Annotated in this window: 56 protein-coding genes and 3 tRNA genes (2 of these 59 only partly in view); 28 read left to right on the top strand and 31 right to left on the bottom strand. The window is 60.0% G+C overall.

Annotated elements, in window-relative coordinates; all coding sequences use genetic code 11:
* Both V0R37_RS02390 and V0R37_RS02385 read right to left on the bottom strand, forming a co-directional pair.
* Positions 1-120: the beginning of a type II toxin-antitoxin system RelE/ParE family toxin gene (locus V0R37_RS02390; protein WP_420372965.1), read on the bottom strand. 159 nt of this gene lie to the left of the window's left edge; the window shows 120 of its 279 coding nt (coding positions 1-120); it begins with the start codon at positions 118-120; its stop codon lies beyond the left edge, outside the window.
* 69 nt (positions 121-189) lie between these two features.
* Entirely contained in the window at positions 190-471 is a 282-nt protein-coding gene (locus tag V0R37_RS02385; RefSeq protein ID WP_420372964.1) for a helix-turn-helix domain-containing protein, read from the bottom strand.
* A gap of 228 nt (positions 472-699) precedes the next feature.
* Here V0R37_RS02385 and V0R37_RS02380 point away from each other — a divergent pair, with 228 nt between their 5' ends.
* Together V0R37_RS02380 and V0R37_RS02375 are read left to right on the top strand one after the other, a co-directional pair.
* The gene (locus tag V0R37_RS02380; protein WP_420372963.1) at positions 700-1,041 is read left to right on the top strand and encodes a hypothetical protein; all 342 of its coding nucleotides are present in this window, start codon (positions 700-702) and stop codon (positions 1,039-1,041) included.
* Between the two features lie 132 nt (positions 1,042-1,173).
* Positions 1,174-2,775 carry a hypothetical protein gene (locus tag V0R37_RS02375; protein WP_420372962.1) on the top strand — a complete coding sequence of 534 codons (1,602 nt, stop codon included), beginning with the start codon at positions 1,174-1,176 and terminating at the stop codon, positions 2,773-2,775.
* A gap of 268 nt (positions 2,776-3,043) precedes the next feature.
* Here the strand turns inward: V0R37_RS02375 and V0R37_RS02370 are convergent.
* The 3 genes from V0R37_RS02370 to V0R37_RS02360 all read right to left on the bottom strand — a co-directional run bounded on the left by V0R37_RS02370 (position 3,044) and on the right by V0R37_RS02360 (position 3,399).
* A tRNA-Asp gene (locus V0R37_RS02370) sits at positions 3,044-3,120 on the bottom strand.
* Positions 3,121-3,149: 29 nt separating this feature from the next.
* Positions 3,150-3,225: transfer RNA gene (locus tag V0R37_RS02365), tRNA-Glu, on the bottom strand.
* 98 nt (positions 3,226-3,323) lie between these two features.
* Positions 3,324-3,399 (bottom strand) — tRNA-Ala (locus V0R37_RS02360).
* 244 nt (positions 3,400-3,643) lie between these two features.
* On the opposite strand from V0R37_RS02360, the gene V0R37_RS02355 reads away from it, so the two are divergent.
* The 3 genes from V0R37_RS02355 to V0R37_RS02345 all read left to right on the top strand — a co-directional run bounded on the left by V0R37_RS02355 (position 3,644) and on the right by V0R37_RS02345 (position 6,522).
* Positions 3,644-4,633, top strand: coding sequence for a TRAP transporter substrate-binding protein (locus V0R37_RS02355; RefSeq protein ID WP_420372961.1), 990 nt, complete (start codon positions 3,644-3,646; stop codon positions 4,631-4,633).
* An 84-nt stretch (positions 4,634-4,717) separates the two neighbouring features.
* The gene (locus V0R37_RS02350) at positions 4,718-5,212 is read left to right on the top strand and encodes a TRAP transporter small permease (RefSeq protein WP_420372960.1); all 495 of its coding nucleotides are present in this window, start codon (positions 4,718-4,720) and stop codon (positions 5,210-5,212) included.
* A gap of 32 nt (positions 5,213-5,244) precedes the next feature.
* On the top strand, positions 5,245-6,522 hold the full coding sequence (locus tag V0R37_RS02345; RefSeq protein ID WP_420372959.1) for a TRAP transporter large permease: 1,278 nt from the start codon (positions 5,245-5,247) through the stop codon (positions 6,520-6,522).
* 61 nt (positions 6,523-6,583) lie between these two features.
* Here the strand turns inward: V0R37_RS02345 and otnI are convergent, their stop codons facing one another.
* The 4 genes from otnI to denD form a co-directional block, all read right to left on the bottom strand.
* The gene (gene otnI / locus V0R37_RS02340) at positions 6,584-7,366 is read right to left on the bottom strand and encodes a 2-oxo-tetronate isomerase (protein WP_420372958.1); all 783 of its coding nucleotides are present in this window, start codon (positions 7,364-7,366) and stop codon (positions 6,584-6,586) included.
* Between the two features lie 69 nt (positions 7,367-7,435).
* Positions 7,436-8,068, bottom strand: a complete 633-nt coding sequence (gene otnC, locus V0R37_RS02335; RefSeq protein ID WP_420372957.1) for a 3-oxo-tetronate 4-phosphate decarboxylase — start codon at positions 8,066-8,068, stop codon at positions 7,436-7,438.
* Entirely contained in the window at positions 8,065-9,333 is a 1,269-nt protein-coding gene (otnK, locus tag V0R37_RS02330) for a 3-oxo-tetronate kinase (protein WP_420372956.1), read from the bottom strand. Before otnK ends, otnC begins: the two co-directional genes overlap by 4 nt.
* Positions 9,330-10,304 (bottom strand): D-erythronate dehydrogenase, encoded by a 975-nt coding sequence (denD, locus tag V0R37_RS02325; RefSeq protein WP_420372955.1) that lies wholly within the window; start codon positions 10,302-10,304, stop codon positions 9,330-9,332. The genes otnK and denD overlap by 4 nt, the downstream gene beginning before the upstream one ends.
* A 114-nt stretch (positions 10,305-10,418) precedes the next feature.
* On the opposite strand from denD, the gene V0R37_RS02320 reads away from it, so the two are divergent.
* Entirely contained in the window at positions 10,419-11,219 is an 801-nt protein-coding gene (locus V0R37_RS02320; RefSeq protein ID WP_420372954.1) for a FadR/GntR family transcriptional regulator, read from the top strand.
* A gap of 27 nt (positions 11,220-11,246) precedes the next feature.
* Here the strand turns inward: V0R37_RS02320 and lnt are convergent, their stop codons facing one another.
* From lnt to V0R37_RS02260, 12 genes are all read right to left on the bottom strand, one after another.
* A complete protein-coding gene (gene lnt, locus V0R37_RS02315) occupies positions 11,247-12,875 on the bottom strand; it encodes an apolipoprotein N-acyltransferase (RefSeq protein ID WP_420372953.1) in 1,629 nt (542 codons plus the stop codon).
* Between the two features lie 6 nt (positions 12,876-12,881).
* Positions 12,882-13,769 carry a CorC family transporter gene (locus V0R37_RS02310; protein WP_420372952.1) on the bottom strand — a complete coding sequence of 296 codons (888 nt, stop codon included), beginning with the start codon at positions 13,767-13,769 and terminating at the stop codon, positions 12,882-12,884.
* Between the two features lie 63 nt (positions 13,770-13,832).
* Complete coding sequence (ybeY, locus tag V0R37_RS02305; RefSeq protein WP_420372951.1) at positions 13,833-14,312, bottom strand: rRNA maturation RNase YbeY; 480 nt, start codon at positions 14,310-14,312, stop codon at positions 13,833-13,835.
* Positions 14,302-15,318, bottom strand: a complete 1,017-nt coding sequence (locus tag V0R37_RS02300; RefSeq protein ID WP_420372950.1) for a PhoH family protein — start codon at positions 15,316-15,318, stop codon at positions 14,302-14,304. The genes ybeY and V0R37_RS02300 overlap by 11 nt, the downstream gene beginning before the upstream one ends.
* Positions 15,315-16,904, bottom strand: coding sequence for a tRNA (N6-isopentenyl adenosine(37)-C2)-methylthiotransferase MiaB (gene miaB / locus V0R37_RS02295; protein WP_420372949.1), 1,590 nt, complete (start codon positions 16,902-16,904; stop codon positions 15,315-15,317). Before miaB ends, V0R37_RS02300 begins: the two co-directional genes overlap by 4 nt.
* Before the next feature lie 110 nt (positions 16,905-17,014).
* Positions 17,015-18,301 carry a TRAP transporter large permease gene (locus V0R37_RS02290; protein WP_420372948.1) on the bottom strand — a complete coding sequence of 429 codons (1,287 nt, stop codon included), beginning with the start codon at positions 18,299-18,301 and terminating at the stop codon, positions 17,015-17,017.
* Positions 18,302-18,311: 10 nt separating this feature from the next.
* A complete protein-coding gene (locus tag V0R37_RS02285) occupies positions 18,312-18,794 on the bottom strand; it encodes a TRAP transporter small permease (RefSeq protein WP_420372947.1) in 483 nt (160 codons plus the stop codon).
* Positions 18,791-19,780: a TRAP transporter substrate-binding protein gene (locus tag V0R37_RS02280; RefSeq protein ID WP_420372946.1), complete on the bottom strand. Its 990-nt coding sequence runs from the start codon at positions 19,778-19,780 to the stop codon at positions 18,791-18,793. Before V0R37_RS02280 ends, V0R37_RS02285 begins: the two co-directional genes overlap by 4 nt.
* A 51-nt stretch (positions 19,781-19,831) precedes the next feature.
* Positions 19,832-20,917: a glycerol dehydrogenase gene (locus V0R37_RS02275; protein ID WP_420372945.1), complete on the bottom strand. Its 1,086-nt coding sequence runs from the start codon at positions 20,915-20,917 to the stop codon at positions 19,832-19,834.
* A 5-nt stretch (positions 20,918-20,922) separates the two neighbouring features.
* Positions 20,923-22,440 carry a xylulokinase gene (gene xylB / locus V0R37_RS02270; protein WP_420372944.1) on the bottom strand — a complete coding sequence of 506 codons (1,518 nt, stop codon included), beginning with the start codon at positions 22,438-22,440 and terminating at the stop codon, positions 20,923-20,925.
* 19 nt (positions 22,441-22,459) lie between these two features.
* Entirely contained in the window at positions 22,460-23,227 is a 768-nt protein-coding gene (locus V0R37_RS02265; protein WP_420372943.1) for an SDR family NAD(P)-dependent oxidoreductase, read from the bottom strand.
* A 47-nt stretch (positions 23,228-23,274) separates the two neighbouring features.
* Entirely contained in the window at positions 23,275-24,729 is a 1,455-nt protein-coding gene (locus V0R37_RS02260) for an FAD-binding oxidoreductase (RefSeq protein WP_420372942.1), read from the bottom strand.
* 153 nt (positions 24,730-24,882) lie between these two features.
* Here V0R37_RS02260 and V0R37_RS02255 point away from each other — a divergent pair, with 153 nt between their 5' ends.
* On the top strand, positions 24,883-25,758 hold the full coding sequence (locus tag V0R37_RS02255) for a LysR family transcriptional regulator (protein WP_420372941.1): 876 nt from the start codon (positions 24,883-24,885) through the stop codon (positions 25,756-25,758).
* Here the strand turns inward: V0R37_RS02255 and V0R37_RS02250 are convergent.
* Positions 25,745-26,677 (bottom strand): LysR substrate-binding domain-containing protein, encoded by a 933-nt coding sequence (locus V0R37_RS02250; protein WP_420372940.1) that lies wholly within the window; start codon positions 26,675-26,677, stop codon positions 25,745-25,747. The two genes, V0R37_RS02255 and V0R37_RS02250, sit on opposite strands and share 14 nt — an antisense overlap.
* Before the next feature lie 150 nt (positions 26,678-26,827).
* On the opposite strand from V0R37_RS02250, the gene V0R37_RS02245 reads away from it, so the two are divergent.
* From V0R37_RS02245 to V0R37_RS02235, 3 genes are read left to right on the top strand one after another with little or no spacing between them, the layout of a single operon-like run.
* Complete coding sequence (locus tag V0R37_RS02245) at positions 26,828-27,223, top strand: RidA family protein (protein WP_420372939.1); 396 nt, start codon at positions 26,828-26,830, stop codon at positions 27,221-27,223.
* 1 nt (position 27,224) lies between these two features.
* Entirely contained in the window at positions 27,225-28,406 is a 1,182-nt protein-coding gene (locus V0R37_RS02240) for an NADH:flavin oxidoreductase (protein WP_420372938.1), read from the top strand.
* Between the two features lie 55 nt (positions 28,407-28,461).
* The gene (locus V0R37_RS02235) at positions 28,462-29,076 is read left to right on the top strand and encodes an ABC transporter ATP-binding protein (RefSeq protein ID WP_420373127.1); all 615 of its coding nucleotides are present in this window, start codon (positions 28,462-28,464) and stop codon (positions 29,074-29,076) included.
* Here the strand turns inward: V0R37_RS02235 and V0R37_RS02230 are convergent.
* The gene (locus V0R37_RS02230) at positions 29,063-30,013 is read right to left on the bottom strand and encodes a LysR family transcriptional regulator (protein WP_420372937.1); all 951 of its coding nucleotides are present in this window, start codon (positions 30,011-30,013) and stop codon (positions 29,063-29,065) included. The genes V0R37_RS02235 and V0R37_RS02230 overlap by 14 nt on opposite strands.
* A gap of 134 nt (positions 30,014-30,147) precedes the next feature.
* Here V0R37_RS02230 and V0R37_RS02225 point away from each other — a divergent pair, with 134 nt between their 5' ends.
* The 6 genes from V0R37_RS02225 (at position 30,148) to V0R37_RS02200 (ending at position 34,490) form a co-directional block, all read left to right on the top strand.
* Positions 30,148-30,915, top strand: a complete 768-nt coding sequence (locus tag V0R37_RS02225; protein ID WP_420372936.1) for an SDR family oxidoreductase — start codon at positions 30,148-30,150, stop codon at positions 30,913-30,915.
* 100 nt (positions 30,916-31,015) lie between these two features.
* The gene (locus tag V0R37_RS02220; protein ID WP_420372935.1) at positions 31,016-31,582 is read left to right on the top strand and encodes a cytochrome b; all 567 of its coding nucleotides are present in this window, start codon (positions 31,016-31,018) and stop codon (positions 31,580-31,582) included.
* Between the two features lie 112 nt (positions 31,583-31,694).
* On the top strand, positions 31,695-32,102 hold the full coding sequence (locus tag V0R37_RS02215; RefSeq protein WP_420372934.1) for an SRPBCC family protein: 408 nt from the start codon (positions 31,695-31,697) through the stop codon (positions 32,100-32,102).
* A 187-nt stretch (positions 32,103-32,289) separates the two neighbouring features.
* On the top strand, positions 32,290-33,516 hold the full coding sequence (gene sorT, locus V0R37_RS02210; RefSeq protein WP_420372933.1) for a SorT family sulfite dehydrogenase catalytic subunit: 1,227 nt from the start codon (positions 32,290-32,292) through the stop codon (positions 33,514-33,516).
* An 8-nt stretch (positions 33,517-33,524) separates the two neighbouring features.
* Positions 33,525-33,863, top strand: a complete 339-nt coding sequence (sorU, locus tag V0R37_RS02205; RefSeq protein WP_420372932.1) for a SorU family sulfite dehydrogenase c-type cytochrome subunit — start codon at positions 33,525-33,527, stop codon at positions 33,861-33,863.
* A gap of 159 nt (positions 33,864-34,022) precedes the next feature.
* A complete protein-coding gene (locus tag V0R37_RS02200; RefSeq protein ID WP_420372931.1) occupies positions 34,023-34,490 on the top strand; it encodes an OsmC family protein in 468 nt (155 codons plus the stop codon).
* A gap of 178 nt (positions 34,491-34,668) precedes the next feature.
* Here the strand turns inward: V0R37_RS02200 and secF are convergent, their stop codons facing one another.
* From secF to queA, 5 genes are all read right to left on the bottom strand, one after another.
* Positions 34,669-35,604 carry a protein translocase subunit SecF gene (gene secF, locus V0R37_RS02195; protein WP_420372930.1) on the bottom strand — a complete coding sequence of 312 codons (936 nt, stop codon included), beginning with the start codon at positions 35,602-35,604 and terminating at the stop codon, positions 34,669-34,671.
* A gap of 54 nt (positions 35,605-35,658) precedes the next feature.
* The gene (secD, locus tag V0R37_RS02190) at positions 35,659-37,533 is read right to left on the bottom strand and encodes a protein translocase subunit SecD (protein WP_420372929.1); all 1,875 of its coding nucleotides are present in this window, start codon (positions 37,531-37,533) and stop codon (positions 35,659-35,661) included.
* Positions 37,534-37,596: 63 nt separating this feature from the next.
* Positions 37,597-37,941: a preprotein translocase subunit YajC gene (yajC, locus tag V0R37_RS02185; protein WP_420372928.1), complete on the bottom strand. Its 345-nt coding sequence runs from the start codon at positions 37,939-37,941 to the stop codon at positions 37,597-37,599.
* 54 nt (positions 37,942-37,995) lie between these two features.
* Complete coding sequence (gene tgt / locus V0R37_RS02180) at positions 37,996-39,132, bottom strand: tRNA guanosine(34) transglycosylase Tgt (protein ID WP_420372927.1); 1,137 nt, start codon at positions 39,130-39,132, stop codon at positions 37,996-37,998.
* Entirely contained in the window at positions 39,129-40,169 is a 1,041-nt protein-coding gene (gene queA, locus V0R37_RS02175; RefSeq protein WP_420372926.1) for a tRNA preQ1(34) S-adenosylmethionine ribosyltransferase-isomerase QueA, read from the bottom strand. Before queA ends, tgt begins: the two co-directional genes overlap by 4 nt.
* A 146-nt stretch (positions 40,170-40,315) precedes the next feature.
* Here queA and dacB point away from each other — a divergent pair, with 146 nt between their 5' ends.
* The 6 genes from dacB (at position 40,316) to V0R37_RS02145 (ending at position 44,509) form a co-directional block, all read left to right on the top strand.
* Positions 40,316-41,779 (top strand): D-alanyl-D-alanine carboxypeptidase/D-alanyl-D-alanine endopeptidase, encoded by a 1,464-nt coding sequence (gene dacB, locus V0R37_RS02170; RefSeq protein WP_420372925.1) that lies wholly within the window; start codon positions 40,316-40,318, stop codon positions 41,777-41,779.
* A 44-nt stretch (positions 41,780-41,823) separates the two neighbouring features.
* Positions 41,824-42,462: a uracil phosphoribosyltransferase gene (gene upp, locus V0R37_RS02165; protein WP_420372924.1), complete on the top strand. Its 639-nt coding sequence runs from the start codon at positions 41,824-41,826 to the stop codon at positions 42,460-42,462.
* Between the two features lie 137 nt (positions 42,463-42,599).
* A complete protein-coding gene (locus V0R37_RS02160) occupies positions 42,600-43,322 on the top strand; it encodes a hypothetical protein (protein WP_420372923.1) in 723 nt (240 codons plus the stop codon).
* 72 nt (positions 43,323-43,394) lie between these two features.
* Positions 43,395-43,712, top strand: a complete 318-nt coding sequence (locus V0R37_RS02155; protein ID WP_420372922.1) for an ElaB/YgaM/YqjD family protein — start codon at positions 43,395-43,397, stop codon at positions 43,710-43,712.
* A 42-nt stretch (positions 43,713-43,754) separates the two neighbouring features.
* Entirely contained in the window at positions 43,755-44,171 is a 417-nt protein-coding gene (locus tag V0R37_RS02150) for a phage holin family protein (protein WP_420372921.1), read from the top strand.
* Positions 44,168-44,509, top strand: a complete 342-nt coding sequence (locus V0R37_RS02145) for a hypothetical protein (protein ID WP_420372920.1) — start codon at positions 44,168-44,170, stop codon at positions 44,507-44,509. The genes V0R37_RS02150 and V0R37_RS02145 overlap by 4 nt, the downstream gene beginning before the upstream one ends.
* Before the next feature lie 52 nt (positions 44,510-44,561).
* On the opposite strand, the gene V0R37_RS02140 is transcribed toward V0R37_RS02145, so the two are convergent.
* The gene (locus V0R37_RS02140) at positions 44,562-46,106 is read right to left on the bottom strand and encodes a UbiD family decarboxylase (protein WP_420372919.1); all 1,545 of its coding nucleotides are present in this window, start codon (positions 46,104-46,106) and stop codon (positions 44,562-44,564) included.
* A gap of 116 nt (positions 46,107-46,222) precedes the next feature.
* On the opposite strand from V0R37_RS02140, the gene V0R37_RS02135 reads away from it, so the two are divergent.
* Positions 46,223-47,017: a transglycosylase SLT domain-containing protein gene (locus V0R37_RS02135; protein ID WP_420372918.1), complete on the top strand. Its 795-nt coding sequence runs from the start codon at positions 46,223-46,225 to the stop codon at positions 47,015-47,017.
* A 36-nt stretch (positions 47,018-47,053) separates the two neighbouring features.
* Here the strand turns inward: V0R37_RS02135 and V0R37_RS02130 are convergent, their stop codons facing one another.
* Positions 47,054-48,211: a pyridoxal phosphate-dependent aminotransferase gene (locus tag V0R37_RS02130; protein ID WP_420372917.1), complete on the bottom strand. Its 1,158-nt coding sequence runs from the start codon at positions 48,209-48,211 to the stop codon at positions 47,054-47,056.
* 89 nt (positions 48,212-48,300) lie between these two features.
* Between V0R37_RS02130 and V0R37_RS02125 the strand changes: the two genes are divergently transcribed.
* From V0R37_RS02125 to V0R37_RS02110, 4 genes are all read left to right on the top strand, one after another.
* Positions 48,301-49,227 (top strand): hypothetical protein, encoded by a 927-nt coding sequence (locus tag V0R37_RS02125; RefSeq protein ID WP_420372916.1) that lies wholly within the window; start codon positions 48,301-48,303, stop codon positions 49,225-49,227.
* A 103-nt stretch (positions 49,228-49,330) separates the two neighbouring features.
* Entirely contained in the window at positions 49,331-51,625 is a 2,295-nt protein-coding gene (locus tag V0R37_RS02120) for an NADP-dependent malic enzyme (RefSeq protein ID WP_420372915.1), read from the top strand.
* Positions 51,600-52,835, top strand: a complete 1,236-nt coding sequence (locus V0R37_RS02115) for a patatin-like phospholipase family protein (RefSeq protein ID WP_420372914.1) — start codon at positions 51,600-51,602, stop codon at positions 52,833-52,835. The genes V0R37_RS02120 and V0R37_RS02115 overlap by 26 nt, the downstream gene beginning before the upstream one ends.
* On the top strand, positions 52,832-53,299 hold the full coding sequence (locus V0R37_RS02110; RefSeq protein WP_420372913.1) for a barstar family protein: 468 nt from the start codon (positions 52,832-52,834) through the stop codon (positions 53,297-53,299). The genes V0R37_RS02115 and V0R37_RS02110 overlap by 4 nt, the downstream gene beginning before the upstream one ends.
* Here the strand turns inward: V0R37_RS02110 and V0R37_RS02105 are convergent.
* Complete coding sequence (locus V0R37_RS02105) at positions 53,296-54,030, bottom strand: 16S rRNA (uracil(1498)-N(3))-methyltransferase (RefSeq protein ID WP_420372912.1); 735 nt, start codon at positions 54,028-54,030, stop codon at positions 53,296-53,298. The two genes, V0R37_RS02110 and V0R37_RS02105, sit on opposite strands and share 4 nt — an antisense overlap.
* Positions 54,031-54,817: 787 nt before the next feature.
* Between V0R37_RS02105 and tkt the strand changes: the two genes are divergently transcribed.
* Positions 54,818-55,677, top strand: partial view of a transketolase gene (gene tkt / locus V0R37_RS02100; protein ID WP_420372911.1) — the 5' end (the start) only. It continues 1,156 nt past the right edge of the window; only the first 860 of its 2,016 coding nucleotides appear in the window; the start codon lies at positions 54,818-54,820; the stop codon falls past the right edge of the window.

Here is a 55,677-nt window from a genome sequence, read left to right as displayed (position 1 = left end):
TGCAGTATCAAGGGCGGACAGTTGTAGACGAAGGCGTTTGATATGGCTTGCTTGAACGCCGGATGTGTTGCCTGTTTCGAACAGCCGACGAAGGCCTTTGTGCCGAAAACTTTTGATCATAAAATGATTGTAGTGTGTTGCGCATCACGAATCAATAGGCTTGGGCAGCATATCGATGAACTGGAGTCGTCACGCAGATTCAAGCACGCGCATCTCAATATGCAGACCCGCTGCAGCGGCCATATTTACCAGTGCATCAAGACCAAAAACATTGATTTTTCCGCGCATCAGGTCAGAGACGCGGGGCTGGGTCACGCCAAAAAGCTTGGCGGCTTCGGCCTGGCTCATCTTGGCGTGGACTCTGTGCTGCTTCAGCGCTGTCATGAGGACTGAACGAAGCCTCATGTTTTCTGCTTCTTCCTGGGTATCTTCGATGGCATCCCAGATGCTGGTAAATCGTTGGTTTCTCAATTACTTGGCTCCTGCAGTAGGTCCCGATAGCGTTTCGAGGCCAGATCTATATCGGCCTTTTTGGTTTTCTCCGCCTTTTTCTGCAAGCAGTGGATCGGGTTCCGCTTGAGCCAGCTTTGTTGGCGGGTTGGGATTGAAAAGACGATCATCTATGTGTCTGTGCGAAGCACGGATACATAAACTTTTACCCTAACAGGCTTCATATTCGATGCCACTGCCGAGGAAAATATGATCGAAAAAATTGAAACGCTTGATGAATTGGCGTCCCGGTTGAGCGACGATCCGTCCGAGTTCCACACTGCCAGCGACTTAGTTGACGCTCTTGTAGATCTGGGCAACACAGATAAGGTATACGTCCGCCACGATGACCACTTGGGGCTGAAGATGGACCTGAGCAGCGCATTTCTTTGCACCTCTATCGATAAGGCCGATGCTCTCCAGTTTGAAGAGGACGTCAATCGCGTGCTGGGGCAAGCTAATATCATCATTCCTTTGTCAGAGCGCCTGCTGAATGCCGATGACCTGGATGAGATCGCAGAAGATCGGGCTCGGCTCGGCCTGAGCGAATAAATTCTCAGCAACCTAAACCATAGCCGATCGAAGTTGCGATCGGCTGTTTGGGCTTGCCCATCCCGCCGGGCAGGTTGTGCAATCCATCAAGCACCTGCCCAGCCCCCAATTTTAATAATTCGATCTTAAATTATGGCTGAAGAATTTGATTCCGTAGATCCGCGCACCACTCTCAAGACCGTGAAGTCCATATTGGGCTGGACCGACGCACAATGGACCAACTATATGTCTGTCTTCAACGATGATGAAAAGCGCGAACTTAACAAAGAGCTGGATTTATTCAGCCTTGTGTTGAGTGCCATGAAGCAACGCTATTACAACTGGACCAAGGCATGTCTGGTTTGCGTGCCTCATGAGTATCTGAAGCTGCTAAAACAAGACTGGATGACGCAACCCAGCACGTCGCCAGAGCACCAGAAAGCCATGCGGCATTTCAGCCAATACTGCTCGCACAAGAATCTTCTAGAGTTTTTCGTGGACTTGAATTTGGAGTCATCCCAAAGCTCCGAGCCCAATGCCAAGACTTCAGAACACGGTGAGATCCGTGCTGAATTCGTCAAGCTGCTTTATCTGAATCTGGCTCGTGTTTTAAATGAGCGTGGTCTTGCAGGAAAAGTGATCACGGGCAATCTTTTTCTCACATCAGAAGGAGAGATCGCACCGCGGATTTACCAAAGTGATGAGTGGAAGGAGATCCATCAGAATCTGGGGCTGTATGCCTATCTTTTGCTTGATTCTGATGCCGCCCTAGCAAAAGAGCCAGCCAGCCACAGGGTGTCGACTTTCATTCGAAGGACTTCCCTTGAGAACAATGCAGTCCGCGTTCAATCGTGGAACGCCAATGCCGAGGTACTCAACTCAATTCCAATTGAATTCAAGCCTAAGGCGAAAGCCATCAAAGAGGCGCGCACGCCCTTGTTCGCACTGCTGTTGCATCATTTGGGGTTGAATCGCGCGTTCCTTGAGTACAGTGCGCACTACCTTGATCTGCATGAGTATGCGCCGAAGCTCATTGATGCCATCGCATACTTTTACAACCGTGGCATTCACGTTGAAAATGCGTACATAGAATCCTGCGAACAATCTAAGGGCCAGAAGCAGTACGACAACCTTGACCATCTGATGGAGTTGGTCAAGGACGTGCAGAAGATGCGCGCTGATGAAGGTAACCCGTTGCCGCGTGGAATCTCCAATGAGCAATGTGAGCAGATCCTAGAGATCACGCTCGGGATCATCCGTGAAGATAATCGCATCCCTGACTACCTGCATCGTATGGAGCGCCGCCAAGGTGAGCACGCAGCGACGAGTATCTTCAATACCATCTGGAACACCAGCGCGTTCTGCTTCATCTGGTTTAACCTGCACAGCGCGCAGGTGGCACCCCGCGTATATGGCCTAACTCACGCCAGGCACGCGCTCTTGGGCGAGAGCTTGGGCGGTGGGGAGATGCAGACGGCCACAAAGAACATACTGAAGCACATAGTGATGGCGGTTCACCGCAGCGAACAGCACATTGTTATCAATGATGAGGTGATGGAGCAGTACCTATTTGCCAGATACTTCAACTTTGTTACTCTGGTCGAGAAGTTGCGTGCACTGAAAGCGCTGGACCTTCATGACTTCGATGTGTGGGCACAGGAAAGTCAGTTTGCAGAATCACTGGCGTTGGCTGAGGGTGAAAGTCTGATGTACCGCATACCGGCTGACCAAGTGAGCATTACGTTGGTAGGTTGACCGAGATCCACTGGATCAAGCCACGTCAGCAAAACCTTGTGCACGGTCTTGGGAGCAGCAAGTTTTTTGCCACAAATGGTCGTCATCGACAGCTTGCCACCTTAGATGGCGAGCGCTATCTCTTCAAGTTGCAATGCGGCGTTGTCCGCGTTGTACTTGTCGTAGACGGTCCTCACTGCGCAATTTTGGAACAAAAATCCGACTTTGGAATATAAGTCGAGGCGAAAAAAAGCGCTTACATAGTGCAAGCGCTTTTTTTCTGAATTCTTGGCGGAGCGGACGGGACTCGAACCCGCGACCCCCGGCGTGACAGGCCGGTATTCTAACCAACTGAACTACCGCTCCGCAGCGGTGTACTGCATAGCCAGAAAAACTGGCGTCCCCTAGGGGATTCGAACCCCTGTACCCACCGTGAAAGGGTGGTGTCCTAGGCCTCTAGACGAAGGGGACAGGACAAAAACAAGCTGCGCATTGTAGCATATTCAACGCGGCGCGTATTTCATCAATACGCTGTTTACTGCAGCCATCATCGGCTTTCTTCGTTTGACTGGTGGAGGTAAGCGGGATCGAACCGCTGACCTCTTGCATGCCATGCAAGCGCTCTCCCAGCTGAGCTATACCCCCGGTGTGGAATGTCTAGCGAAGAAGCGAGATTATGCACGAATTTTTTTGGGTGTGCAAGTCAGGCTGGTTCACCCTCTGTTTTTACCCTCATTTCTCTCTTGTATCTGGTTGCGAAAGTTGTATTACATATGTTGTAATACAGATTAATAAAGCCATTCGACACGGGTGGCACAAGGTTCAAGCCGCGGGCAGCAGCCGGCGTCCAATCAATAATCGAATGAATTCGAATTTCCCAGGAGACAGAATGAAAACTTTCCGCCGCACTACTGTTGGGCTTACGCTGTCCATTTTGGCCGCCGGCCTTGTGCTGGGCACCAGCGCATCGGCACAGACCGTGATGCGCATCAGCATTTCCTCGCCGCAGAATTCGCATCAAGGCGTGGCGATCGACACGTTCGCCAAGGAAGTCGAAAGGCTGACCAATGGCCGCTATGTCATCAAGACTTTTTACGCCAGTTCTTTGGGCGCCGAGCGCGAAGCCATGGAGTCGGTGCAGATGGGCACGCAGGAACTGACCTGGACTTCCAGCGGCCCCGTTCCCAATTTCGTGCCGGAAGTGAAGATTCTGGACGTGCCTTATCTGTTTACCGATTATGCGCATGCGCGCGGCGTGCTGGACGGCCCCATCGGCGACGAGATGCTGAAAAAATTCGAACCCCGGGGTTTCAAGGCTCTGGCATGGGCGGAAAACGGCTTCCGGCACATGACGAACAACAAGCATCCCATCAAGGTTCCGGCGGACATGCAAGGCTTGAAGATGCGCACGGTGGAAAACCCCGTGCACATCCAGGCCTACAAGGCTTTCGGCATCAACCCCACGCCCATGGCGTTCAGCGAGGTGTTCACCGCGCTGCAGCAGGGCACTGTGGACGGTCAGGAAAACCCGCTGTCGGTGATCACCGCTTCCAAGTTCGACCAGGTGCAAAAATACCTGACGCTGACGGGCCACGTTTATTCGCCTGGTGTCTACCTGATGAACAAGGCTGCTTTCGACAAATTGTCGGATGAAGACAAGAAGGCTTTTGTCGAGGCGGCACGCATCGGCGTAAAGGCCAATCGGGACCGCATCGACTCCGACGAGAAAAATGCCGTTGCCGATTTGCGCAGCAAGGGGATGGAGGTGGTCGAGACCATAGACAAGGCGCAGTTCCAGGCGGCGCTGGAGCCCATCATGGCCGACTTCAACAAGCAATTCGGCAAGGACAACCTGGACAGGATCCGCGCCGCTAAATAAGCAGCCCGCCGTGTAACGCCCCATGACCATGGGGCGTTTCTGTCTCTGTTTCGACATCCAACACATTTCCCCTCAAGGAAAAACGTGAAGACAGCTTTCCTGAATTTTGAACGCCAACTGACGACGCTTTCAATCTGGCTGGCCTGCCTGATGCTGGTCATCGCCGCCAGCATGGGCATGTTGCAAGTGCTGATGCGCTTTGTGTTCGAGCTGCCGTCGGAATGGAGCGAAGTGATTGTGCGGATCGCGCTGATCTGGATGGTGTTTCTGGGCATTCCCGCGGCTTTTCGTTACGGCTCCATGATTTCCGTGGACCTGATGCACCGGACGGCGCCGCCCCGGTTTCGCAGGGTTCTGGAGGCCATCATCACGTTGTTGTCCCTGGCCCTGTTGGCCGTCATTGCATGGTACGGATGGGACTACGCGCAGCGAGGCAAGGTCCAGACGATTATCGGTTTGGAATATTTCTCCATGTTCTGGGCTTTTGTGGCTTTGCCCGTAGGTTCTGTTTGCGCCATGATCGGCGTGATCGGCAACTATCTGGACCCGCGCCACGAAGAACTGGAAACCGCGCAGTAATCCCCGCCTAAACGCCTGGAAGAAAAACAAATATGACGACAGCCATGCTCATCACGATGATCGCCTGCTTTGCGATCTCGGTTTCAATCGCTGTATCCATCGGGCTGGCCAGCGTGGTCGGCATCGTCGTTGCCGAAGCGAACATGCTGGTGGCGGTCAAAGAGATCTTCAACTCCATCAACAAGTTTCCGCTGGCCGCCATTCCCTTCTTTATCCTGGCCGGCAACCTGATGGAGGCCGGTGGCATTTCACAGCGGCTGGTGGAGTTCGCCAAATCGCTGGTGGGCGGTGTTCAGGGCGGTTTGTCAGCCACCTGCGTACTTACCTGCATGATCTTCGCCGCGGTCTCCGGATCGTCGGTGGCCACCACGTTCGCGATCGGCGCCATCCTTATACCTGCGCTTGTCAAACATGGCTATCCGGTAAGCTATGCGGCGTCTCTGCAGGCTACCTCGGCGGAGCTGGGCGTGATCATTCCGCCGTCGATTCCCATGATTCTGTACGGCGTCTCGGCGGAAGTATCCATCGGGGAGCTGTTCATTGCCGGCATCGGTCCGGGCATTCTGATCGGCGGCGCCCTGATGATCTTCGCATTGCTCTATGCCAGAGCCTATGGTTACGGCAAGCAGGATGGCATAGGCAGGATGCCTATCTGGCGCGCCAGCAGCCATGCCTCTTTGGCTCTGCTGATGCCTGTCATCATTCTTGGCGGAATATACGGCGGGATCTTCACCCCGACCGAAGCGTCAGTGGTGGCGGTGTTCTATGCCTGGATAGTCGGCACATTCGTCTACCGCAAGATCAAGATATCTCAACTGATGGTGGTACTGAAAAAATCCGTGATTTCTTCGGCTGTCATCATGTTCATTATTGCGAATGCTGGCTTGTTCAGCTTCATGCTGACCCGCGCCGGCGTGCCCGACATGATAGGCAACTTCCTGGCCGAGCATCTGACCAGCCCCGCGTTGTTTCTGCTGGGCGTCAATGCCGCGCTGTTCATCATCGGCATGTTCATCGAGACGTCGGCGTCCATCATCGTGCTGGCGCCCATCTTGGTGCCGGTGGCCATGAAGTTCGGCGTCGATCCGGTGCACTTCGGCACCATCATGGTCGTCAACCTGGCCATGGGCATGATCACGCCGCCTTTCGGGGTCAATCTGTTTGCGGCCTGCGCCGTGGCCAAGATATCGCTGGACAAGATCATACCCAAGCTCATTCCATTCGTACTGGTCATCCTGGGCTGCGTGTTGGTGATTACCTATTTCCCGTCCCTGTCGCTATTCCTGAGGGATCTGGTGTACGCCCGGTGATGGTGGCGCGAAGCATAAAAAACGGGCTCCGCGGAGCCCGTTTTTTATGCTTCTTTTCTTGTCATTTATCCATGAGGCTGTTCATCCAGCCCAGGCCTTGCACCGTGCCATTGGCCGGCCGGTACTCGCATCCGACCCACCCGTCGTAGCCCAGTTCGTCGAGCAGACGGAACAAATAGGCATGATTGACTTCCCCGGTGTCGGGCTCATGCCGCTCGGGCACGCCGGCGATCTGTATATGCCCCACATGCGGCTGGTATTTGCGGAAGGTCATGGCAATATCGCCTTCCATGATCTGCGCATGATAGAAGTCCATCTGCACCTTAAGATTGGGCTCGCCGACTTCTTCGCGTATGGCATGCGCCTGGTCTTGCAGGCTAAGAAAATAGCCGGGCATGTCGCGCTGGTTTATGGGCTCTATGAGCACCGTGATGCCGTGCGCGGCGCACTGCTGCGCGGCGTACTTCAGGTTCTCGATGAAGGTGGCTCTGCACAGGTTCGCGTCGGCATCGGCAGGCAGCAGGCCGGCCATGGCGTGCACGTTGGGCGTTCCCAGCGCCTGCGCATAGGAAATGGCCTTGGCCACGCCGTCGCGAAACTCCTGGCTGCGGCCGGGCAGGGCGGCAATGCCTCGCTCGCCCGCATTCCAGTCCCCTGGCGGCATATTGAACAGTGCGTTCCTGACCGAGTGGCGTTTCAGTTCGGCGGCGATATCCTGCGCATCGAAGTCGTAGGGAAACAGAAATTCAACGGCCTTGAAGCCGGACTGGGCGGAAGCCTGTATGCGTTCCAGGAAGGGCAGCTCGTTGAACATCATGGTGATGTTGGCGGCAAGTTTGGGCATGGTTATTCCGATATGAACATTGTTCAATGATTGCGGACCGGCGGCCATGGCCGTGCCCGCCGCTTTGCGCTACAGCTTGAATACGGTTTTCAATTCTTCGATTTGTTCCGGGGTCAGCACGCGCGGGTTATGGCCCTGAAGCAGCAGGAACAGCTTGGCGGTTTCTTCAAGCTCTTCCATGGCGTATACCGCCGATTCCAGGTTCGTGCCGGATACGACCGGCCCATGGTTGGCCAGCAGGACGGAGCTGTGCTTGGCGGCCAGCCCGCGTATGGCGTCGCCCAAATTGGGATCGCCGGGCCGATGGTAGGGAACCAGGGGAAGCTTGCCTATCTTCATGACGAAGTAGGGCGTCAGTGCGGGGATGCAATCGCACTGGTTCAAGCCCGACATGCAGGATACGGCGGCGGAATGCGTGGCATGAAGGTGAACGATGGCACCCGCGCCAGCGCGCTCTTCGTACATGGCCCGATGCAGGAACGCCTCTTTGGAAGGCGGCTTGCCGGATAGCAGTTGCCCGTTCCAGTCCAGCTTGGACAGGTGCGCGGGATCCAGCGCGCCCAGGGAGCTATTGGTGGGTGTAAGCAGCCAGCCGTCGTCGGTGCGCACGCTGATGTTGCCGCTGCTGCCGGCGGTCAGGCCGCGCTGGTGCAAAGAGGCTCCGAAACGGCAGATTTCCTCGCGTAGGCGGGATTCGCTCATGGCAGCAGGCTCCAGGCTTTGGTGAAGAAATCGGTGGCGCCGAAGTTGCCCGATTTCAAGGCAAGGGCGATGGGCGTGGCGCCCAGGCTGACCGTCCAGGGTACGCCGGGATCGATGGTGGGGCCGATACGCAGGCTGCGCACATCCAGCGCGGTGACGACCGCGCCCGAGGTTTCGCCGCCCGCCACGATCAGCTGGCGCACGCCTGCCTGGACCAGCCGCCGGGCGATTTCCGCCAGGGCTTCTTCCACCAGCGCGCCGGCGCGCTCCACGCCCAGCTTTTCCTGCGCCGCTTTGACACGGTCGGGCGAGGCGGTCGCATAGACGATGACCGGTCCTTGATTCAGCAGGGGCGTTGCCCAGGCCATGGCCTGGGACACCAGGTCTTCGTTGGCGGCCAGGCGCATGGGGTCGATGGCGTAAGCCGGCGTGCCGCGCGCGACGGCGTCGGCCAACTGCGCCTGGGTGGCCTGCGAACAGCTGCCGCAAACAATGGCTTGCAAGCCCTGGGTTTGGGGCAAGTCGCGCGCCGCATCCTGAACATCAAGAAGGCCTTGCGCGCGGAAGTTCTGCGGCAGGCCCAGCGCGATGCCCGAGCCGGCGGTGATCAGGGGCAGGTCCGCGCAAGCCGCGCCGATTTGCAGCAGGTCGTCATTGGAGATGGCATCGACGATGGCCATGCCCACGCCTTCGGCCTTCAGGCTTTCGATGCGCTCCTGGATGGCTTGCGTCCCGGCTGCTACAGTGCTGTGCTCGATCAGGCCGACCGTCTTGGCGGTCTGCCGCTGCAGAACCCGTTGCAGATTGGAATCGTGCATCGGCGTCAGCGGATGGTTCCGCATGCTGCTTTCGGCAAGCAGGGTGTCGCCCACGAACAGATGGCCTTTGAATATCGTGCGCTTGTTCTCCGGAAAGGCCGGACACGCAATCGTGAACGGCGTATCGAGCGCAGCCATCAGCGCTTCGGCGACGGGCCCTATATTGCCTTTGTCGGTCGAGTCGAAGGTGGAGCAGTATTTGAAGTAGGTCTGGCGGCAGCCCGCCGCGCGCAGCCATTGCAGTGCCGCCAGCGATTCCGCCACCGCCTGGTCGGCCGGTATGGTGCGCGACTTCAGGGCAATGACCACGGCATCGGTGCCCGGGGGCACCGGTTCCTTGAGTATGCCTATGGTCTGTACTGTGCGCATGCCGGCATGCACCAGCATGCTGGCCAAGTCGGTGGCCCCGGTGAAGTCGTCGGCGATGCAGCCCAGCAGTATGCTCATGGTGTTTTGTCGTCTTGCAAGTAGGCGCGGATGATGTCGCTGAAGTTGGTGTCGGAGGTGAAGCCCAGCGCCTTGGCGCGTGTGGCCTCGAAGTTGCCCGGCCACGAATTGACGATGCGTTTCACGGCTTCGTCCTCGCGCCAGATTATGCGCTGCGCCACTTCGCCGCCCGCCACGCTGGCCAGGGCGTCGGCCATTTCACGCACCGTTACGGACAAGCCGGGCAGGCTCAGGATGCGGCTGGCTTCGAAGCGCGCGGCGTCCAGCTCGTGCCCGTGTATCAGGTTGCGAATGGCCTGGCGCGGAGACATAAGCCACATGCGCGTATCCCCGCCCACCGGGCAAATGGCTTCCTGGCCGTTGAGCGGTTCGCGGATGATGCCGCTGGCAAAGCTCGAGGCCGCCTTGTTCGGGGCGCCGGGTCGTACGGAAATGGTTGGCATGCGCAGAATGCGGCCGTCGATGAAACCCTTGCGGCTGAAGTCGTTGACTAGGAGCTCGCCCATGGCTTTTTGCGCGCCATACGAACTTTGCGGCACGGGGCTCATGCTGTCGGGCACGGTTTCGGGCAGCGCTCCGCCAAAAACAGCCACCGAGCTTGTAAAGACGATGCGCGGCCGGGTGCCCAATGCTCTGGCGCGTTCCAGGATTTGTCGCGTCGCGTCGAAGTTGATTTTCATGCCCAGGTCGAAGTCGACTTCGGCATGGCCGCTGACGATGGCAGCCAAGTGGAAGACACTGTGGGTGTCGGGCGTGATGGCTGCCGCAATGATGGCCGGGTCGGAAATGTCGCCCACCAGCACTTCGATTCGAGGATCCGAAAAACCGGTCGGCGCAGCGATGTCCACCATGGTTATGCGCGATATTTTTTCTGGCTGGCCGCTGCGTCCGGTGAGCGAGCCGGCGGCTAATAATTGTTTGGCCAGCTTGCTTCCCAGGAAGCCGGCGGCGCCTGTAATGGCGATATGCATATTATGGGCTCGCTAAATGTTGTCATACAAATTGCTTATCAGTTTATGGATTAATCTGTATCATGTCAACACAATGAACGACCGCAATCACACTGATAAAACACGGGTGCTTTCATGGATGGCTTGACGGAATCCGGCAAAAAATCGACAAAAAAAGATGGCACCCTGGCCGACCAGGTTACCCAGGTGTTGATGCGGGAAATCAAGGACAACACCTTTCCGGTTCACGCCCGCCTGCCTTCCGAAATCGATATGGCCCAGCGTTTCGGCGTAAGCCGTACCGTTATCCGGGAAGCAATTTCCCGACTGAAATCGGAAGGCCTGGTTGGCACTCGGCAAGGCAGCGGGACCCGGGTGCTCGAACCCAGTGTCGCGACGCCGTTCAGGTTGAACATCGATCTTCACGATTCCCTGAAGGCGGTATTGCGCGTCATTGAGCTGCGCCGGGGGATTGAGGGCGAGATGGCAGCCCTGGCCGCCGAACGATGCAACGACACTCAGCGTGCGCGCATCCGGAAAGCCTTCAACAATATCAAGAAGGCCGAACGCGCGGGCCGGGACGGCGTCGACGAGGATGTCGCATTTCATACCGCCATTTCGCAGGCCAGCGGCAATCCTCTGTTTGCCTCGCTGCTTTCTTTTCTTAGCCAGTATGTGCGCAGCGCGATCCACGTCACCCGGAATAACGAAGCGCGCCGGGACGACTTCAGCCGGCAGGTGCATGCCGAACATGCCGCGATCATGGACGCCATTTCACGAGGGGATCCCGAAGCGGCGCGCGCTGCGGCTCTTAGCCACATCGAACACGCGGCGCTACGCCTTCAGTCGGCCGACGAGGCCTTCTGGACCGCCGATGTCACCAGGGTGGCGCGCAGCCTGTCGATCAGCCACGATCTGGACGACGAACGGCGATAAGGGGAGGCAAGGCGCCGCCCCGGCTGTTTAGGCCGCGGGGGACGGGCGCCTTCCCAGACTCCATCCCAGCAGCAAGAGCAGTACCGACCATGCCAGCACGGGGATGTTGCCCCAGCGTACATAAGGGGTCAGGCCCTGCATGCCTTGGATCTCCACGTCCAGGACGCCCTTGCTCATCGGCTCCAGGGCGGCGCGCACGGCGCCATTGGGATCGATGGCCGCGGTCATGCCGGTGTTGGTGGCGCGTATCATGGGCCGTGCCGTTTCCAGCGCCCGCATGCGCGAAATCTGAAGATGCTGGCGCAAGGCCCATGAGTCGCCGAACCAGCCCAGATTGCTGATATTGACCAGTACGCTGGCGCCAGGCCCATGGGCCTGGCTGTGGCGCACGGACTGAATGATTTCCTCGCCGAATACGTCCTCATAGCAGATGTCGGGCGCCAGAACCTGATCGCCTATTCGGAACAGATCTTGACGCGGCGCACCGCGATTGAAGTCGCCCAGGGGAATGCGCATCGCATCCACGAACCAGCGGAAGCCGGGAGGCACGAATTCGCCGAAGGGAACCAGATGGTGCTTGTCGTAGCGCATGCCGGGCTGTCCGGCCCTCAGGGCGGCAAGCGGCGTTGCCGCGTCGAAGGCGATGGCGCTGTTGGTATAGCGATCGTTGCCGTTCATGCGGTCATGCAGCGGAATTCCCATAAGGATGCGGGCATTGCGCGCCTGGGCGATATCCAGCCACTGCTGCCATATCTGCGGCGCGATGGCATCCTGGAACATCGGCATGACGGTCTCGGGCAGGATGATCAAGTCCGGGGAGCTGTCCGCCTCTTTGGGCGGCAGCGCGGCCAATTGCATGTAGGCGGCGACGCCGCGCTGAATGAGCTGCGGGTCGAACTTTTCCGACTGCGGGATATTGCCCTGCACCAGGCGCACGATCATCGGCGTCCCCTGGGGCTGCGACCAGGCAATGTGACCCAGCGCGATCCCGATCAGGCCGCTGACTATGGCCAGGCCTACGCCCACCGCCGCCTTGGCGTCGTTCTCGGTATCCTTGGCGCAAGCCAGAAGGGCGATGGCGCCGGAGGCGAAAGCGGCCAGCCAGGCCAATCCGTAGACCCCCAGCAAGGGCGCCCAATTGGCCAGCACGCCTTCCACATGGGCATAGCCGATGTTAAGCCAGGGGAAGCCGGTAAAGAGCGTGCCGCGCATCCATTCGGACAGCGTCCAGCACGATGCCCAGATGGCGGCGCTTAGCAGCTGCCAGCGGTAATTCGAGAAATTGCGCAAGTGGCCGGCCGCCAGCCAGCGTGTCAGCGCGGCCGCCAGGGTGGTGAACAGCGCAAGGCCCGCCGCCAGCAGCAGCACCGCGGCGCCGGCCAGCGGCGCGGCCATGCCGCCGTAGTCGTGCATGCTGATATACAGCCAGTAAAGACCTAGCGCGAAATTGCATGCGCCGAACAGGAAGCCGCCCAGCGCGGCCTGGCGGACCGTGCCGGTGCGGAAAACATAATAGGCCAGCGCCGCCAGGCTGAAAAGCTGCACGAAAGGCAGTATCCAGTGGGGCAGGGGGCCGGGGGCGAAGGACAGGGCATGGACCGCGCCCAGCAGCGCCAGGGCGCCATGCCAGGGTGTGTAGCGGTTTGAATGGCTCAAGGACGCTTACTCGTTGGTGCCGGCGGGTGCCAGCGGATCGGCGCTGTCGTGCTGTATGTGCAGCCACAAGGCGCGTTTGGCGTCGGCTCCCACGACCGTGATGTTCAGGCCTTGGTGGCTGATGCTGTCGCCCCGGCGGGGGATGCGGCCTAATTCCGCCGCCAGCCAGCCGCCCAGCGTATCGTAGTCGTCATGCGGCAAATCGGTGTTGAAGCTGCGATTGAAAATGTCGATTTCAGTGATGCCCATTGCCCGCCAGCTATTGGTGCCGGTCTGGAAAATGGTCTTCTCGGCGTCCTCGTCGTATTCGTCCTCGATGTCGCCGACGATTTGCTCAAGCACGTCCTCCATGGACACCAGGCCCGAAATGCCGCCATGCTCGTCGACCACGATGGCCAGGTGATTGCGGCTGCTGCGAAAATCGTGCAGCAGCACATTCAGTCGCTTGGTCTCGGGGATGAATACGGCGGGGCGCACCAGCGGCCGCAGGTCGATGGCGGGATTGGTGATGGAAAGCAATAGATCCTTGGCCAGCAGGATGCCCACGATATTGTCCCGGTCGTCTTCATAGACGGGAAACCGCGAGTGGCCGGTCTCGATGATCTCGGGCAGGACTTCCGCCAACGGCTTGCTGATGTCCAGCATATCCATTTTGGAGCGCGGCACCATGATGTCGGCCACGGTCTGGTTGGCGACCTCGAGGGCGCCGGATATCATCGCATAGGACTCGCCGTCGAGCACCTGCCGGTCGTGGGCGGCTTCAAGCACGGCCTTGATGTCTTCGCGATCTTCGGGCTCCGATGGCCGCATGAATGCGGTGAGCCGTTCAAACAGGGATTTCGATGCGTTTTTTGCCGGGCGGGGCTCGGCGTCTGATGAGCTAGGTTCTGACATTGTCCAAGGGACTTAATACAGGAGGGTTTAGCATAACCGAAATACCCGTCGCGGTGCGCGCACTCAGGCCTGATAGGGGTCGGCAATGCCCATTTTGCCCAGTATCCGGACTTCCAGCGCTTCCATGGCCCGCGCTTCATCGGTTTCGATATGATCGTAGCCCAGCGCATGCAGCACGCCATGGACCGTCAGATGCGCGGCATGATCCAGCACCGGCTTGCCCTGGTCGGCCGCTTCGCGGTGCAGCACGGGCACGCACAGCACCACGTCTCCGCTGGCCGTGCCGTCGGGATCGACGCCGTACTCGAACGTAAGCACATTGGTCGCGTAATCCTTGCTCCGAAACTCGCGGTTCAGGCGCCGGCCTTCGTCGGCATCGACCAGGCGCAGGGTCAGGGCGACGGTGCGCAAGGCGTTTGCGCCCGGCCCCTCGGCCCGCGCCATGCCTTGCACCGCCTGCAGCACCCATCGGCGCAGGCGCCAGCGCGGCAATTCGGGGGCGGGCGTTGCGTACTGGACGGTCAGGGACAGATCAGGAGACATGGTCGCCCGCCTTTTCGTAGGCATCCACAATACGCGCCACCAGCGGATGGCGCACCACGTCGCGGCTGGTGAATCGTGTCGTGGCTATGCCCTGCACCGATTCCAGGATGTCGACCGCATGCACCAGCCCGCTGGCCTGGCCGCGCGGCAGGTCCACCTGCGAAGGGTCGCCGTTGATCACCGCCTTGCTGCCGAAACCGATACGGGTCAGGAACATCTTCATCTGCTCCGGCGTCGTGTTCTGGGCTTCATCCAGGATGACGAAGGCATGATTCAGCGTGCGTCCGCGCATATAGGCCAGCGGCGCGATCTCTATGGTCTGCTTTTCGAACAGGCGCTGGACGCGCTCGATGCCCATCAAATCGTAAAGCGCATCGTAGAGCGGACGCAGGTAAGGGTCGACCTTCTGCACCAGATCGCCCGGCAGAAAGCCCAGCCGCTCGCCCGCTTCCACGGCCGGCCGGGTAAGCACCAGCCGTTGAACAGTTTCGCGTTCCAGCGCGTCGATGGCGCAAGCCACCGCCAGCCAGGTCTTGCCGGTGCCCGCCGGACCGATGCCGAAAGTAATGTCGTGCCGAAGAATATGATTCAGATACTCGCGCTGGCGAGGTGTGCGGGGGCGTAAATCGGATTTGCGCGTGCGCAGGTTCAGGCTCTGGTCATCGACCGGCGGGATCTCGGGCAGGACGGCCGGCTCGGCGGCGGGCTCTTGCGGCGCCTGCGATTGCCCGGCGCCCAGCTCGACCATGCCCAGTTGTATATCGTCGATCGACAAGGCCTTGTGCACGGCGCGCCGGTGAAACAGCTGGAGCGCCTTGGCGGCCGCCTTCGCCTGTTCGCCTGTGATCGATACCTGGTCGCCGCGCCGGCTAAGGCTGACATTCCAGCCATCGGCGATCTGGCGCAGGTTCTCGTCCAACGGTCCGCACAGGTTCGCCAAGTGCGTGTTGTCGCCGTCCAGCTTGACGGTGACGGGGCCTTTTTTGCCCTGGGCGCTACGCGTCATGCAGGCTCCGTACAGGAGGGCTCGCTGATCACGATTTCGCCCTTGAGGGAATTGGTCATGGTGTGCGTAATGCGTACATCGACCATCTGGCCGATAAGACGCGGCTGCCCCACGAAATTGACGATGCGATTGTTCTCGGTGCGGCCGGAAAGCTCGTTGGGGTCGCGCCGCGACGGCTTTTCCACAAGAATGCGCTGGACGCTGCCCACCATGGACTGGCTGATGGCCGTCGCCTGCTCATTGATCAGCGCCTGCAATCGGTGCAGGCGTTCCAGCTTCACTTCCTTGGGCGTATCGTCTTCCAGGTCGGCGGCAGGCGTGCCCGGCCGGCGCGAGTATATAAAGGAGAACGATTGATCGAATCCAACATGACGGATCAGGTCCATGGTTTTTTCGAATTCCGCCTCGGTCTCGCCCGGGAAGCCCACAATGAAGTCGGACGACAGGGTCAGCCCGGGACGCGCCGCGCGCAGGCGGCGGACGATGGATTTGAATTCCAGGGTGGTGTAGCCGCGCTTCATGGCCGCCAGGATGGTGTCGCTGCCCGCTTGCACGGGCAAGTGCAGGAAAGGCACCAGCTTGGGCAGGGAGCCGTGGGCGTCGATCAGGCGCGAGGTCATTTCTTTGGGATGCGAGGTGGTATAGCGTATGCGCTCGATGCCCGGAACGTCGTGCACGTATTCCAGCAGCATGGCGAAGTCGGCGATTTCCGCACTGTCACCCATGGGGCCGCGATAGGCGTTGACGTTCTGGCCCAGCAGGGTGACTTCCTTGACGCCCTGGTCGGCCAAATCGGCGATTTCCATCAGGACATCGTCGAAAGGGCGCGATACTTCGGCGCCGCGCGTGTAGGGCACGACACAGAAACTGCAATATTTGCTGCAGCCTTCCATGATGGAGACGAAAGCGGTGGGGCCGTCGACCCGCGCCGGCGGCATGGCGTCGAATTTTTCGATTTCGGGAAAGCTGATGTCGACCTGCGAGCGGCCCGACTGGCGGCGCTTGGCAATAAGCTGCGGCAGGCGGTGCAGGGTTTGCGGCCCGAACACGACGTCCACGTACGAGGCGCGCTTGATGATGGCTTCGCCTTCCTGGCTGGCCACGCAGCCGCCCACGCCGATGATAAGGTCGGGATTGCTTTGCTTCAGGTGCTGTACCCGGCCCAGGTCCGAAAACACTTTTTCCTGCGCTTTTTCGCGCACGGAACAGGTGTTGAACAGGATGATGTCGGCTTCGTCCGGGTTCTGGGTGATCTCGACGCCCTGGTCCTCGCGCAATACGTCAGCCATCTTGTCGGAGTCGTATTCGTTCATCTGGCAGCCGAAGGTGCGGATGAAGAGCTTGCGGGTTTTGGCGGCGGTCGGAGTTTTGGATGCCTGGGCCTGCCCGGATGGGGTCGGCTCTTCGGGAAGCAAGAGTGCTGTCCGTGCTTCGGGTTCTTCCGGGATCAGCAGCGTGCTGGGCCTGGCGACCTGGGCAGATGGCAGTCCTGATGCTTCGGGTTCCTGGGGCAGCAGAAAGGTCTGGGAATTTGCAGGCGTCGCCGCAGGGGCGGAGCTGGTCCGCTTGATGATGGTTTCTTGCATGATGGTCGCCGTAACGGGTGTATATCCCGGGGGCTGAAATGTAAAGGGCTTATTGTACCGTTAAGTTTGTTTTATATCGGTTTTTGGCCTTCCCACATTCTCTTGGTCCATCAACCCAGCATCATATGGGGCAGGAAGGTAATCAATGAGGGGAAGGCAATAGCCAAGAGGACCACAAAAAGATAGACGCCGATAAATATCCCCATATAGCCGATACAGCGCCCCGGGGTGACTCCGGCCAAGCCGCAGGTGATGTTCAATAATATTCCGACCGGTGGCGTGGCACCCCCAATTTGCATCAAAATTGCCAGGATCACGCCAAAAAATATTGGATCGAAGCCGTAGCCTACGGCAAGGGTATGCAGCAAGGGACCGAAGATCGTCGCAATGGCCAATACCTCCATCACGGTTCCCAGCACCAATACAAAGGCCACGACAATAGCCAGATACGTATAGGGATTGGCGGTAAATGACTTGATCCACCCGCCAAGTATCTCCGGAACATTTTGCCAGGCCATCAGCCATCCGAATATGGCTGCAAAAGCAATAATGGCCATTACCATCACGGTAACGCCAGCGGACGAAATAATGATTGTGGGCAAGTCGCGGATCTTGAACCCACGGTAATAAAAGCGGCCGATTAAAAATGCATAAACTACGGCAATCGAACCCGCTTCCGTCGCGGTAAAGATGCCCCCCGCAATACCACCGATAATAATCAGCGGCATGGCCAAAGCCGGCAGTGCCTGTATTGTTGCCAACTTGATGGCGGCACGGCCTGCAAATCGCTCGCGTACGATCCCAGGCTGGCGCTTCGGCGAGGTCAATATATGGACGGCAATCATTAACGCTAAAGCGATCAGATAGCCCGGAACAACTGCACCTAGAAACAATGCGCCTATTGAGACATTGACGATGGACCCATACAGAATCAATAAAATACTGGGCGGCACGATGGGAGCGAGGCATCCGGCGCTGGCCTGAAGCGAAGCAACAAAAGTGGGCTTATAGCCTTTATCGACCATTGCCGGCACGAGAACAGAACCAATTGCGGTAGTGTCGGCTACGGCAGAACCCGAAACATTGGCGAAGATCAGGCTGGAAAGCACACCTGTTTGTCCCAATCCGCCCCGCAAATGTCCAATCAAAGCTTGGGCGAACGCGATCAGGCGTTTGGTCAAGCCGCCATGGTTCATCAGCTCGCCTGCCAGTACAAACAGTGGGATGGCCAAGAGCGAGAAACTATCCGCCGCATTGGCGGCGCGTTGCGCGAAGATCAGAATCGGCACGTCGCTGACCAGCACCATGGCAAGCACTGAAAGGCCGATTGAAAATGCAATTGGAACGCCGATCGTCAAAAAAAAGAAAAGCAACAACAGCATGAGGGCTGCTTCCATTTTTATCCCCTCAGATTTGATCTTGGCCGGATAGCCTGCGCTTGATGCGCGATATGTACTCTATGAGCATGAGGGCGGCACCGATTGGCACAGCTGCATATACCCAGGACTTTGATATGCCGAGGCCGGGTGTGATTTGGCTGCGGGCCATCTCTACCAGCAGCACGCCGCCATACAGCAAGACGCCAAACAACAGCATCCCGAGCAAATCAATCAGATTCAGCATCCAGATGCGGAGCTTTCCCTGATAACGGCTCAAGAGCAGCTCTACACAAACGTGCTGGCCGCGCACCAGCGAGCTGACCATGCCGATATAGACCAGCCAGACCAGCCCGTAGCGCGCAATTTCATCAGCCCACGGAAGCGAGTACTCGAAGATATAACGGCTGACTACCCCCAGGAAGGTAGTCAGCACAATCGCCACAAAACAAACAATGACGATCACCTCGCTGATCAGCGGATGCAGGCGCTTACGCATCTTGGAGCCGGTCATTTATTAAGTTCTTTACGAACTTTGACTACATAGTCATAAATGCCACGTTCCTTGGCATATTCATCCACCATCGGGGCAAAGAGCGCATTGAGCTCCTTTTGATCCAGCTCGACAACCTTGACGCGATGTTTTTCCTCAAGAATCTTCCGGGCGGCAAGCTCCGCGTCCAGGCCGGTCATGGGCCGGAACCAGATGCCGGCTTCACGGGCCGCGTCTTTGAAGATCTGGCGATCTTTCTCAGGCAGTTTCTGGAAGAACTTCTCGCTTATTTCCCAGACCGCGGATTGGTACATATGACGGGTAACCACGGCCCTGTTTTCCACTTCATAAAACTTCATGGCCAGCATGCCGGGATCTTCTTGTTCATGGCCGTCAACCACACCGGTTTGCACCGCGGTATAGATCTCGTTGAAGCCCATGGGTGCCGCATTGAAACCCATGGTGGTCAGCACCTTGAGATACAAGGGGGAATTAGGTGAGCGCAACTTGATTCCCTTGAGATCCGCAACGGTTTTGACATCTTTGTTTTTCAGGAAGACGTTGCGGTGAGCTTGGTCGACAAACCAGAGAATACGCACTCCGGTGCTGTCCAGAACTTTCTGCGCCAGGTCTTCTCCGATAGGCCCATTCATGACTTTGTGCACTTCATCAAAGTTGGATAGAAGCCCGGGGAGCCCGATAATCTCTGTCTCTTTGACATAGTTGGGCAGAATGGCGGAATAGCCGAACATCATTTCCAGCATGCCGGCCTGCATCTGTTCGAACATTTCAGATTCGCTGCCCAAGGTGCTGTTGTAATACACCTTGAAGTTGTAGGCATTATTGGTCTTTGCGCGAACGATCTCCTCAAATTTCTTGATATAGGGATTCATATAGAACTCGGCGGACTGGATGCTGCCAACCCGGACCGTCGTTTCCGCATGCAGTGCAGGCGCAGCAAAAGAAAAAGCAAGTGCAGTCGCACAAATGGTGAGTAGTTTTTTCATGGTTTGTCTCCTTTGGTTATTATCGTCACGAATTTGGCCCGTCGGCGGCGTTTAAGAGTTTGATTGATGAACTTCAAGAATTGCTGCTGCCAAGCGGTCCTGGTTCAGCGGAAACGTGAACGCCTTAATATAAGGAGCGCGTTCCCACGTGATTTTGGCGATTAATTGAGCAGCCGGGACAGGATCACCGTGTAAACCCAGTTCTGCCAAGGTTCTGGGCAAGCCCATGCGGCCATAGAACGACAGCAGATCTTCCATAAAAGATGAAGGCCTGCCTTCAAGCAAGAGTTGTACAAGCAAACCGAATGCGACTTGTTCGCCATGTAATGCGGATGCCAGCTCAGGGATGGCAGATAAGCCACGTGTCAAAGAGTGGGCAATGGATAAGCCTGCATTTTCAAATGCCAAGCCGGACAGCAAGATGGTCGCTTCGACCGTACGTTCAAAATCATCATTGACTTGCCTGCTTCTGACGGCATCCAGGGCGCCTTCGGCGTGCTCTCGTACAGTGTCATAGCAAAGTCCGGAAATGGCTTGCGCCAATAGCGTTGCCTGCGCATCGTAAAAGTTGTTTCTGCCGCTTCCTATGCACTGGGCTGCTTCAAACTTCTTGGATAGTGCATCGCCGACACCAGAAATGAAAAAGCGCTCGGGGGCCTTGACCAGAACCTCTGTGTCCACGAGAACCAAGTCCGGATTGGTTGGCATACGCAGCACTTCGTCCACGGCATGTTCTGGCGTATACAGCACGACCAGGCGGCTGGTGGGCGAATCATTGGAAGCAATGGTGGGGACGATAAATATCGGCTGCTTGCACTGGATGCGCACCCCTTTTGCCGTGTCTATTGTTTTTCCGCCTCCGACACCCACAATCAGGTCGGCTTTGGCCTCGGCAGCCACCGCTGACAGCCGTGCGACTTCCGATCGGGTACATTCGCCCGAGAAAACCGCATAAACAGCTTGATCGGCCAAGTGTCCCAAGCCGTGCATGACTTGGGGCAGCAATATGTCTTTAATAGCCTCATCGATAATAATCAGCGGCCGCCGAACTTCCAGAGTGGAGGCAAATTCACCTAGCTGGGTTATTGCTCCCCGGCCCTGGACATATCGGTACGGTGCGCCGAAAGCTCTTAACATGGTAATCATTCCCTGTTGATGGCAGATAAACGGTGATTAATGTCAAAGAGGGCCTTGGCCGCATCCCGGTAAATCGCATGCAGCTCTTGGTAATGCTGGTGTTGATGGCCGTCTGGTTCGTGGCGCGCCACGGTGGACACGGTTTGCTCGGCGGCCGTAGGCAGGTCGGGGAACGCCCCTATACCTACTGCGGCGACCAGAGCGGCACCGAATGATGCATCGGTAATGCGCGGCATGATAATTGTGATGCCGAGCACATCAGCCACAATCTGACGCCAGACGGCACTACGGGAACCGCCCCCAATAATTCGCGCCTCCGTCATGCTCTTGCCCTGTTCTTCCAGTGCCAGAAGCACGTCATACAATGAAAAAGCAACGCCTTCGTAAAGGGCTCGTACGAAATGCCGGCGTTCATGAGCAAATGTGATGCCGAGGAAATCTCCGCGTAACAAGGGATCCCAGTAAGGGGTACGTTCACCTTGCAGATAAGGGTGGAACAATAAGCCATTAGCCCCGGGAAGTACGCTGCTTGCTTCCTTGTCCATGGAAGCAAATGCTTGCGCCCCTGTCATTCCACTTTCTGCAAAAAATGTATCGCGCAGCCAGCGATGCGCTGAAGCGCACGAATTGGTGGCGCCTATCAGGTACCAGTAATCCGGTACGCAAAACGGATAATTAATAACAGATGTGCTAAGCCCGGGCTCGGAACTGACCATGGTAATCGTAGCTGCCGTTGCCAGCTTTACCGCGCCTGTGCCGAGAGCGACCGCGCCCGCTCCGTACGTTTCCAGCGAGGTGTCGGAACTGCCGCAGACGACCGGGGTTCCGGCCGCAAGTCCGCTTTCTTCCGCCGCCGCAGCTGTAACCTCTCCAACGACATCCGTAACAGCGACAATAGGCGGCAAAATCGATCTATCAAGACCTATCATTTCGCAGAGGCGTTCGGACCAGTCCCCACGGCCCGGGTCATACAGCATCGTGCCGGACGCCTCGGTGTGATCCGTCTCCCATGTTCCCGTCAATTGGGCACGCAGCCAATCCTTGGCTATGTATAAGCGTTTGGTTCTGGCGATCGATTCGGGCTCATGGCGCGCCAGCCAGAGCAGTTGCGGTTGTGTCCATGTGGGAGCAGGCGAATTGCGGGCAATTTCGAATATCTCCGAGCCATGTTTATCTTTTAGTTCGGCCGCTTCGACACGACTGCGCGTATCGCTCCACAAGATGGCCGGGCGCACGACGTGTCCGTACGCATCCACGAGAACAGGCGTATGCGCCCCTGCGCTCAGAGATATCGACTTGACCTGGTTGGGGCGTATGGCTGCTTGTGCCAGTGCCTGTTTCGCCGTCAGGCACAAGGCCCGCCACCAGTCTTGTGGGTCTTGTTCGCTCCAGCCCGAATGTGGGCTACGGGTCAGCAAATCCTCGCTGGCCGATCCTACGACGGTTCCGGCCAGATCGATGATCATCGTTGTGAGGCTGCCAGCACCAATATCGATGCCGATGAAATATTGTTGATTCATCATTACTCGGTTCGATTCAAAATTATCCCCAGTAGAAATCCCGGCGTCCGCCGTCCATGCAGATCAGCTCACCATTAATAAAGCCAGCTTGATTTGAGGAAAGGAACGTGACCAGCGCAGCAACCTCTTCAGGCTGACACAGTCGTCCAATGGGATTTTGCTTTTGTAACCGATCCATCATGTCAGGCGAGAATTGCGAAATGAGTTCAGTCGCCACATAGCCCGGCGCGATAGCATTGACCGTCAGGCCGAACCTTCCCACTTCCTTGGCCATGGTCTGCGTTAGCCCTACGATACCTGCCTTGGCCGTCGAGTAGTGGGCAACGCCCGGGCGACCGCCTCCGGTGAAATTCATCGATGAGGTATTGATGATCCGCCCATATCCATTCTGGCGCATGGGATCGACTGCGGCGCGTGACCACAAAAAGGTACTGTCCAGATGGACATGCAGCATTCTTTGCCAGTCATCCAGAGACATTTCTTCAACCTGAGCCGCGGGCTTGACCCCTATGCCCGCGTTGTTCACCAGAATGTCCAGGCGCCCGAGTTTGTCCAAGGCGAGTGCCACTGTCTTGCCAACCACCTCTGGATCAGTTGCATCACCCGCCAGGAATCTCGCGTCGATGCCCGCTGCCGAAAGAACTTCGACAGCATGTGTCGCGGCATCAATGTCACGGTCATTCAGTACAACTGAAACACCCTCCATGCCGAGTGCGCGCGCATGCGCCAAGCCAATTCCCCGAGCTCCGCCCGTGATGATTGCAACACGTCCCGCCAGCCCTAGATCCATTACTCCGCTCCGCAATATTCATTTCGGATTTTGGAAGACAAAATACATTAAATCGGTACCTTGCGACTTAAGCCCAGTTTTCCAGGGCATAGGATGCCTTGCGGATCGAGCCCGGATTTCACGCCCTGCAACAAGCTCATGCCGCCCGCGCCGAATTGCGCCGCCATATGCGGCGCCAAACGCATGCCTACGCCATGGTGGTCGTTGATGACGCCGCCCGCAGCCAGCGTTGCGCGCACTGCCGCCGCGACAATTTGATCGTGCAGGGCGACGGCTTCATCCAGGTTTTCCGGCCCATGGGGAACAATGACTCTGGAATAAATCATCGCCCCCCATTCAAACCAGTGTGAAAGATGCGTTTTAACCGTCAGGCCCCATTTGGGATCGATCGATTCAGCAATGGCTTGGGTAACGCCATGGTAAAGCCCCTCGATGGAGCGAAAGTCGGATACGGCGTCCATCGTCATCCAGATTTGAGGCAATTGCGGAGTATGGGGCGGGCGCGACATGTCATAGCGATTTTCCCACCACAATGTGCCCACTTGGCCGTCCAGTATCTGTCCGCCATGAGCCTTGCAGATCTGCTCGCAGGTACGGCTCTCAAGATCGACAAGCGTCTCGTGCTGACCCTCGACCATTAGCACCATGGTCTCGCCGTTAAAGCTGGATCCAACTATTTTGGCAAGACTAAGGGCTGTGGATTTGGCATCGTACAGACGGATCACGGCGGGACGTAGTCCCGTAGTCATAATCTCGTGCCCGGCAGCAATTCCGGCAGCCAGCGAGGGGAACTGAATGGCGCTGAAACGCCGGGCCTTAGGCTGTCGCTGCAGCTTCACCCGGGCTGCGGTGACGATCCCCAGGACCCCTTCGCTTCCCACGAATAACTGGCTAAGTTCCGGTCCCGCTCCGTGGCGAGGGACTGCCGGCAGATGCGCGACCTGACCATCGGGCAGTACCACTTCAAGGGACAGTACGTGATCTTGGATATTGCCGTAGCGGGTAGACAGCACGCCGGAGCCGCGCGCCGCGATAGCGCCGCCGATTGAGGCCCATTCCGCGGACGCTGGATCATGCGTGAATGTCAAGCCGCGTTTGCTTAGCTCGGCATCGAACGCCATGATGTTCATGCCGCACTCAACAGTGCAGGTCAGTGAGGACTCGTCGATCTCGCGGACGCGATTCAGGCTCGTAAGGTCCAACAGCAGTCCACCCAGGTTTGCGTTGGCAGCACCCTGCACGCCAGACCCTCCGCCCAGGGGCGTTACAGGCAAGTTGGTGCGCGATGCCAGGCGCATGATGTCCGACACTTGCTCCACCGTTTCGGGTGCGGCAGCCAGTTCGGGTTGATTGAGGGGGCGGCCGTAGTGCGCATGCACAATCGTGAGCCAGCTTTTATCGCCAGGGTAGCGTTGCCGGGCCTCTTGGCCGCTCCAAACCCGACCCGCGCCCACGATCCGAGCGAGCTCCGAAGCGATGGAGGCGAGAGTCGCCCCAGACATTGTCTGACTGCGACGATACGCATCATGATCCTGACTAACCACTCTTTTCTCCTTGATTCCTGTCCGTTCCTTACAACCTTGACTGGATTGTATGGACATGCTTAGATAAATAAAAGTTGAATATACTGACCATTTAGTTCAGGAATAGTGAATATGCGTGAGCTCAATCTGGATCGCCTCAGGACGCTGGTCACCATCGTGGAGCAGGGGTCTTTTGTGGCGGCGGCGCGGGTTCTGCATCTGGCGCCTCCCACCATCAGCCTTCATATCAACGAGCTCGAAGAGCGCCTTGGGGTTCCGCTATTACTGCGCAAGCGAAAAAAGGCCACCCCCACAGGTGTGGGGGCGGCGTTGGTCGAACGGGCGCAGCGGCTCTTGAATCAGAGCGATGCCATGCTGGAAGCTATCCAGCTACATGCCGAAGGAAAAACCGGGCGTGTGCGTGTGAGTGCCGCAACGCCGGTCATTGCCTATTTGTTGCCGACAGCGCTCGATCGACTTGCACAGAAACACCCTGGCATAGAGGTCGAGTTAGCCGTGCTTAACTCGAGAGAGGCCATGGATCGATTGGCCAAGGGCCTGCTGGACATCGCCGCCGTGGCGCTTCCCCAGAGCCAAATGGCCGAAGTTCAAGTGCATCCGTGGAGGAAAGACCCTGTCGTTGCATTGATCCCGGCTCATTGGGAGCACCCAGAAAAGGCAACGGCTCATTGGCTTGCAACCAAGCCGTTGATCTTGAACGACGACAGCACCCAGCTTGCCAGAATCGCGAATGAATGGTTCGCTGCATCCGGGCTTCGCCCCCAGGCAAAAATCAGGGTCAACTACAACGATTCAGCGAAAAGCCTGGTGGGAGCCGGTTATGGCGCAACCCTGCTTTCGTACGAAACGCTGTACCCTCAAATAGACAAACGGCTCAAGACGCTGCATCTGGATCCGCCCCTATGGCGTCCCATGGGGATTGCCCACCACAGTGGCCCACTGGAGATTGCGGTGAAACACGTACTTGAGGAGCTTAGGAAAATCTGACCTCATCTGTTCGGGCATCGAGCAGGTGAAGCTCCCGTCGCGCTGCCTGTGTGCGCAGCCAGTGCGCCACCGCCTGAACTGGCGCCGAGGACGGCCGGTCGGCGTGCATGGCCAGGTGATAGGTGTGTCCGTCGATCGCGGGGCCGAATGGTTGCACGAGATGGCCGGCTTCCAGTTCGTCGGCGATCAACGCCAGGCTGACCAGCGCGATGCCATGGCCGGCGACGGCCGCCTGTATGGCGTGTCCCTCGTCGGAAAAGCGTAGCTGGCCCGCTTGTGGCGGTTGGCGCCGCTGTGCGACCGTGAACCAGCGCTCCCAGGTCGGGTTCTCTGGCTGAGGTCGCTTCCAGTCGAAACGGATCAATGGCACGCGAGCCAGATCTTCGGGCGATACGACGCCCAGACGCGGATTTGCCACGGGTGCGAACCGGTCGGTGAACAGCGGTTCGATCGCAAGACCAGGATACGGCCCACGGCCATAGCGGATCGCAAGGTCGACCGCCGTCGATCGCAGGTCGACAAGGTCGTCGCTCGCCTGCAACTGCAAGTCAATGTCGGGATGCCTGCGCCGGAAATCGGCCATGCGCGGTACCAGCCATTTCACGGTGAATGCATTCGTCGCGGAGATGCTTACCTGAGCCCGCGTTCGCTGTTGCGTCAACCGTGCCAGCGTCGCCTCGAACGCATCAAATCCGTCACGCAGCACTGGGTAGAGCTGCGCCCCTGCATCGGTCAGCGACACCTTGCGCACCTGGCGATCGAACAGCGCAAGCCCCGTCTGCGCTTCCAGCGCCCGGATCTGGTGGCTGACGGCGGTCGGCGTAACAGCCAATTCCTCGGCGGCGGCCTTGAAGCTGCCCAGGCGCGCGGCGGCTTCGAACGCGCGAAGCGCGGAGAGCGGAAGAGATCGACGTTGCATGGGTGGCTTGGGCATATGAGTGAGATTATTTCATCTTATACCTGACAAATGAACCTTTGTCGCAAGGGGTGCCAGCTCCTAAAGTAACAGTATGGATCGGCCATCCATACCTGAACTTTCTGGCCAAGCACAAATGAAAGGATTCGCACCATGCTGAAACGTGTCACGACCGAGCCCGACAACTACGCTCCCTTCCTGCTCTCGCAGGGCATCCAGTTCGGAAACTTGCTCTTCATCTCTGGCCAAGCGGGCGCTGCCGACGACGGGAAAATCGTCGCGGGCGGCTTTCTTGCTCAAGGCGAGCAGGCCTTCTTCAATTTGCGCCGCGCGCTGGAAGCCGGCGGCTCCAGTTTGAAGGACGTGATCAAGGTCACGATCTTCGTTACAGACATGGGGCATTTCGAGGACGTGGTGGCGTTGCGCCGTCGCTTCTTTTCGGCGCCCTATCCGGCCGACACGATCGCCGAGGTCAAGGCGCTCTACGACCCCGCCGCCATGATCGAGATCGAGGCAATCGCGGCCATACGCCAGCCGGAGGACCGCTGACATGACCACGCTCGTAAATCGTCCGAAAGGCGATGCGCAGACGGCGCACGCTGAATTGTTCACGCCGCTGCGGGTGGGAAGTGGACTGAGCTTGTCCAACCGTCTCGCCGTCGCACCGATGACCCGGGTCAGCGCCACGGCGGATGGCCACGCCACGAAGCAGATGGCCGACTACTATGAAACCTTCGCAGCCGGCGGCTTCGGTCTGGTGATCACTGAAGGTCTTTATACGGACAAGGCCTACGCGCAGGGCTACCTCTTCCAGCCAGGCCTGGCCGACGACGCACAGCGCGATGCGTGGCGGACCGTGGTAGACCGTGTGCATGCGCATGGCGGCCGCATCGTCGCGCAATTGATGCACGCGGGAGCGCTGTCGCAGGGGAATCCCCATCGCATCACAACAAAGGGCCCCTCGGCCGTGTTACCCAAGGGGCAGCAGTTGGCTTTTTATCGGGGTGAAGGGCCTTACCGGATGCCCGAAGCGATGTCAGCCGATGACATCTTCGAGGCGGTCGAAGGCTTCGCACAAGCGGCGCGCAGAGCGCAGGAGGCCGGATTTGACGGCGTCGAGGTACACGGCGCCAACGGATATCTGCTGGACCAGTTTCTCACAGCCCACACCAATCTGCGCGAGGACGGCTACGGCGGCAGTCTGGCCAACCGTCTGCGCTTGACGGAGGACGTCATCCAGGCCGTCCGGCGATCGACGACTGAGCGCTTTGTGGTGGGTGTGCGCACCTCGCAAGGCAAGGTCAACGACTTCATGCATAAATGGGAAGGAGGGGAGGCCGATGCGGCGCAGATCTTCGGCACACTCGGTGCGCTGCCCATCGACTACCTTCACACGACCGAGTTCGAGGCCTGGCGTCCCGCGTTCGGTGAGCACGGCCCAAGTCTTGCGGCGTTGGCGCGGCGGCACGTTGCGGTGCCGGTGCTGGCGAATGGTTCGCTGCATGATGCGACGCAGGCCAACGGGGTGGTGGCAAGGAAGGAGGCGGACTTCGTTTCCCTGGGCCGTGGTGCGCTAACGCATGCCGACTGGCCGGCAAGATTGCTCGCCGGCAAGGTGCATAAGACCTTCGATCGGGGGGTGTTGGCGCCGATCGCTGACCTCGCCAATGCGGTTCGATATCGCGCGGAGCTTCACCTCTCTGTCGGAGGCGCTCCGGCGTTGGATCGCTGAATTCGTGCTCGATAGTGTCTAGCCATGCGCTGCATTCATGCGTAAACTTCCCGGCATGCTACGCATCGACAATCTCAGCAAGCGCTATGGCGACCATCTTGTATTCCAGGGGCTGACTCATACCTTCCCGCCTGGATGCGTGGCGCTATGCGAGGAAGACAGCACCGGAAAATCCAGCTTGCTGGGCATCATCGCGGGCGTTATCGCACCGGATGCGGGAGATGTCTGGGTAGACGGGCATTCCTTGACCCAGGCGCCGCTGCAAGCCAAAGCCCGCCTGGCCTATGTGCCCGACAATTGCTTGGCGTTTCCCTCGCAGACGGGGCGAGGCTTGCTGGAGCAAGCCGCCTCGGAAAAGAACACGTTCCTGGATGATGCTGTGCTGGACCTGGCATACCGGCTGGGGCTGGAGCCGCATCTGGACAAGCGTTTCGAGCAGATGTCGACGGGCACGCGGCGCAAGGTTTTCTTGACGGCTGCCGCCCTGGGCGGACCGGCCGTTGTTATTGCGGACGGCCCCAGCAGCGGGCTGGACGCGCGGGCTCGCGCCGTCCTGGCCGAACAGTTTCAAATCTGGTCCCGGGATCGCGTCGTACTGTTCGCCAGCCACGACCCCGAACTGGTGCAGGCTTGCGGAGCACGCGCAGTCGATGTTGCTACGTTGGGTTAAGCGTGGCGCGGCTGCCGTCGCTCTGGATCAGGCGGGCAAAACCGCGCTCGCGGAACTGCTCGACGACAAAATCGACAAATACTCTCGTTCGGGCGGGAAGCAGCTTCTTCGCCGGGTAGTACAAGGACACCGGCCCGATGTCCGCCGACCAGCCAGGCAATACTCGTACCAATGCGCCGTTTTGCAGCCAGGGCACGGCGAAGGGCATGGGCAGCAGCGCTACGCCTAGCCCCATCATGGCCGCTTGGCACATGGCTTCGGGATCATCGAAAATGATGCGGGGCCGCAGGTCTGCCGTTGCGGCGTCGCCAGCCGCGTTGCGCAGGGAATATTGATTGATGCGGCCAGTGTGGTTGGCGCGCCGCACGATGCCGTCAAACGCGGAAAGGTCGGACGGGTTGCTAGGCTTTTGCCTGCCCGCCATATAAGAGGCGGAGGCCACCGCCACGATATGGATGCGGCCCAGCTCGCGCGCCACCATGCCGGGCTTCAGATCCAGTCCTCCGCCTATGCCGGCATCGAACCCTTCGCCGATCAGGTCGACCTGGCGGTTCTCGAAACGCCAATCGGGCATGATGGCCGGATAACGTTGCAGGAACTCGTCCAGCAACGGAACCATATAACCGCGTCCGAAAGCCTGGCCCATGCTGACGCGCAAGATGCCGGCCGGTTGCCTGTCTTGTTCGGAGACATGGCTTACCGCGTCTGAAAGGGTGGTCAGCGCGGAACTGATCTGTTGCAGGAAATGCTCGCCGCCTTCGGTAAGCATGAGCTTGCGGGTACTGCGCTGGAACAGGCGCACCCCCAGCGAGGCTTCCAGCCTGGCCACATTCTTACTGACGGCGGCGGGTGTAATGGCCAGCACGCGCGCCGCCGCAGAAAAGCTGCCTTTCTCGGCGGACTTGACGAAGCATTCCAGGTGGCTAAGTGGCTGCATGGTATTTTCAACTGATGGTTGAATGTTTTCCATCCGCTTAATGACTACCGGATGAAGGTGGGATTCTTGATACTAGCACTACTGAACACGACACGTGTCCTTTAGCTGGTCTTAATATCAAGGAGTTTTTCATCATGGTCATCAACGCAAGCAACCCTGTTTCACTTCCGCTTTCCGGAAAAGTCGCGTTCGTCACCGGCGGTACGCGCGGCATCGGCGCGGCCATCGTGCGGCGCCTGGCCAGCGACGGTGCGGCGGTGGTCTTCACCTATGCCGCCTCGCGCACTGGCGCCGATGCGATTGCCGCCGACATCGAAGCGGCGGGCGGGCGCGCCCTGGCGCTACAGGTGGACAGTAGCGATGCCGCGGCGCTTACCGCCGCCATCGATAAGGCGGCGGCCACGTTCGGGCGCCTCGATGTGCTGGTCAACAATGCCGGCGTGGGAATAATGGGCGAGCTGGACGCGTTCAAGCTCGAGGATCTTGACCGCAGCTTATCGGTAAACGTGCGTGCTGTGTTCGTCGGCGTGCAGGCGGCCGCGCGCCATATGGGCGAAGGCGGGCGGATCGTGACGATAGGCAGCACCAACGCGGATCGCATGCCGTGGGCGGGAGGCGCCGTCTACGCCATGAGCAAAGCGGCCGTTGCGGGCCTGACTCGCGGTCTTGCCCGCGATCTGGGTCCGCGCGGCATTACCGTCAATAATGTGCAGCCGGGTCCCACCGCCACGGACATGAATCCCGCGGACGGGCCCATGGCCGGCGCCATGCACGGCTTGATGGCCCTGGAGCGTCATGCGCGGCCAGAGGAAATTGCCGGAATGGTGGCCTACCTGGCGGGGCCTGAAGCAGGCATGGTCACTGGTGCAAGCCTGCTGATCGATGGCGGATTTGCCGCCTGACCGTAACGATTTCAGGCGCCAAACGGCCGCTTCCAGGTAAAATGAGGCTCGCGTTTCTTGACGCTTCCACCATGTTTTCAATGCGGCCATTAAGGGCGTTATGAACGATACACGCTATTCGCTGTGGGCTCGCCGGTACCACTGGCTTGTCTTTCTTTTTGTCGCCATGGCGCTTATGTTGATTTATGCGCATGGCTGGTCGCCTAAGGGATCAGCCATGCGTTCGGCATTCAAATGGGCTCATATCCAGTTCGGCATAGCCATCATATTGGTGATGTTGCCGCGGTTGGTGACACGTTGGCGCGGCAAGAGTCCCTCGATTGTGCCGCCGCCTCCGTCATGGCAGGCATGGCTGGCCCGGTTGGTGCAATTTGTGCTGTATCTCCTGCTGATAGCTGTGCCGCTGCTTGGCATTGCCAACCGCTTATGGTCTCCCAGCGGCTGGGATTTTCTGGGTATTGCGCTACCGCATGTACCGATGCCGGACAACGAATTTTCAAAAGAGCTTGAAGAACTCCACGGGACCCTGGGCAATGTACTGATGTACCTGGCAGGCGCCCATGCCGCCATTGCGTTGGTGCACCACTTCGTGGTCCGCGACAGCACGCTGCGGGGTATGCTGCCCTTTTGGCGTAGGACGGATGCGACACACCCGGATACGGTTTGATATTGCTTTCGCGATTTTCCCTATGGCAGAATGCGCTTGAAACGGTCGGTAAGCGGCCACCTCGGCAGCGGCTGAGTGCCCCCGATTCCTTCAATCGACAAGGAGACGCAGCATGAAAATTTCCGCTGAAACCACCGTGGCCGCACCCATCGAGAAAGTGTGGCGCGCGTATACGACACCCGAAGACATCAAACAATGGAATGCCGCATCCGACGACTGGCATACCACCGCGGCCGACGTGGACTTGCGTGTCGGTGGTGCTTTTTCTTCTCGAATGGAGGCAAAGGACGGCAGCATGGGGTTTGATTTCGCTGGCACGTATAAGAATATCGTGGAGCATAAGCTTATCGAGTATTCCTTCGGCGATCGCACAGCCCTGGTGGAATTTGACGATAGCCCGAAGGGGGTCAACGTGCGCGTAACCTTCGATAGCGAGCCATCCCATTCGATCGAACAACAGCGCGAGGGGTGGCAGGCCATCCTGAACAGCTTCGCTCGCCATGTCGAAGCCGGCCGGTAATTTCGCTTCGGCGGTACCAGGCTGTACAGCTTCCAATATCTGCTTATAAAGCGGCATTTCTTATATTTCTTATCGCTTTAGCGCGCGGATCGCCCATTTGGCCGATCTCTGCTTCTTTGTACTATGATATAAGCTGCATATAAACATATGACTCACAGATATAAAGCCGACCGACCAGGAGGACGATATGGAAAAACTGACTAATGCAGGCCGTCGCCAGATGCTGATATCAACGGGCAGCATCGCCGCGATGGCGGGGTTGGGTGGCGTGGCGCGCGCCGATACCGGTGCGGCGGACCCCGGCGCGGGCGGCTCTGCCGCCAAGCCCTTGCCCGGCTACGCCAGTTGGAAAGATGCCGACAGCATGATCGTCCATAGCGCGAACACGATAGAAACGCGGCGAACGGCCTTTGGAAACAGCGTCATCACACCGACCAATCGCCTGTTCGTCCGCAACAATGTGGCGCCGCCGACCGACGCCAGCATGATGAAAGAGCCCGACAGCTGGACGCTGGAAGTCAGCGGCGTTGCCAAGCCACGCAGCTTCACCGTGGCAGAGCTTAAAACCCTGGGGTTGGCGGCCGTGCCCATGGTCTTGCAGTGCTCGGGCAACGGCCGGGCCTGGTTTCCCCATAAGCCCAGCGGCACCCAATGGACCGTCGGCGCCGCCGGTTGCGTCATCTTTACCGGCGTGCCGGTCAAGGCGCTGTTGGAAGCGGTAGGAGGCATGGCGGATGGCATGGTCTACATGACCAGCACGGGCGGCGAGCCCATTCCGCAAGGCCTGGATCCCAACACCATCCGGGTCGAGCGATCGGTGCCGATTTCAGCCATTGAAGACGCCATCCTGGCATGGGAGCTGAATGGCCAAGCCCTGCCGCTGGCGCATGGCGGGCCTTTGCGCATCATCGTGCCCGGCTATACCGGCGTGAACTCCATCAAGTACATCAAACACCTGGCATTCACCAAAGAGCAGTCGCCGGCCAAAATACAGCAAACCAGCTATCGATGGACGCCGGTGGGCGAGAAACCCAGCCCCAGCCAGGACTCCATTTGGGAACTGCCGGTCAAGTCCTGGATCAACTTCCCCTCCGACCCGGATCAAACCGTTCCGGCCGGGCGTGTGCAGATCAGCGGTATCGCCATGGGCGGGATGACCGCGGCCAAGTCCATCGAAGTCTCGGTCAATGGCGGCAAAGACTGGAAGAAGGCCGAGTTCGTCGGGCCCGACCTGGGCAAATACGCCTGGCGTGAATTCGTCTTTAGCGCCGACCTGGCCGCCGGCACGCACGAACTGGCCTGCCGGGCCACCAACGAGGCTGGCGATACCCAGCCCGAAGCACGCCGTGAGAATAATCGCGGTTACATCAACAACAGCTGGCGCGACCACATGGTGGTGGTCAAAGTCGCCTAAGGAAAGAAATGAAGCGTTTTGTATTGCCGGCAGTGGCGGGCGTCTTATGGATGGGCGTGGCGGGAGCCAGTTTTGCGGCTGGCTCCGATGCCCAGCTGGAAAAGGGCAAAGCCCTGTTCATATCGGATGCTGTGCCCGCCTGTGCCGTGTGCCACACCCTGAAAGATGCGGGATCCACCGGGACTATCGGCCCCGATCTTGACGAGCTGAAACCCGATGCGGCACGCATCAAAAAGGTAATGCAGGAAGGCATGGGCGTCATGCCTTCCTTCGCCGACTCCCTGGACGAGGCATCCATCGATGCCATTGTGGCCTATGTCGTGCATGCGACGGGCGGCGGGAAGTAGCCAGCCAGGCCAACTCCGTGCCCAAAAATGCCCGCATTTTTGCGGGCATTTTTTTATCATGTGATCGTGTTGTCGAAGAAAGTGCGATGGATCGTATAGTTCCTGTCGCCTTCAGTCGGGCGTATATTTGCCGTACGCGCCTTCAGTCACGGAGAACCCATGTCGCATCAATATTTTTCGCAAATTGCCTGGACGGGCAATAGGGGTCAAGGAACCGAAAGCTACCGCTCTTATGATCGGACGTGGGACATATCCGTGACAGGCAAGCCGGTCATTCACTGCTCGAACGATCCTCTATTGGGCGGTGATCCTTCCAAGATGAACCCCGAGGACCTCTTGCTTTCCGCTTTGGCGGCTTGCCACATGCTGTGGTATTTGCACTATGCCGCCGTCCAGGGCATTGTCGTGATGGGCTATGAGGACACGCCGATTGGTATAGGCGAAGTGGACGAAAACGCTGCCGGCCGGTTCATCTCTGTCACACTTCGCCCCAAAATCACGCTACGCGCCGGAAGCGATATGGCTGCCGCGCATGCTATCCATGATCGGATTCATGAAGTCTGCTTTATTGCACGCTCAGTCAATTTTCCGGTCGAATACGAACCAACATTCGACTTCGCGGATTGAATCACTGAAGGGCCTCAACCCACCAAACACGCCGCCAGCCTTTCACCCCCCGCTCCACCCGCCTGCCGGCGTCTTAAGAGCTCAGATAGCAGCAGACATGGAAATAAAAAAGCCCGCGAGAATTAACATTCAAGCGGGCTCTTTCCTAGTCGGAATCCGACTCCGGCCTAAACCATATTTACATCACTTCCGCCGCCGGATCATCCTTCTTCACCGGCTTCACCAGGTCTTCGCGCTTCACACCCAGCCACATCGCAATGGCCGCCGCCACGAACACCGACGAATAGATACCGAACCAGATCCCGATAGTCAGCGCCAGCGAGAAATTATGCAGCGTCGGGCCGCCGAAGAAGAACATCGACATCACCATCATCTGCGTCGAACCGTGCGTGATGATGGTCCGCGAAATATTCTGGGTGATCGACAGATCGATAACCTCCGACACCGGCATCTTGCGCTGCTTGCGGAAATTCTCGCGGATACGATCCATCACCACCACGGACTCGTTCACCGAATAGCCCAGCACCGCCAGCACCCCAGCCAATACCGATAGAGAGAATTCCCACTGGAAGAACGCAAAAAAGCCCAGGATGATCACCACGTCGTGCAAGTTGGCGATCGCGCAGGCCAGCGCCAGTTTCCACTCGAACCGGAATCCCAGGTACAGCAGGATTCCGCACACCACGAACAGCAGCGCCATCAGGCCGTTGTGCAGCAGTTCCTGACCCACTTGCGGGCCCACGAACTCCACCCGCCGAAGTTCCACATCGGCGTGCTGCTGCTTCAGCGCCTGCATCACCTTCTCGCTTTGCTGTCCGGCATCCTCGCCTTCGCGCGAGGGCAGGCGGATCATGATGTCTTGCGAGGTGCCGAAGTTCTGTACCTGGAAGTCGGTATAGCCCAGGCTCTGCACCGACCCGCGCACATCATCCACCTGCACGGTTTGCTGATAATGCACTTCCATCACCGTTCCGCCGGTGAATTCGATCGACAGGTGGAAGCCCCGCAAAAGAATGAACACCACCGCCGCAACAAACGTGATCAGGCTGATCAGGTTGAGCACCAGCGCATGCCGCATGAACGGGATGCTGCGATGAATACGAAAAAATTCCATGTTGCTATGCCTGTAGTTGGTCCGCGCCGGCGGCTCGCACAGCCGGCGACTGCATTATTTTTCTTCGGGTTTCCAGATCTGGCCGATCGAAATGCTTTGCAAGCGGCGCTTGTTGCCGTAGAAAAGATTGACCAGCGCGCGTACTCCGATGACCGACGAGAACATCGAGGTCAGGATGCCGATGCAGTGAACCACGGCAAAGCCTCGTATCGGCCCTGTACCGAAAGCCAGCAGGGCGACGCCCACGATCAGGCTGGTCAGGTTGGAGTCGAAAATCGTTGCCCAGGCCCGATCGAAGCCCAGGTGTATGGCCTGCTGCGGCGAAGCGCCATTGCGCAACTCTTCGCGGATGCGCTCGTTGATCAGCACGTTGGCGTCGATCGCCATGCCCAGCGTAAGCGCGATGGCGGCAATGCCGGGCAGCGTCAGCGTGGCCTGCAGCATCGACAGAACAGCCAGCAGCAGCAGCACGTTGAACGTCAGGCCTATGGTCGAGAACAGCCCCACCAAGTGGTAGTACAGAATGATGAAGATGGCGATGGCGATGAAGCCATACAGCGTGGCATTGAAGCCCTGCTTGATGTTGTCGGCGCCCAGGCTTGGGCCTATGGTGCGTTCTTCGATGATTTCCATGGGCGCCGCCAGGGCGCCGGCGCGCAGCAGCAGCGCGGTGTCGGCCGCTTCCTGGGCAGACATGCTGCCGGTGATCTGAACCTGGCCGCCGGGGATCTCGCTGCGGATGACCGGGGCCGTCACGACCTGGCCCTTGCCCTGTTCGAACAGGACGATGGCCATGCGTTTGTTGATGTTGTTGCGGGTCACGTCGCGGAAGATGCGCGCGCCCTTTGAGTCCAGCGTCAGGTTTACGGATGGCTGCTGGGTTTGCTGATCGCGGCCGGGCTGCGCGTCTTGCAGGTTTTCACCGGTCAGGATGACCTGGCGGCGCAGCAGCAGCGGGCGGCCGTCGCGGTCGGTGTAGCGTTCCAGGCCGAAGGGTACGGTACCGCCGCTAAGAGCGGCCATGGCGCTGGGGGAGTCGTCGACCATGCGGATTTCCAGCGTGGCCGTGCGGCCCAGGATTTCCTTGGCCTTGGCCACGTCCTGCACACCCGGCAACTGGACCACGATGCGGTCGGCGCCTTGCTGCTGGATGATGGGTTCGGCCACGCCCAGCTCGTTGATGCGGTTGTGCAGCGTGGTGATGTTCTGCTTCAGCGCATTGGTCTGCACCTGCGTTACGGCAAGGTCGGTCAGTTTGCCGGTCAGGGTGAACTGCCCGCCGCTTTCGCCGCTGTTCGTAAATACCATGTCGGGCATGGCGCGGCGCAGCTCGGAGGCGGCCTGGTCGCGGGCATCGGCGCTGCTGAAGGCCGATACGATGGACAGGTCGCTGCGTTCGACGCCCGCCGTGGTGATCTTGGCTTCGCGCAGGGTATTGCGCACATCGCTGGCGATGGAGTCGTAGCGGCCCGTCAGGGCGCCTTTCATGTCGACCTGAAGCAGGAAGTGCACGCCGCCGCGCAGGTCCAGGCCCAGGTACATGGGGTGGGCCCCCAGCGACGACAGCCAGTTCGGCGAGGCCGGCAGCAGGTTCAGCGCCACCGTGTAATCGGGGTCGGACGGGTCCGGGTTCAGCGTTTTCTCGATGATGTCCTTGGCGCGAAGCTGGACGTCGGTCGATTCCAGCCGCACCCGCACTGTTCCTACCGGCCCATTCTGTTCGAAATGGGAGCCGGTGGGCGTGATGTTGCTGCGCTTCAGTATGTCTTCGACGCGGGCAAGCACATTGTTATCAACCTTGACGGTGGATTTTGCGCCGGCCACTTGAACCGCGGGCGATTCCCCGAAGAAATTCGGTAGCGTATAAAGCAGGCCTATGACCAGGGCTGCCAGTACGGTGATGTACTTCCAGAGAGGGTAGCGATTCATTGTCGATCAACAGGCTAAAGCGGATAAAAGCCCCGGACGGCGATCCGGAGCGCACACATCGGATCAGAGCGCCTTGATGGTGCCCTTGGGCAGTATCGAGGTGACCGCCGTGCGCTGCACCACGGTTTCCACCGGCTTGTCGCCCAGCATGCTGATCTCTACGGTGATGTAGCTGTCGCTTACCTTGGTGACCTTGCCCAGCAGGCCGCCGGTCGTGATGATTTCGTCGCCCTTGGCAAGTGCGGAGACCATGTTGCGGTGTTCTTTCTGACGCTTCATTTGCGGACGGATCATCAGGAAGTAAAGAATCACGAACATCAAGATGATGGGCAGCATGCCCATCAAGGCGTTCTCGCCGCCAGGGGCAGCCTGGGCGGTAATCAGTGTCAAGGTTTCGATTGCGGCCATTGTATGTACTCCTGAAGTATTTTTGGTTAACTCTGTATTGTAGCGATATCTTGCTTATTCGATGCCGCGAGCCCGGTCGCGGGCAAATTCCGCCCGCCACTGCTCGAAACGGCCGGCCGCGATGGCCTCCCGCATCTCTTGCATGATGGTCAGGTAGAAATGCAGATTATGCAGGGTATTCAGGCGCGAGCCGGTGATTTCGTTGGCGCGCTGCAAATGATGCAGGTAGGCTCTGGAAAAATGGCCGCACGTATGGCATTTGCAGGAAGGATCCAGCGGCCGGGTGTCGTCGCGATAGCGGGCATTGCGTATCTTGATGTCGCCGTAGCGTGTAAAAAGCCAGCCGTTGCGCGCATTGCGGGTCGGCATGACGCAATCGAACATATCCACGCCGCGGCTTACCCCTTCGACCAGGTCTTCGGGCGTGCCCACGCCCATCAGGTAGCGGGGCGCGTCGGCCGGCAGGCGCGGCGCAACGTGGGCCAGCACCCGCATCATGTCTTCCTTGGGCTCGCCCACCGACAACCCCCCTATGGCATAGCCTTCGAAACCGATATCTATCAGGCCGGCCAGGGACTCATCGCGCAGGTTCTCGTACATGCCGCCCTGGACGATGCCGAACAAGGCATTGGGGTTTTCCATTTCCTGGAAGGCGGTGCGAGAGCGCCGGGCCCAGCGCAGCGACATGCGCATGGACTGGGCCGCTTCTTCGGTCGTGGCGGGGCGCCCGTCGATCTCGTAGGGCGTGCATTCATCGAAGACCATGGCGATGTCGGAATTGAGCGCGCGCTGGATGCGCATGGATTCCTCCGGCGTCAGGAACAGCCTTGCGCCATCGATGGGCGAGGCGAACTTGACGCCTTCCTCGGTGATCTTGCGCAAGCCGTTCAGGCTGAACACCTGGAAGCCGCCTGAATCGGTCAGGATGGGCTTGTTCCATTGCATGAAGCCGTGCAGCCCGCCGTGCTTTTCCATGACCTCGGTGCCGGGACGCAGCCAAAGGTGAAACGTATTGCCCAGCACGATCTGCGCGCCGACCTCGTCCAGTTCGTGCGGCAGCATGGCTTTCACGCTGCCGTAGGTGCCCACGGGCATGAAAATGGGCGTTTCGACCACGCCGTGATTAAGGGTGATCCGGCCCCGGCGGGCAGCGCCGTCGGTGGCCAGGAGCTTGAACTGTAAACCGGTCATTGCTTGGCGGATTCTATGAACATGGCATCGCCGTAGCTGAAGAAGCGATACCGGGATTGGACGGCGTGCGCATAGGCACGCTGAATGGGCTCCATGCCTGCCAGGGCGGAAACCAGCATGAGCAGGGTGGATTGGGGCAGATGGAAGTTGGTGATCAGGGCATCCACCCAGGCGAATTTGTATCCGGGTGTAATGAACAGGCGGGTGTCGCCCTCGATGACGCCGGAAGCGCCGGCATGCGGCGCGGCGGATTCCAGCGCCCGGACGCTGGTGGTGCCCACGGCCACGATCCGGCCGCCAGCCGCCTTCGTGGCCTTTATGCGGGCGATGGTTTCGGGCTGCACGCTGTAGCGTTCGGCGTGCATGATGTGTTCGCTGAGCTTTTGCGTGCGCACCGGCTGGAAAGTGCCGGCGCCCACATGCAGCGTGACGAAGGCCTGGGCGATGCCCAACTGCGCCAAGCGCGCCAGCATGTCCTGGTCGAAATGCAAGCCCGCCGTGGGGGCCGCCACCGCGCCGGGTTCGCGTGCATACACCGTCTGGTAGCGCTCGTCATCCTCCTGGCCGGCGGCATGCTCTATGTATGGGGGCAGGGGCGTTGCGCCATGGCGGTCCAGCAAGTCCAGCACGCGCTCCGGAAATTCGATCTCGAACAATTCGCCTTGGCGCCCCGCGACGGTGGCGGCAAACGCGCCATCGGCCAGTATCAGCCGGCTGCCGGGTTTGGGCGATTTGCTGGCCTTGATATGCGCCAGCGCCGTCGTTGCCGCAGTGATGCGCTCGACCAGCACTTCGACTTTGCCGCCGCTTTCCTTTTGTCCCAGCAGTCTGGCCTTGATGACGCGGGTATTGTTGAACACCAGCAGGTCCGTGGGTTTCAGCAGGCTGGGCAGGTCGACGAATTGCCGGTCGTGCAGCGCGCCTTGCGGGTCCAGGTGGAGCAGGCGGCTGTCGACGCGCCGGGCGGCGGGCGATTGGGCAATGAGTTCCTGCGGCAGCTCGTAATTGAACTGGGAAAGTTCGAGATCAGGGTTCACGTGAAAAGTCTGCTAGGGGGCGCGGCATGCGCCCGTAATGAATTTTGTGCCGGTATTTTAAGCCGCCGCCGTGATTTTCTGCTCAAGCCCCATACAGGAAGGGCCTTCTTTGGTTATGCTGATGCTTTTTTCAGGGACGCCGCATCATGTCATTCTTGCCGCCGCCGCAGGGTTGGGCTCGTATACGGGGCGCATGGCTACGCCGCGCGATCCTGGTGTGGGCGCTGGCTTGTTTTTCCGCCGGAAGTGCGTTTGCGCAAAATTTGCCCGACGGACTGGACAAGCTATGGCGGGCGACGCGGCTTCCCGGCAACTCGATGTCGCTTTATGTGCAGGAGATAGGCGGTCCGCCGTTGATTTCCGTCAATGCCGCGGAACCGCGCAATCCGGCGTCCGTCATGAAGATGGTAACAACCTGGGCCGCCTTGTCGGGACTGGGGCCCGACTACACATGGCGCACGGCTTTTTTCGCCAAGGACGGCGGGCGGGTCGACGCTTATGGCACGCTGAGCGGCCCCTTGTACCTGAAGGCCGGGGGCGATCCCTTCCTGACTGTGGAAGAATTGTGGGGCCTGTTGCGCGAGTTGCGTCTGCGCGGAATCAAGAATCTTTCCGAGGTCGTGGTGGACCGGTCCATGTTCGGCCAGGTCGCCAGCGATCCGGGCGAATTCGACGGCGCGCCCGATCGGCCCTATAACGCCAGCCCGGACACCATGATGGTGGGCCTGGGCGCCGTGCGCCTTTTGTTTCAGCCCGATCGCCAGGCCCGCAAGTGGGTCCCTATCATCGACCCTCCCGTGCAGGGCCTGCGCATCGACGGCGAGATCCGATGGAGCGATGCGGTTTGTCCCGGTTCGCCTTCGGTTTCGACGCAGATCGCCGCCTCGGGCCGCGATATTGTCGTCCGCTTGAGCGGCACGGCGGCCGGTTCCTGCGGCGAATTCAGCGTCTACCGCCTGGCGCTGTCGCAGCCCCAATATTTTTCCGCACTGTTCCAGATGCTATGGAAGGAACTGGGCGGCACCCTGGCCAAGGGCCTGCGGGACGGCAAGATGCCGGCGGGGCTGACGCCGGTGGTGTGGCGTGATTCGGAAACGCTGGCCGACACCATCCGCCAGATCAACAAGCAAAGCAACAATGTCATGGCGCGCACCTTGCTGTTGACCCTGGGCGCCGAAAAGCGGGGCGCCGGGGCCACCACGCAGACCGGCGGCGCCGCCTTGCTGGAGGTGCTAAAAAGCCAGGGCGTCGATACCCGGGGATGGGTCATCGATAACGGCGCGGGGCTGTCGCGCACGGGCCGGCTGACGGCACAGGGGCTGGCTGGCATGCTGGAAGCCGCCTGGCGCTCGCCCCTGATGCCCGAGTTCATTTCCTCGTTGGCCATTTCGGGCGTCGACGGCACCATGCGGCGTCGGCTGCGCGACGACGAAACCAAGGGGATGGCGCATCTTAAATCAGGTACCTTGCGCGACGTCCGGGGACTGGCCGGCTACGTTCTGGGTGCCAGCGGCAAGCGCTATATTCTGGTCAGCTTCGTCAACGATGACCGCTCGGCGGCCGTGCGCGCTTTCGACGATGCCCTGGTTGCCTGGCTCGCCGCGCGCTAGCGCTCCGTTATCATCTTATGCAAGGTTTATGTAAAGGAAGCACCATGCCCACACACGAAATCCGCCATCCGCTCATACGCCACAAACTGGGCCTGATGCGCCGCGCCGACCTGAGCACCAAGAATTTCCGCGAAATGGCCCAGGAGATCGCCGCTTTGCTTACCTACGAAGCGTCGAAAGACTTGCCTTTGGAGCCGGCCAGCATCGAAGGCTGGTCGGGGTCCCTGAACGTCGAAAAACTGGCCGGCAAGAAAGTGACCGTCGTCCCGATATTGCGGGCCGGCATAGGCATGCTGGATGGGGTGCTCAGCCTGATACCCGGGGCCAAGGTCAGTGCGGTGGGCATTGCCCGAAACGAAGAAACCCTGGAAGCTCAAACGTATCTGGAGCGCCTGGTGGGGCAGTTGGACCAGCGCCTGGCGCTGATCGTCGATCCGATGCTGGCCACGGGAGGCTCCATGGTGGCGACCATAGACCTATTGAAGAAGGCGGGCTGCCGGAACATCCGGGCGCTGGTGCTAGTGGCGGCTCCAGAGGGCATAAGCGCCGTCGAGAAACACCATCCGGACGTGCACATCTATACGGCGTCGATAGACAGCCACCTGAACGAGGACGGCTATATCATTCCCGGCCTGGGCGATGCCGGCGACCGTATTTTCGGCACGCGGCAAAAAGTCGTCTAGCAATCCGCCGGCTTTGATCGAATCAGATTCGGATGTAACCCACGTACATGATTTCTAACGTTTCATCGTCAAATGCCCAGAGCGTTGCGTGCAAATAAGGTAGTATGAAAGCTCGGCATGTTACTCAGGCGATGTCTATGCGTTGTGCACATTGGTATTGGGGTCTTGCGGGATTGCTGCTGGGCTTGGCGGGAAGCCCGGCCATGGCGGGCCTGTGCCAGGCGCCATTCATGCATGATGGCGGCCGGGCGCAGCTTACCGGCTCGGGCGGCATGCAATTGGGCGCCGACCTAGCCTTTTCCGAAGTCAGCAAGAAGGGCGATGATTGCCAAGCGCGGGTGCGGGGCACGGCCACGTTCGGGCTGGCAGGCTTGCCGCCCGGCAAGTCCTCGATCGATTACTGGATGGCTGTCAAGAACGGCAAGGCGACCTTCGAGCGGCGCGACGCCCAGGGCAAGCGCGAGCCGGTGAACGGCAAGTTCGATCTGCGCATGCTGGGGCTATTCGCTTATGGCGAGCCCATTACGCGGGCTGGCCAGACTTTCCCGGCCCTTCGCTTTCAGATCAATCTTGACAAGAAGGCCGTCCAGACGCAGCCTATCGTTGTCCATACCGGGCAAAAAACCGTGGGCGAACGCCAGGCCATGCAAACGGCGGCCGGCGAGCAGTCATGCTGGCCGGTGCGTTATACGCGCCGGACCGAGCCCACGCAGGCTTCATTCAACGGGCTGGTCTTGCCTGTGCCTGGCATGACCTCGTCGGTCACCGATTGGTTCTGTCCCGATGTGCATATGGTGATGAAGCAAGAAAGCCAGCAAAGCGGCGTGACGTCGCTGGTCGAGGTAACCCGGCTTGAATAGCCGCATCCGGATTGCAGGTTTTTAGTTGTGCCGTAGTATTGTGTTAACCGACTCTTGATTTAGGAGCTGATCATGGCAACAAAGAAAAACGTTCAAGCAAGCGAAGAGGAATTCATCGAAAGCGTCAAGGAAAGCCTGGACGATGCCGAGAAGCTTCTGCGGGAAGCCGCTGAAGCGACGGGCGACAAGGCGGCGGAGCTGCGTGAAAGCGCCATGCGTTCGCTCAAGCGCACGCGCGAGGCGCTGTACGATACTCAGGACGCCTTGTTGGAGCGCGGCCGCCGGGCGGCGCGGGCAACCGACGACTATGTCCATGACAATCCCTGGCAAGCCATCGGTATGGCAGGCTTGGCAGGGGTGCTGATTGGCGCCTTGATTTGCCGCCGCTAGGCGGGCAACCCCTCACGACCCATCCATCGTAAAGGGCGATCTATGGCGCTTCGACAATCGGTAGGCGATCTGGCCTGCACGCTGCTTTCCATCGTGCGCACGCGCCTCGAACTGTTCTCGCTCGAGGCCTCCGAGCAGAAATCGAATCTGATTGCCATCCTGGGCATGGCCTTCGGGGCGCTGCTGTTTCTCACCTTGGCCGTACTGGTCTTTTCGATAGCGGTGGCGCTGTATTTCTGGCCGACGGATCAGCGCTATCTGGCGCTGGGTTTCCTGGCCTTGCTATATGCGGTGCTGGGGGTGGGCTTGTTTTGGGCTGTGCGCCGCAAGCTGCTGTTCTCACCCATGCCTTTTTCGGCGACCGTCGATGAACTGCGCCGCGACCTGGCTTTGGTGGAGCGCCTGCGCGATCCCTCGCCGTCGGCTCCCGATTGGCCCGCCAACAAGGATCTGCCATGAAGCCAAGCCAGCCGGCCCGGGAACGCGCCCTGAAAATCGAGCTTCTGCGCGCTCGCGCCGCTCTGGAGCGGCAAAGCATGGCGCGCGGCGTCCGGAGTCTGGGCGAGGCGCTGACGCCGCGCGCCATGCTGCGCAGCGCCTTTCCCAAAGCCTCAAGCAAGTCGCCGACCGATTGGATATTCCAGGCGCTTACGCTGACGAGGCGCTACCCCCTGCTTGCGTCCAGCGTATCCGCCGTCCTGGGCGGGATGGGCAAGCGCCGTCGCTGGTGGCGTATCGGCGCGGGCCTGCTGCTTAGCTGGCAGGTGGCTCGCAGCATGAACCGCAAAGAGGGCTGAGCGTCCCTGAATGGACGGCCTGCGCGGAAAGCGCCTGCCGCCTGTCTGAAGGCTACAGGCCCAACTCGCCCCAGATGGCGTCTATGCGCGTCTTGACCGCGGCGTCCATTTCAATGGGCGTGCCCCATTCGCGCTGGGTTTCGCCCGGCCATTTGTTGGTGGCGTCCAGGCCCATTTTGCCGCCCAGGCCCGAAACCGGCGAAGCGAAGTCCAGATAGTCGATAGGGGTGTTTTCGACCAGGACCGTATCCCGGACGGGATCCATGCGGGTGGTCATTGCCCATACGACTTCCTTCCAGTCGCGTGGGTTGATGTCGTGATCGACCACGACAATGAACTTGGTGTACATGAACTGGCGCAATACGCTCCATAGGCCGAACATCACGCGCTTTGCATGGCCGGGATATTGCTTGCGCATGGAAACCACCGCCAGGCGGTAGCTGCATCCTTCAGGGGGCAGGTAGAAGTCCACGATTTCGGGCAACTGCCGTTTCAGCAGCGGCACGAATACTTCGTTCAGGGCCACGCCAAGGACGGCCGGCTCATCGGGAGGCTTGCCGGTGTAGGTGCTGTGGTAAATGGGATTGCGGCGCATCGTGATGCGCTCCACGGTAAAGACCGGAAACCAATCCTGTTCGTTGTAGTAGCCGGTATGGTCGCCGTAAGGGCCTTCCAGCGCCATTTCGTATCCGGTGTCGGCGGGTGCGGCGACGCCTTCGGGCGGCACGGGCTCGATGGCGCGGCTGTCGGACGACGGCAGTATGTGTCCTTCCAGGACGATTTCGGCAAAGGCCGGCACAGACAGATCACTGCCCAGCGCCTTGGTCACTTCCGTGCGCGAGCCGCGCAGCAAGCCCGCGAACTGGTATTCGGACAGGCTATCGGGTACCGGCGTGACCGCGCCCAGTATGGTGGCGGGGTCGGCGCCCAGCGCAACGGCGATGGGAAAAGGCTTGCCGGGATGGGCCAGGGCGTGGTCCCGGAAATCCAGGGCGCCGCCGCGATGCGACAGCCAACGCATGATGAGCTTGTTGCGGCCGATGAGTTGCTGGCGGTAGATGCCCAGGTTCTGGCGCTTGGCGTTGGGCCCGCGCGTTATGACCAGGCCCCAGGTCAGCAGGGGGGCGACGTCGCCCGGCCAGCAGCGTTGCAAGGGAATCCGGTCCAGGTCCACGTCGTCGCCTTCCAGCACGACTTCCTGGCAGGCGGCGCCCTTGATGGTTTTTGGGCTCATGTCCCACAGCGCGGCTTTAAGCATCGATACGGTGGCCAGGGCATCGCGCAGTCCGCGCGGAGGCTCGGGTTCGCGCAGGGACGCCAGCAGCTCGCCCGTCTGGCGCAGTGCGCCGACGTCCTCAGCCCCCATGCCCCAGGCCACCCGCCGGGGCGTCCCGAACAGATTGGTCAACACAGGCACTTGCGCCGCCTGGCCCTTGTGCATGACCTGCTCGAAGAGCAGGGCGGGGCCTTCGGCACGCAGCACACGGTCGCTGATCTCGGTCATTTCCAGATCGGTGGAAACCGGATGCGCCACGCGCTTGAGCTCGCCTTTGGCTTCGAGTTGGGCGATGAAGTCTCTTAGATCACGATATTTCACAGGATTAGGCCAGTCAGGTTACAGTCGGGTTACATCATTCCGACCAGAGAAGGTTAACATCGACGTTCTCTATTTTATTGGGAAGGGGCGCAATGGCGGTCATTGGTTCCGATAGCATGGTCAGTCGTTCCATGCGCACAGCCGGTTACCAGCTTGGCGAATTCGTGCATGTCTGCGCCATTTACCTTGGGATCGCCGTGCTGGTCACCGTGGTGCTGAGCGCGGCCGTGCCTTCTTTGCGCGAACAGGCAAGGCAGATACACGAGGCATTGATCATAGCCTTGCGCCCGGATGGGCTCAAGCAGGACATGCTGGCCTCGTTCGCCGACGACGACTCATTTGCCGCGGCCGGCGCCGCCGAGGCGGCAGCGGCGGCGCCGGCCGCAACTGGCCTGCTCAACTTCAGCAATGCCCTAAAGGCTTCGCTGGCTGGCCGGCATGCGGCCGGCATGACCGGCAGCCAGGCGCAGGCCCTGCGCAGTTATATTGCCCGCAAATACAAGATCGCCCACAGCGTTGCGGGCGCGCTCGTCAATACGGCTTTTGTGGTGGGCAAGGAAAAGGCCCTGGACCCGCAACTGATCCTGGCGGTCATTGCCATCGAGTCCCGCTACAACCCGTTTGCGGAAAGCCATGTGGGGGCGCAGGGGCTGATGCAGGTGATGACCAGCGTGCATAAAGACAAGTTCGAATCCTTCAGCGACGGGACCATGGCCGCCCTGAATCCCATTGCAAACATGCGGGTGGGCGTCCAAATTCTGTACGACTGCATCAAGCGGCGCGGTTCGGTGGAAGGCGGCCTGGCCTGTTACGTGGGCGCCACAGGTCCCGGCGACGGCGGCTACGGGGCCAAGGTCATCGCCGAATGGCGGCGCATCGCCCTGGCCTCGGGCATTCCTGTGCGGCGCTAGCGCGCATTTCAGCCGCGTCTTTTGCGGTTTTTTTGATCAGGCCAGGAAGCGCTCCATGCGGCTTACGGCTTCCTTAAGGCGATCCAGCCCCGTCGCATACGAAAAACGCATGCTGTGCGCGGCGTGAGCCGGCCCAAAATCCAGACCCGGCACCGCCGCCACACCCGCTTCATGCAGCAGCCTGTGCGAAAAATCGCTGCTGTCCCGGCTGTGCGCCCGGATATCGGCGTAGATGTAGAACGCGCCGTCGGGCGCCACCGGAACATGCAGGCCCAGGCGTTCGAATTCGGGCAATAGATAGTCCCTTCTTTCCTTGAATGACAGGCGCCGGTTTTCGTAGATGCGCATGACCTCGGGCTCGAAACAGGTCAAGGCCGCATGCTGGGCCAGAGCGGGCGCGCAGATCGCCAAGCTGGCCGCCAGCTTCTCGATCGCCGCAACCATGGACTCGGGGACGATCAGCCAGCCCAGGCGCCAGCCCGTCATGTGGAAGTATTTGGAGAAGCTGTTGATGATGACGATGTCGTCATCCAGCGTAAGCGCGCTTTGCGGCGCATCGCCATAGTAAAGACCCAGATAGATCTCGTCCATGATGATGAAGCCGTCGCGCTGCCTGACTTCGGCGATCAGCGCCTTCAGGTCTTCCCGGGCGATGGTCGTTCCGGTGGGATTGCTGGGCGATGCGATCAGCACGCCGCGGGTTGCCGGGCCCCAATGCTTGCGTATGTCGTCGGCGCCGAGCTGGAAGCGCTGGTCGGCCGAGCAGGGAATCAGCCTTGGTATGCCGCCTGATCCGGTAACGAAGTTCTGGTTGGCCGGATAGGAAGGATCCGGCATGAGTACTTCGTCGCCGGGATTGATCAGCGCCATGCCGGCCAGCAGCAGCGCTCCCGACGCGCCCGACGTGACGATCACGCGGGCGGGATCGACGGCCGCGCCGAACTGTTGCGCATAGTAGTGGGCAATCGCGTCGCGCAGCGTTGCAATGCCGGCCGGGGGCGTGTATCCGCTTAGCCCGGCCTGGGCGGCGCGATTCAGGGTTTCAACGACTTGCGCAGGGGCCGTAAAATCGGGTTCGCCGATTCCCAGGCTGATGATGTCGCGGCCCTGTGCGTTCAGGGCGCTGGCCTGTTTGAATAGCTCCACAGCGTAGAATGGCATCACTTGTTCGGTACGCTTGGCAAGACGGGACATAAGGCGAAAATCTCAGGCAAAAGCAGCAATTGTAATGGGTGGGCCTCTCCGTGGGCTTTTATTTGAAGTAGGTACAAAGGAATCCAGACATGCAGTCTTCGTCCCGCCGCGCTTTCCTGACCGGCCGACGCACCTCCCAAACCCCCTGGGAGGCTTTTTGCCAACGCGTGCGCAATGTGGTGTCCGGTACATTTTTCGAATTCGACAAGGGCGACGGCCCCGGCAGCGCCCGCCTGGTGCCCAAGCAGGCATCCGATGTTCACAAGGCCCTGGCCTTGTGCGCCGAATATCAGGTGGTGCTGGCTCTGGACGGGGTGCCTCATGCCGCCCGGCTGAACGACCAGCCTGTGTTGTGGGTCGAACCGGGCCGCGACCTGGGCAACTGCCAGCGGCTGGAGCCGGGCAGCAGCAAATGGTTCGTCCAGCCCGGCTGCCTGTTGGGCGAACTGGAGGCGGCCGGGCTGGCCCAGTTTGCCGACCTGCCTTGCCACATCACGGTGGCGGCCTGGCTGGCCGATCGCAGCCTGTGCGATTGGCCCGTGGGCGAAACCGGCAGGTCGGGAGTGGTGCATGCGTCCGTCATGCTGGCCGACGGCTCCAACGTCAGTCTCGGACCTTTCGGGGAAAACAACCGGAAGCCGCTGCAGGGGGCTCGCTTGCAGCGGCTTGTTCCGTCGCTGTTCCAACTGGCGGCCGGGGCCGACGCCCAGGCTTGCCGGCAGAATCGTCTATGGCCTGCGCGCTATCGGCTGGATGCCTTGTCGCCTGGACCCGGGCAGGCCGTCAACCTGGCGCAGCTGCTGCTGGGCCACGGAGGAGACCTGGGCTGGGTGGAGTGGGTAGTCATCGACGAGCAATCGGCCCGGCCAGGCTCTGAGCCGGCTTACGCCGACCGTTACTCGTCGGCCAGGGCGGCCGCTTGCGACCTGGCCGCGCAAGCCGGCGAACTGGACACTCAGGTGAAGTCGCTTTTCGACCCCTCCGATCTTTTTCCCTATCCGGGACAGGACATATAAAAAACGGCGCCGCCCCTGCCTTTTTCATGCATGGCCCCATGTTCCAAACGGTGGCAAGGGACTAGAATGAGCGTCTATTTCACTTCAGACATTCGAATTCGCCATGGAAGAAACCCTTCGCAAAGCCGCTCTGGAATACCATGAACACGGCCGCCCCGGAAAAATATCCGTCACGCCGACCAAGCAGTTGTCCAATCAACGGGACCTGGCCCTGGCCTATTCCCCCGGCGTAGCGGCCGCTTGCGAAGAAATCGTTTCCAATGAACAGAATGCCTTCCGCTACACCGGGCGCGGCAATCTGGTTGGCGTCATCACCAACGGCACGGCGGTGCTGGGCCTGGGCAATATCGGCCCGCTGGCCTCCAAGCCGGTCATGGAAGGCAAGGCGGTGCTGTTCAAGAAGTTCGCCGGCATTGACGTTTTCGACATCGAGATCAACGAAACCGATCCGGACAAGCTGGTGGAGATCATCGCGGGGCTGGAGCCCACCTTTGGCGGCATCAACCTGGAAGACATCAAGGCGCCGGAGTGCTTTACCGTCGAACGCAAGCTGCGCGAACGCCTGAACATTCCGGTGTTCCATGACGACCAGCACGGCACGGCCATTTGCGTTTCATCCGCTTTCCTGAACGGCCTGCAGGTGGTCGGCAAAGAAGTGGCCAAGGTCAAGGTGGTTGTCTCGGGCGCCGGTGCGGCCGCGCTGTCCTGTCTGGACCTTATGGTCGACCTGGGCCTGCCGCTGGAAAACATCTGGGTCTCGGATATCGAAGGCGTGGTCTACAAAGGCCGCACGGTGCTCATGGACCCGGACAAGCAGCGTTTCGCGCAGGAAACGTCTGCACGGACTCTGGGCGACATTATCGACGGCGCCGACGTATTCCTGGGCCTGTCGGCCGGGGGCGTCCTTAAGCCGGACATGGTCGCCCGCATGGCCGCTCGTCCTTTGATCCTGGCGCTGGCTAATCCCAACCCCGAAATCCTGCCCGAGGACGCGCATGCGGCGCGCGATGACGTGGTCATGGCCACCGGCCGCTCCGACTACCCCAACCAGGTCAATAATGTCCTGTGCTTTCCCTATATCTTTCGCGGCGCGCTGGATGTCGGCGCCACCACAATCACGCGCGGCATGGAGAAGGCCGCCGTGCTGGCCATCTGCAAGCTGGCCCAGGAAGAGCAGAACGATGTCGTGGCGGCGGCCTACGGCACCTACGGCGTGTCATTCGGCCGCGAATACTTCATTCCCAAGCCTTTCGATCCGCGCCTGATCGTGCGCATCGCGGTGGCCGTGGCCCAGGCCGCCATGGATGACGGCGTGGCGACGCGCCCGTTGGCCGACATAGAAAGCTATGCCGAGCAGCTGCAGCAGTTTGTGTACCGCTCGGGCTCCTTCATGAAGCCCTTGTTCTCGACGGCCAAGAAGCTGGTGCGCGACGGCGGCAAGACGCGCATCGTGTTCACGGAGGGCGAAGAAGAGCGCGTGCTGCGCGCGGTACAGATCATCGTCGACGAGAAGCTCGCCCGCCCCATCCTTGTGGGCCGTCCCGCCGTGCTGGCCGACCGCATCAAGAAGTTCGGATTGCGCATCCGGCTGGGCGAGGATGTCGAAGTCACCAATCCGGATTACGACGAGCGCTTTCATCAGTACTGGACGACGTATTGGGAAATCATGTGCCGTCGCGGCATCAGCAAGGAAATGGCGCGCGTCGAGATGCGCCGCCGGCTGACCCTGATCGGCGCCATGATGCTGCGCCTGGGAGATGCCGATGGCCTGGTGTGCGGCACCGTCGGAGCGTATGCGGATCACCTGCGCTTCATCGATGAGGTCATCGGCAAGGTTCCGGGCGTAAAAACCTACGCCGCCATGAATATCCTGCTGTTGGCCGAGCGCACCATCGCGCTGGCCGATACCCACATCAACGACAATCCCAACGCCGAGCAAGTGGCCGAAATCACCATCGCGGCCGCGGCGGAAATGCGGCGCCTTAACATGGAGCCCAAGGTGGCTCTGCTGTCGCGGTCCAATTTCGGCACGGGAAGCTCCGCGTCGGGAGCCAAAATGCAGGAAGCCCTGGCCATCATCCGCGAACGCGAGCCCGAACTGGAAATCGACGGCGAAATGCATGGCGACTGCGCACTCGACGAGTCGCTGCGCCGGCGCATACTTCCGACAACCCGCCTGCATGGCGAGGCCAACCTGCTTATCTGCCCCAATGTCGATTCGGGCAACATCGCGTACAACCTGCTCAAGACCGCGGCGGGCGGCAATGTGGCGGTAGGCCCTTTCCTGCTGGGCGTCAATGCGCCGGTTCACATCCTTACGTCCAGCTCCACAGTGCGCCGCATCGTCAACATGGCGGCGCTGACCGTGCTCGATGCCAACACCCCGCGCATTACCTGAGCGCATGGGTGCCGGCAGCAGCCATCCCGTTGGCCTGGTCCTGACGGGCGGCGGGGCGCGGGCGGCCTACCAGGTGGGAGTGCTTGCGGGCATTCTGGACGTTCTCGACCCCGAGCGCTCGCCGGATTTCGTCAACCCCTTCGAGATCATTTGCGGGACCTCCGCCGGCGCAATCAACGCCGGCGCATTGGCATGCCACGCACAGGACCCCCATGTGGCCATGGACAAGCTGGAGGCCTTGTGGGGCAACCTGCAAACAGGCATGGTGTATCACGCCGATGCGGCCCGTCTGCTGCGCACGGGCTTGCGCTGGTTCGCCATGCTGGCCGTCGGTTGGCTGATGCCCGACTTGCGCAGCCGGCAACCGCGTTCATTGCTGGATAATCAACCGCTGGGCGAGCTTCTGGCCGCAACGCTGGATTTCGAGCAGTTGGAGCGCAATCTGTCGGAAGGGGCGTTGCGGGCGCTGGCCATCACGGCCACGGCATATACCACCGGCGAACACATCACTTTTTATCAATCCAAAGGCACGATCAAACCGTGGCAGCGGTCGCTGCGCCAGGCGGTGTCGTCGAAGATAGGCGTGGACCACCTGCTGGCTTCGAGTTCTTTGCCCTTCATCTTTCCGGCGCAGTCCATGCTGATCAGGGGGCAGACGCAATGGTGCGGCGATGGTTCCATGCGGCAACTGGCGCCCATGAGCCCGGCGATACATTTGGGGGCGAAAAAAATATTCGTGATCGGCACGGGCTATAAGGACGATACGCATCCGGAAAAGAAGGAAATCAACCCCAATTACCCGACGCTTGCGCAAATCGGCGGCCATGCCTTGTCCAATATTTTCCTGGATAGCTTGTCCATGGATGTGGAACGCATGCAACGCATCAACGAGTTGCTTGCGCAATTGCCGGTAAATGTATTAAAAAGCCAGTCGCTGCGTCCGGTAAGCACTTTTGTCGTGACTCCCAGCCGTTCTCTGGACGAGATGGCGCTTGCGCATCTGGATCAGATGCCGCGCGCCGCTCGTACCCTTTTTCGCGTCCTTGGTGTATCGTCGGCTTCCGGACCCAAAATGGGCGGCGGCGGTGCATTGATTTCTTATCTGTTGTTCGAGGCTGGCTATACCCGGGAACTGATCCGCCTGGGGCGGGCCGATGGCATGAGCCGTGCTGAAGAAGTAAAAGCGTTTTTCAAGGAGGCGCCCCCATGAGCCAAGCGCAGTCATTGCAAAAGAAATTGCAAAAAGGCGGTTTGATCGATGCGTCCGTCGTCTCTAAGGACGAGGCGTTCAATGCCGCCCGGGCAGCGGGTATCAGCGCCTTCGTTGTCGATTGCGATCGCGCCCGCAGCCGGTCCGCCGTCTTGCGCGCCGTGGTGAAAGCCGTGGATTTTCCAGAGTATTTCGGCGGCAACCTGGATGCCTTGTATGACTGCCTGTGCGATACGGTGCTGGATCACAAGAACGGCCTGTTTCTGTGGTTCCATAAGCTGCATTCGGGGGATCCCGCGCTGGCGGAAGATTCGGACGCCATTCTTGGAGTGTGCGCCGATGTGGTCGAATTTGCTTCGAATAACGACAGGCGCTTCGCCTTTGCCGTCGAGCATGCGGGCAAGCATCCCGATCCCGAGCCCGGTGTCGAGCCCACGCCCTATTCGGGCGGCCGCGAAGACTAGCTCCAGCCGCGCAGGGCGCTGACCGCCGCAATCAACGCGAGTCCCGCGGTTTCGGTGCGCAATACTCGCTTGCCGAAGCTGACCGCGGTCAGCTTGTGGCGCGCCACCAGATCCTGTTCTTCGTCCGACCATCCGCCTTCGGGGCCCACCAGCAAGGTCAGTTCGGTTTGTTCCGCCTGGAGAGCCTGGGCCAGGCTTTGGGAACTGCCGGGGTGGCAAAGCAGGGTCGATGCGGCATCGATCGCGCCATCGGCCAGATAACGTTCCAGCGAGAGGGGATCGGCAATGTCCATGATGCGGTTGCGGCCGCTTTGCTCGCTGGCGGCCTGGGCGATGCGGCGCCAGTGTTCCAGGCGCTTGCGCAGGCGTTCGCCGGTCAGTTGCAGCACGCTGCGGCGGGCTGCGATGGGAACGAGGCGAATGGCGCCCAGTTCAACGGCTTTTTCTATGATCCAGTCCATCTTGTCGCCGGAAGGTATGCCCTGGACCAGGGTGATGCGGCCGTCGAGCTCGGCTTCGATGGGATCGTGGTCTCCCAAGGCGGCGTGGCCGCGTTTCCCGTCAATGATTAGCTTCGCGGCGTACTGGCCGCCCTGGCCGTCGAAGAGGACGATGTCCGAATCCGGTTTCAGGCGCAGGACGCGTATGGCGTGATGGGCAAGCGCTTCCGGGAGCTCAATGGTGGTGTGAGCAGTCAGGGGCTTGGAGCAGAAGAATCTGGGGGTAGCCATATGTGATTGAGGTTGCTGTCTGCGGATGACTGTGAGGCATCATACTTTATGGCGCGATGCTTGATGCACCCGGCAGCCATGATGTTGTGCTTCCGCAGGCTGTCTGTTTAGCGGTTTGACCCTTCGCTGGTATTGAGTTGTGCTTTTTTGTTGAACGGCCCGGGTGGCATGGCCTGGTGCCGGCTAGACGTGCAAGGTCCCGGCTGCGCCGTGACTGCCCGCGCCGGCAAAGGAAACGGGGCGTGCGCGGAACTCGCCCGAATGGACGGCCCCCAGCCGTCCATAAGCCCGGGCTCAGACAGCCGCGCACTTGCCTCCCCATTTCCTTTGCCCGCGCGGCTTGCCCGTAACCGCCAGCCCCAGGCCATGCCACCCGGGCCTTGAAGCAGAAATGGCATCGAGTCGCACGCGGGTGGGGTTGAAATGGCTTGCCACGGTCTGTGCGGGCTCGCGGGGGGTAAGGGCTGTGCCGGGCGGTTTGCGCAGCGCCGCGCGGGCGAACGGCACGGGGGATGCAAGGCCGCGCTGTCCGGCTGCGCGGGGAGCCCTGGCACAGCCAGGGCCGCTGGCGCGTTAGCCCGGCGCAGCCCTTACCCCCCGCGAGCCTTTACTTCTCTTGGCACAAAACCCTTTGCAAACGGGCGTATTCCGGGCAAAAACCACCCCCACCCCCCGGTGGTAAAATCAGAGGCTTTGTAAACCTTCAATGACGAGGATCGGCCCGCCATGCGGCCCGTTATCCTCTTGCGAGTCTTAAATGAGCCTTACGCCTGCCCAAGATTCGTCCATGGCCAACGCTATCCGCGCGCTGGCCATGGATGCGGTTCAACAAGCCAATTCGGGTCATCCCGGCGCCCCCATGGGCATGGCGGATATCGCCGAGGCCTTATGGACGCGGCACTTGCGCCATAACCCCGCCGATCCGACCTGGGCCAACCGCGATCGCTTCGTGCTGTCCAACGGGCACGGCTCCATGCTGCTTTATGCCTTGCTGCACCTGACCGGCTACGACCTGCCCATCGAAGAGCTCAAGAACTTCCGGCAACTGCATTCCCGCACGCCCGGACACCCCGAAGTGGGCATTACCTCCGGCGTCGAAACCACCACCGGCCCCCTGGGCCAGGGACTGGCCAATTCCGTGGGCATGGCGCTGGCCGAAGCCTTGCTGGCCCAGGAATTCAATCGCGAAGGCCATGCCGTCGTCGACCACTACACCTATGCCTTCGTGGGCGACGGCTGCCTCATGGAAGGCATCTCGCACGAGGCCTGCTCGCTGGCCGGCACGCTGAAGCTGTCCAAGCTTATCGTTTTCTACGACGACAACGGAATCTCCATCGATGGGCGTGTCGAGAACTGGTTTGGCGACAACACCCCGCAGCGCTTTGAAAGCTATGGCTGGAATGTGTTGCGCGATGTCGACGGCCATGATATCGAGGCCGTCGATGCCGCCATCGTCCAGGCGCAGAAGCTGGCCGGGCAGGGCAAGGGTCCCACACTGATTTGCTGCCGGACCATCATCGGCAAGGGCGCTCCGAACGCCGCCGGCACCGAGAAGGTGCATGGCGCGCCCCTGGGCGCGAACGAAATCGAGGCTACCCGCGAAGCGCTGAACTGGCCCTACCCCGCTTTCGATATACCCGCCGAAAT

The sequence above is a fragment of the Pollutimonas rozaliensis genome, from assembly GCF_048751585.1.
Taxonomy (GTDB): Bacteria; Pseudomonadota; Gammaproteobacteria; order Burkholderiales; family Burkholderiaceae_B.
The sequence above is the reverse complement of the archived record's forward strand: the minus strand, read 5'-3'. Positions and strand labels throughout refer to the sequence as shown.

Bases quoted from the DNA above. Each gene is read 5' to 3' on its own strand.
- otnK (WP_420372956.1), bottom strand. From the start codon at position 9,333: ATGAGCATACTGCTGGGCTGCATCGCCGACGACTTCACCGGGGCCACC.
- V0R37_RS02145 (WP_420372920.1), top strand. From the start codon at position 44,168: ATGAAGCCAAGCCAGCCGGCCCGGGAACGCGCCCTGAAAATCGAGCTT.
- yajC (WP_420372928.1), bottom strand. From the start codon at position 37,941: ATGGCCGCAATCGAAACCTTGACACTGATTACCGCCCAGGCTGCCCCT.
- dacB (WP_420372925.1), top strand. From the start codon at position 40,316: ATGTCATTCTTGCCGCCGCCGCAGGGTTGGGCTCGTATACGGGGCGCA.
- secD (WP_420372929.1), bottom strand. From the start codon at position 37,533: ATGAATCGCTACCCTCTCTGGAAGTACATCACCGTACTGGCAGCCCTG.
- V0R37_RS02320 (WP_420372954.1), top strand. From the start codon at position 10,419: ATGGATGGCTTGACGGAATCCGGCAAAAAATCGACAAAAAAAGATGGC.
- V0R37_RS02250 (WP_420372940.1), bottom strand. From the start codon at position 26,677: ATGCAACGTCGATCTCTTCCGCTCTCCGCGCTTCGCGCGTTCGAAGCC.
- sorU (WP_420372932.1), top strand. From the start codon at position 33,525: ATGAAGCGTTTTGTATTGCCGGCAGTGGCGGGCGTCTTATGGATGGGC.
- V0R37_RS02225 (WP_420372936.1), top strand. From the start codon at position 30,148: ATGGTCATCAACGCAAGCAACCCTGTTTCACTTCCGCTTTCCGGAAAA.
- V0R37_RS02125 (WP_420372916.1), top strand. From the start codon at position 48,301: ATGCAGTCTTCGTCCCGCCGCGCTTTCCTGACCGGCCGACGCACCTCC.
- V0R37_RS02110 (WP_420372913.1), top strand. From the start codon at position 52,832: ATGAGCCAAGCGCAGTCATTGCAAAAGAAATTGCAAAAAGGCGGTTTG.
- ybeY (WP_420372951.1), bottom strand. From the start codon at position 14,312: ATGTCTCCTGATCTGTCCCTGACCGTCCAGTACGCAACGCCCGCCCCC.
- V0R37_RS02345 (WP_420372959.1), top strand. From the start codon at position 5,245: ATGACGACAGCCATGCTCATCACGATGATCGCCTGCTTTGCGATCTCG.
- V0R37_RS02255 (WP_420372941.1), top strand. From the start codon at position 24,883: ATGCGTGAGCTCAATCTGGATCGCCTCAGGACGCTGGTCACCATCGTG.
- otnC (WP_420372957.1), bottom strand. From the start codon at position 8,068: ATGAGCGAATCCCGCCTACGCGAGGAAATCTGCCGTTTCGGAGCCTCT.
- V0R37_RS02240 (WP_420372938.1), top strand. From the start codon at position 27,225: ATGACCACGCTCGTAAATCGTCCGAAAGGCGATGCGCAGACGGCGCAC.
- upp (WP_420372924.1), top strand. From the start codon at position 41,824: ATGCCCACACACGAAATCCGCCATCCGCTCATACGCCACAAACTGGGC.
- V0R37_RS02200 (WP_420372931.1), top strand. From the start codon at position 34,023: ATGTCGCATCAATATTTTTCGCAAATTGCCTGGACGGGCAATAGGGGT.
- V0R37_RS02290 (WP_420372948.1), bottom strand. From the start codon at position 18,301: ATGGAAGCAGCCCTCATGCTGTTGTTGCTTTTCTTTTTTTTGACGATC.
- V0R37_RS02160 (WP_420372923.1), top strand. From the start codon at position 42,600: ATGCGTTGTGCACATTGGTATTGGGGTCTTGCGGGATTGCTGCTGGGC.
- V0R37_RS02310 (WP_420372952.1), bottom strand. From the start codon at position 13,769: ATGTCAGAACCTAGCTCATCAGACGCCGAGCCCCGCCCGGCAAAAAAC.
- V0R37_RS02115 (WP_420372914.1), top strand. From the start codon at position 51,600: ATGCCAACACCCCGCGCATTACCTGAGCGCATGGGTGCCGGCAGCAGC.
- V0R37_RS02155 (WP_420372922.1), top strand. From the start codon at position 43,395: ATGGCAACAAAGAAAAACGTTCAAGCAAGCGAAGAGGAATTCATCGAA.
- V0R37_RS02280 (WP_420372946.1), bottom strand. From the start codon at position 19,780: ATGAAAAAACTACTCACCATTTGTGCGACTGCACTTGCTTTTTCTTTT.
- V0R37_RS02235 (WP_420373127.1), top strand. From the start codon at position 28,462: ATGCTACGCATCGACAATCTCAGCAAGCGCTATGGCGACCATCTTGTA.
- xylB (WP_420372944.1), bottom strand. From the start codon at position 22,440: ATGATGAATCAACAATATTTCATCGGCATCGATATTGGTGCTGGCAGC.
- V0R37_RS02355 (WP_420372961.1), top strand. From the start codon at position 3,644: ATGAAAACTTTCCGCCGCACTACTGTTGGGCTTACGCTGTCCATTTTG.
- denD (WP_420372955.1), bottom strand. From the start codon at position 10,304: ATGCATATCGCCATTACAGGCGCCGCCGGCTTCCTGGGAAGCAAGCTG.
- tgt (WP_420372927.1), bottom strand. From the start codon at position 39,132: ATGACCGGTTTACAGTTCAAGCTCCTGGCCACCGACGGCGCTGCCCGC.
- V0R37_RS02300 (WP_420372950.1), bottom strand. From the start codon at position 15,318: ATGACGCGTAGCGCCCAGGGCAAAAAAGGCCCCGTCACCGTCAAGCTG.
- V0R37_RS02245 (WP_420372939.1), top strand. From the start codon at position 26,828: ATGCTGAAACGTGTCACGACCGAGCCCGACAACTACGCTCCCTTCCTG.
- V0R37_RS02135 (WP_420372918.1), top strand. From the start codon at position 46,223: ATGGTCAGTCGTTCCATGCGCACAGCCGGTTACCAGCTTGGCGAATTC.
- V0R37_RS02265 (WP_420372943.1), bottom strand. From the start codon at position 23,227: ATGGATCTAGGGCTGGCGGGACGTGTTGCAATCATCACGGGCGGAGCT.
- V0R37_RS02120 (WP_420372915.1), top strand. From the start codon at position 49,331: ATGGAAGAAACCCTTCGCAAAGCCGCTCTGGAATACCATGAACACGGC.
- V0R37_RS02380 (WP_420372963.1), top strand. From the start codon at position 700: ATGATCGAAAAAATTGAAACGCTTGATGAATTGGCGTCCCGGTTGAGC.
- secF (WP_420372930.1), bottom strand. From the start codon at position 35,604: ATGGAATTTTTTCGTATTCATCGCAGCATCCCGTTCATGCGGCATGCG.
- sorT (WP_420372933.1), top strand. From the start codon at position 32,290: ATGGAAAAACTGACTAATGCAGGCCGTCGCCAGATGCTGATATCAACG.
- V0R37_RS02220 (WP_420372935.1), top strand. From the start codon at position 31,016: ATGAACGATACACGCTATTCGCTGTGGGCTCGCCGGTACCACTGGCTT.
- V0R37_RS02150 (WP_420372921.1), top strand. From the start codon at position 43,755: ATGGCGCTTCGACAATCGGTAGGCGATCTGGCCTGCACGCTGCTTTCC.
- V0R37_RS02105 (WP_420372912.1), bottom strand. From the start codon at position 54,030: ATGGCTACCCCCAGATTCTTCTGCTCCAAGCCCCTGACTGCTCACACC.
- V0R37_RS02260 (WP_420372942.1), bottom strand. From the start codon at position 24,729: ATGTCTGGGGCGACTCTCGCCTCCATCGCTTCGGAGCTCGCTCGGATC.
- V0R37_RS02230 (WP_420372937.1), bottom strand. From the start codon at position 30,013: ATGCAGCCACTTAGCCACCTGGAATGCTTCGTCAAGTCCGCCGAGAAA.
- V0R37_RS02215 (WP_420372934.1), top strand. From the start codon at position 31,695: ATGAAAATTTCCGCTGAAACCACCGTGGCCGCACCCATCGAGAAAGTG.
- miaB (WP_420372949.1), bottom strand. From the start codon at position 16,904: ATGCAAGAAACCATCATCAAGCGGACCAGCTCCGCCCCTGCGGCGACG.
- V0R37_RS02130 (WP_420372917.1), bottom strand. From the start codon at position 48,211: ATGTCCCGTCTTGCCAAGCGTACCGAACAAGTGATGCCATTCTACGCT.
- V0R37_RS02275 (WP_420372945.1), bottom strand. From the start codon at position 20,917: ATGTTAAGAGCTTTCGGCGCACCGTACCGATATGTCCAGGGCCGGGGA.
- otnI (WP_420372958.1), bottom strand. From the start codon at position 7,366: ATGCCCAAACTTGCCGCCAACATCACCATGATGTTCAACGAGCTGCCC.
- V0R37_RS02375 (WP_420372962.1), top strand. From the start codon at position 1,174: ATGGCTGAAGAATTTGATTCCGTAGATCCGCGCACCACTCTCAAGACC.
- V0R37_RS02285 (WP_420372947.1), bottom strand. From the start codon at position 18,794: ATGACCGGCTCCAAGATGCGTAAGCGCCTGCATCCGCTGATCAGCGAG.